Here is a 55,636-nt window from a genome sequence, read left to right as displayed (position 1 = left end):
AGCTATCCACGTTATCCTGCGTCCCCCGTCTCGTCTGCAGCCCCACCGCGCGCAGTCGGCGACGGCCAGGCTAGGTCCTCCCGTCCTTTCCATCTTCGGCTCCCGCGACCCGAGCGAGTTCGTGCGCGGCGCTGAAACCCTCCTGGCCTGACAATAAAATTCCGGAGACAACCATGGCCAATACCGCCTCCCCCACCCCCGGCTCCCAAGCCAAGAAAGCCACTGCCAGCGGCTGGATCGGCTCGGCGCTGGAATACTACGACTTCTTCATCTACGCCCAGGCGGCGGCGCTGATCTTCCCGCAGATCTTCTTCCCCTCCAGCGATCCCAAGATGGCCATCGTCGCCTCCCTCGCCACCTATGGCGTGGGCTATCTGGCCCGTCCGGTCGGTGCCTTCGTGCTCGGTCACTGGGGCGATACCCGCGGTCGCAAGAACGTCCTGCTGCTGTGCATGTTCCTCATGGGCATCGCCACCATGGCCGTGGGCCTGCTGCCCACCTACCACCAGATCGGTATCCTCGCGCCCATCCTGCTGGTGGTGCTGCGCCTGATCCAGGGGTTCGCCGTGGCCGGCGAGATCTCCGGGGCCAGCTCCATGGTGCTCGAACACGCCCCCTTCGGCCGGCGTGGCTACTATGCGAGCTTTACCCTGCAGGGCGTCCAGGCCGGCCAGGTGATGGCCGCGGCGATCTTCCTGCCGCTGGCCTACTTCATGCCCGCCGACGCCTTCAACAGCTGGGGCTGGCGCATCCCCTTCCTGCTCAGCGCCTTCGTCCTGCTGGCCGGTTTCATCATCCGCCGCGAGGTCCATGAGACGCCCGCCTTCGTCAAGGAAGAAGCCAAGACCGAGACCGCCAGCGTGGCCCGGCGCTCGCCCATCGGCGAAGCCCTGAGCACCAGCTGGAAGGCCATGATCCTGGTCGCGCTGATGGCGCTGATGAACGTCATCCCGGTGGTGGCCACCATCTTTGGCGCCGCCTATGCGGTGCAGCCGGCCTACGGCATCGGCTTCGACAAGAGCGTCTACCTGTGGATACCGGTGGTGGGCAACATCGTCGCCGTGCTGGTGATCCCCTTCGTCGGCAACCTTTCCGATCGCATCGGCCGCCGGCCGACCATGATCGGCGGCGCCCTGGGTTCGGGTCTGCTGGCCTTCGGTTACCTCTATGCCATCAGCATCCACAACCTGCCGCTGGCCTTCGTCATGTCGCTGCTGATGTGGGGCGTGGTCTACCAGGGCTACAACGCCGTGTTCCCGAGCTTCTACCCGGAGCAGTTCCAGACCCGCTACCGCGTCTCGGCCATGGCCATCGCCCAGAACATCGGCACCATGTTCACCGCCATGCTGCCGGCGCTGTTCACCCTGGTCGCCCCGCCCGGCACCGAGAACATCTGGCTGGTGGTCGGCGGCCTGGCCTTCGGCGTGACCTGCCTGTCGGCCCTGGCGGCCTACCTGTCGCCGGAGACCTACCGGGTGCCCATGAGCGACCTGGGCAAGCCAGGCGCCCTGCAGATGGACAAGCACTCCTACGACACGGCCCGCCAGGACAGCCTCAAGGCCAGCGTCTGACCCCTCGCGAGCCCTCGCCTGGCGAGGGCTCCGCCCTGCTACCTTGGTAGCCTTGCCGCAAGACATACGTTGTCATATAACTACCCAGCCGAACGCCTCGGTCGCTGCTTTCCGATAATTCAAATAAGAAAGGAATCCCCCATGTCGCCTGCACCCTCCTAGCCGTCCCTCGCGCCACCGCCCGACCTGCCCTCGTCAGATGCCGCCTCCGCGCCGGCAGGGCACCCCTTACCTACAAGAACAAGGAACACCATGAGCACTCGACTCGCTTCCGGCCGGCTCGCCCGTGCCTGCGCCGCCCTTGCCGCCCTCGCCAGCACCACGCCGCTGTGGGCCGCGGACGGCTTCATCGAAGGCACCAAGGCCAATCTCAACCTGCGCAACTTCTACTTCAATCGCAACTTCGTCGATCCGGCCTACACCGCGCAGAACAAGGCCGAGGAATGGACCCAGAGCTTCATCTTCGGCCTGACCTCCGGCTATACCCAGGGGCCGGTGGGCTTCGGCATCGATGCCCTGGGGCTCTATTCGATCAAGCTCGACGGTGGCGCCGGCACCTATGGCACCCAGCTGCTGCCGACCCATGCCGGCAACGAGCCGGCCAAGGATTTCGGGCGCCTGGCGGTGGCCGCCAAGGCCAAGGTCTCCAAGACCGATATCAAGGTCGGCGAGTGGTTCGCCGTGCTGCCGATCCTCAGGTCCGACGATGGCCGCTCGCTGCCGCAGACCTTTCAGGGCGCGCAGATCCACTCCACCGAGATCCAGAACCTGGAACTCTGGGGCGGCCAGATGCGGCAGAACAGCCCGCGCAACGACGCCAGCATGGAAGACATGTTCATGCAGGGCCGCGCCAATGCCACCTCCGACCGCTTCAACTTCGTTGGCGGCGAATACAGGTTCAACGAGAAGCGTACCCAGATCGGCCTCTGGTACGCTCAGCTCGAAGACATCTACCACCAGAAGTTCATCAACCTGATCCACTACCAGCCGCTGGGCAGCTGGACCCTGGGCGCCAACCTCGGCTACTTCATCGGCGACGACGACGGTTCGGCCCGCGCCGGTGCCCTGGACAACCGCACCGCCTATGCGCTGCTCTCGGCCAAGCAGGGCGGCGGCACCTTCTATGTCGGCCTGCAGCGCGTCAGTGGCGACAGCGCCTGGATGAGGGTCAACGGCACCAGCGGCGGCACCCTGGCCAACGACAGCTACAACTCCAGCTACGACAACGCCCGGGAACGCTCCTGGCAGGTGCGCTACGACCACAACTTCGCCGCCTTCGGCGTGCCGGGTCTGACCCTGATGAATCGCTACCTCAGCGGCGACAACGTGCACACCGGCAGCATCACCGACGGCAAGGAATGGGGTCGCGAATCCGAGGTGCAATACGAGGTGCAGAGCGGCCCGCTGAAGAAGCTGCTGATCCGCTGGCGCAACTCCAGCATGAGACGCGACTACAGCGCCAGCGGCTCCTTCGACGAGAACCGCATCATCCTCAACTACCCGATCTCGGTGCTGTAGGGCGCCGGTTCGCGGCTGGGCGGGTGGCCGTTCCGCCCGCCCAGCCGACCGCTGTCGCTTGCCCGGATCGCCCAGGCCTTATACTGTACAAAGATACAGCAAAGAGGCCTCGACATGACCCAGCCCCAGCGCCCGCCACGGGGTCGTGGCACCGCCAGCAATCCGCACAATCGCTTTGCCGCCACCCGCAGCGAGGCCGAGCACGATGGCTGGTACGAGGAAGCCACCCCGCTGACCTTTACCACCGCCGTCCGCCAGGAAACGGCCAAGACGGTGATCAGCCGCAACCAGTCGCCGGACGTCGGCTTCGATCGCTCGGTGAATCCCTATCGCGGCTGCGAGCATGGCTGCATCTACTGTTTCGCCCGCCCCTCCCACGCCTACTGGGACCTCTCGCCCGGCATCGATTTCGAGACCCAGCTGATCGCCAAGACCAATCTGGCCGAGCGGCTGGAGGCGGAGCTGAGCAAGCCGGGCTACCAGCCGCAGCCCATCGCCCTGGGCATCAACACCGACGGCTACCAGCCCATCGAGCGGCAATACCAGCTGACGCGCCAGGCGCTGGAGATCCTGCTGCGCTATCGCCATCCGGTGACCCTCATCACCAAGAGCGCGCTGATCCTGCGCGACCTGGATCTGCTGGTGCAGCTGGCCGAGCGCAACCTGGTGCGGGTGGCCTTCAGCCTCACCACGCTGGATGATGACCTCAAGCGCATCCTCGAACCCCGCACCGCGGCGCCCCAGGCCCGGCTGCGCGCCATGCGCACCCTGCACGAGCACGGGGTGCCGGTGAGCGCCCTGCTGGCACCGATGATTCCCATGATCAACGACCATGAACTCGAAGCCCTGCTGGAGGCGGCCCGCGACCACGGCGCCCGCTCGGCCGGCTATACGCTGTTGCGACTGCCGCTGGAGATCGTCGAGCTGTTCGAGGAATGGCTGCAGACGCACTTCCCCGAGCGTGCCGCCCATGTGATGAGCCTGATCCGGCAGTCGCGCGGCGGGAAGAATTACGACAGTCGCTTCGGCATCCGCATGAAGGGCGAAGGCCAGTTCGCCGAGCTGCTGGCCCAGCGCTTTCGCCTGGCACGCCGCCGCTTCGGCCTGGAGCGTCGCGAGGGCGAAGGCCTGGACTGCAGCCAGTTCGCCCCGCCGGGGGAGCAGCTGGGGTTGTTTTAGCACGGGCGCAGAACGGGGTGCTCCCTCACCCCAACCCTCTCCCAAAGGGAGAGGGGGAAAAGCGCCGCAGCCCCTCACCCCAGCCCTCTCCCAAGGGGAGAGGGGGAAAAGCGACGCAGCCTCGTAGGTCGGGTTGAGCGCAGCGAAGCCCAACGGCGTGGCCTCCCTCACCCAGCCCTCGCCATCCAGCTGCTAGGCTAAACGGCTGTGCCTATCTCCGGAGTCGCCATGACCGCCCCTACCCCGCTCACGCCGGCCCAGGCCGTTGCCGCCGGTATCGACTTCGCCGAACTCAAGGTCGATGCCAGCGGCCTCTACTGGAGTCAGTACGATCCCACCGATGGCGCCACCCGCCTCTGGGTCCGCGAGGCCGGCGCCGCGCCGCGCTGCCTCACGCCGGCGGGGTTCAGCCTGCGCAGCAAGGTCTACGAATACGGCGGCGGCGCCCTCTGCCTGGGCGATCAGGGACCGCTGTTCGTCAATGAAGCCGACCAGGCGGTCTATCGCCAGCCGCGTGACGGCGGCGCGCCCGAATGGCTGGCCGGAGGCGAGGCCTGGCGCTACGGCGATCTGCACTGGGATGGTGTCCGGCAGCAGTTGCTGGCGGTCGAGGAGGATCGCCGCGAGCAGCCGCCGCGCCATCGCCTGGTCGCCTTGAGTGCCGGTGGCGCACGCCAGGTGCTGGCCGAGGGCGCGGATTTCTATGCCGCACCGCGCACCAGCGCCGACGGGAGCCGCCTGGCCTGGATCGAGTGGGACAGGCCCCACCAGCCCTGGACCTGCACCCGGCTGCTGACGGCGACGCTGGACGCCGAGGGACGTCCCGGTGCGCCCAGCGTGGTATCGGCCGATCCCGAGGAATCGCTGCAACAGCCGCTGTTCGATAGCGAGCAGCGGCTCTGGGCGCTGAGCGATCGCCAGGGCTGGTGGCAGCCCTGGTGCGAAACCGTGGAAGGCTTCGCGCCCCAGGAGGCGCCTGCGGCGGATCACGCGGCGGCGCCCTGGCAACTGGGCGGCGCCAGCTGGTTGCCGACGGCGGAAGGCTGGCTGGCGACCTGGCAGGAAGACGGCTTCGGCGTGCTCGGCGAGCGCCGGGCAGCGGGCGAGACCCGCCGCCTGGCCGCGGACTTCAGCCGTTTCCGGGGCCTGGCCCTGGACGACAGCCATTGCTACTGCATCGCCGCGGCGCCCACGCGCCCCTCGGCGGTGCTGGCCATCGATCGCCGGAGCGGCGCGGTGGAGATCGTCACCGGCGGCGTCGCGCCCCTGGGCGACAGCGCCATCGTCGCCCCCCAGCCGCTGAGCTATCCCAGCGGCGATGGCCAGGCCCAGGGCTTTCTCTATCTGCCGGAGCGGCACGGCGAGGGTCCGCCGCCGCTGCTGGTCAGCATCCACGGCGGTCCCACCTCCTGCACCTATCCGGTGTTCGATGCGCGCATCCAGTTCTGGGTGCGCCAGGGCTTCGCCGTGGCCGATCTCAACTATCGCGGCAGCAGCGGCCATGGCCGGGCCTACCGCCAGGCGCTGCACCTGCGCTGGGGCGAGGTGGACGTCGAGGACGCCTGCGCGGTGGTCGACCACTTGGGCGCCCAGGGCCTGGTGGATCCGACACGGGCCTTTATCCGTGGCGGCAGCGCCGGTGGCTACACGGTGCTCTGCGCCCTTGCCTTCCGCGACGTCTTTCGCGCCGGCGCCAGCCTCTATGGCGTCAGCGATCCCCTGGCGCTGGCCAAGGTCACCCACAAGTTCGAGGCCGACTACCTGGACTGGCTGATCGGCGATCCCGAGGCCGATCGCGCGCGCTACGAGGCGCGGACGCCGCTGCTGCATGCCGAGGGCATCCAGGCGCCGGTGATCTTTCTGCAGGGCCTCAAGGACGCCGTGGTGGTCCCCGCTCAGACCGACGCCATGGCGGCCGCGCTGGAGGCGCGTGGCATACCGGTGGTGGTCAGGCGCTATCCCGACGAAGGCCATGGCTTTCGCCGAGCGGCCAACCAGGCCGATGCCCTGGAGCAGGAAGCCGCCTTCTATCGCCGCTGGCTATAACGGCGGCGCGCTCAGAAAGTCGGTCCAGGCCGACGCTGAGCGCGCCTGGCCCGTATAGAATGGCGCTTTAGCCGTCGAGTTCTTGCATGCCCTTCGTTCGCCGCGGTATCGAAAGCATCGTCTCCACCTGGCTGGCCGGCCTGCTGCTGCTCCTGCCACTGGTGCTGACCCTGGCGCTGATCGGCTGGATCGTCAGTTTCCTCAATGGCCTGATCGGCCCCAACACCACCCTGGGCCGGTTGTTCGTGGCGGTCGGTCATCCCTTCGTCGGCAATTCCATGGCGGCCTATGGCCTCGGCACCCTGCTGCTGCTGGTGCTGCTCTATCCGCTGGGGCTGGCGGTCAAGCTGGGGCTGCGTCGGCCACTGGGCTGGTTCGCCGACATGACCTTTCGCCGCATTCCGGTGGTGGGCAAGCTCTATGGCCTGGCCGAGCGCTTCGTCGAGTTGCTCGATCGCAAGGAAGGCGGGGCGGACATCCGCGCCATGAGTCCGGTGTGGTGCTTCTTCGGGGGTCAGGGCGTGGCGGTGCTGGCACTGCTGCCCAATCCGGCGGTGATCGACATCGAGGGTCGTCACTATCACGCCGTGCTGGTGCCTTCGGCGCCGGTCCCCGTGGGGGGCGGCCTGCTCTATGTCCCGGTGGACTGGGTGAAGCCGGCGGACATGGGCATCGACATGTTCACCAGCATCTATGTCTCCATGGGCATCACCCTGCCGCCAGTGGTCAAGGATCGCCAGGTGGAATTCATTCCCCTGGAAGAAGCCGTGCGCCGCCAGCAGGAAAACGGGACGGCCGAGGAGCCGCCCCGCCAGCCTCGATAAGGATTTGCTAAAAGGTCGCCGAGCGAAGGTCAGGCAAGGCAAAAACTAGCGAGGAAGCGGAGTTTACAAATAGTAAATGAGCATTCCGAGCTGGTTTTTAACGCAGCATCACCGAGCGCAGGCACTTTTTAACCTTAGTTCTGCACCGCCTGGACCGAGCCCCCATCCACACGCAGGTTGCTGCCGTTGATGAAGGAAGCGCGCTCGGACACCAGCAGGGCGATGGCCGCGGCCACCTCTTCCACCTTGCCGCGGCGCTTCTGCACGATGCCGGGCCGTTCTTCGTCGAGAAAGCTTTCGATGGCTTCTTCGAAGGAGACGCCCTTTTCCTCGGCGCGCTTTTCCATCATGCCGTCGGTCATGCCGGTCTCGATAAAGGCGGGGGACACGGTGTTGCAGAGCACGCCGTGGGCCGCTTCCTTGTACGACAGGTTCTTGATGAAGGCGGCCAGGGCCGCCTTGGCCACGTTGTAGACGGCCTCTTCCCAATAGGGCTGGACGGCGTTTTCCGAGGTGATGCAGACGAAGCGACCCCAGCCGCGCTTGCGCATGCGCGGAATGGCGGCGCGACCGACGCGCACGGCGGAAAAGAAGTCGGTGGCCCAGGCCTCCTCGTAGTCGGCATCGGCCAGTTCCAGGGGATCGCCCTTGGCGCCGGTGACGCCGGCGGTGTGCACCACGATGTCGATCTGGCCGAAGCGGGATTCACCCTGTTCCACCAGCCGGTCCACCGCGGCCTGGTCGGTCATGTCGGCGGCGATCAGCAGCGTATCGCCCGGCAGGCCCTTGGCCGCCTCTTCCAGCTTGCCCTGCTCCAGGTCGGAGAGCACCAGCTTGACGCCCTCCTCGGCCAGCAGCTTCGCCGTGGCCAGACCCATGCCACCGCTGGCACCCGTGATGAGGGCGACGCGCCCCTTGATTCCCAGATCCATACCGACCTCGCTCGCAGATTTTTTCAATGCCGTGATCCGGCGTCTCTGATTCCGACTCGCCACGAGGCGCCGTTGCGCTTACCGTTCGGCGGAAAGCGCAACGGCAGCCCCGTCTGCCGGTCCAGATAGGCAAGACCCCTGGGAAGTTCAAGATGCACGCACCCCGCCTGCCCCTGACCCTCTTTCACGACGGCGCCTGCCCGCTGTGCGCCCGCGAGATCGCCTGGCTGCGGCGCCACGCCGACCCCGGCCAACTGCAGCTGGTGGACCTGGCCGCGCCGGACTACCCGAACCAGGCGCCGGTCGATGCGCCACCGCGCCAGGCCATGCTCGATCTGCTGCACGCCCGGGATGCCGACGGCCGCTGGTTCAAGGGTCTGGACGCCACCTACTGGAGCTGGCGCACCGCCGGCCTCGGCCACTGGGCGCGGCCGCTGGCCTGGCGGCCGTTGCGGCCCCTGCTGGAACTGGGCTATCGCCTGTTCCTCAAGCTGCGCCCGGGTCTGACCTGGCTGCCCCATCCCGAGGGCAGTCGGCGGTGCCAGGATGACGTCTGCACCCTGGACGAGCCGCGCGACCGCTCGCGCCGGGGCTGACGCCGCCACTCGCTCGCATCCGCTTCGGTCCCGCAGACGCGCGGGCCCACCCTGCTGGCATCCGGCCAGGGTTCGCCTGCAGGCGCGTCTCGGCTAAACTGCGCGGCTGCTCGCGTTACGGATCCTGACATGTCTGCTGCTCTACCCGCCCGCGCCCTGGGCCTCGACTTCGGTACCTCCAACTCCACCGCCGGCTGGTTCAGGCCCTCGGGCGAGGTCCTGCTGCCCCTTGAAGAGGGCAAGGCCACCCTGCCCTCGGTGATCTTCTTCAACGCCGAGGAGCGCCGTCCGGCCTATGGCCGCCAGGCGCTGCACGAATACCTGGAAGGCTACGAGGGGCGCCTGCTGCGCTCGCTCAAGAGTCTGCTCGGCTCCAACCTGCTCAAGGGCGAGACCAGCATCCTCGGCAGCGCCCTGCCCTTCACCGAGGTGCTCGGCCTGTTTCTCGGCACCCTCAAGCAGCGCGCCGAACAGCAGGCCGATCGCCCCTTCGACGCCGTGGTGCTGGGCCGTCCGGTGCACTTCGTCGATGACGATCCGGTCGCCGACCAGGAAGCCGAGGACACCCTGGCCGCCGTGGCGCGCCAGGTGGGCTTCAGCGACATCTCCTTCCAGTTCGAACCCCTCGCCGCCGCCTTCGACTACGAGCGCAGCATCGAACGCGAGGAACTGGTGCTGATCGTCGACATCGGCGGCGGTACCTCGGACTTCTCCCTGGTGCGCCTGGCGCCGGAGCGCCGTGCCCTGGCCGATCGCGCCGGCGACATCCTCGCCACCGGCGGCGTGCACGTCGGCGGTACCGACTTCGACCGCCAGCTGAGTCTGGAAGGGGTCATGCCGTTGCTGGGCTACGGCAGCGCCATGAAGAGCGGCGCCACCATGCCCACCAGCCACTACATCAACCTGGCGACCTGGCACACCATCAACGCCGTCTACGCCAAGAAGAGCGTGCTGGCCCTGCGCGACATGAGATACGACGCCCAAGACACCCGCTGCATGGACCGGCTGTTCAAGCTGATCGAACAGCGCGCCGGCCACTGGCTGGCGATCCAGGTGGAAGACGCCAAGATCGCCCTGACCGACGACTGGCGCCGCACCCTGCGCCTGGATCGCATCGAGACCGGCCTGGCCGCGGATCTGGAACGCCCGCTGTTCGACGCCGCCATCGCCCTGCAACTGGAACGCCTGAGCCGTGGCGTGGACGACCTGCTGGCCCGCGCCGATCTGGATCCGGCGCGGGTCGACAGCCTGTTCTTCACCGGCGGCTCCAGCGGCATCCCGGCGCTGCGCCAGGCCCTCGCCAGGCGCTTCCCCGGCGCCCGCCTGGTGGACGGCGATCGCTTCGGCAACATCGGCAACGGCCTGGCCATCGAGGCCTTCAAGCGCTACGGCTGAGTCCTTCGATACTGTTGGGGCCGGCGTCGACTCCGCATCAGGCTCGCTTGCCGGCCGCGCTCCGCCGCGATCTCGCTACCGCGAGCCAAGCCGCCGAGATCCCGAAGTAGCAGGCACCGAAAGCCACATAAGGCGTCACGCTGGAAACCTCCAGCGGGACGCCTTCAGTCGCCTGCTTCACGAAGAATCCACCCGCCAGGGCGGATTGAGCGCCACTCAGGATCATCGCCCACTGGCCAGCGGACGTCCGCCAGCGTCGTATCGCCACCGCCAGCTGGAAAAGCCCAGCGGCCATGGCCCAGACCCCGAACACCCCGATCGCGGCGCCCATGCCAGACGTCAGTGCCAGCCCTATCGCCACCGCGAAGCCCAGACTGACGACGGCGTTGAGCCGCTGGCCAGCGTTGTGCCGCAGTCCGCCGCTCTGGCGGGCATCGAGGACGTTCGCCAGGGCATCCCACGCAGGGTAGAGGACGAGCAGGAGCGGCCCCGCCCAAGCCGTCGCGTGGCCAAGGGCGAGGGCCAGCGCGATCCACAGCAGCGCAACCGCCGCCCTGAGCAAATAGTAGCGTTGCAGCCAGGGGCTGCCGGTCGAAGCGCCTAAGGCATGACTCATGGAGTACTCCAGCGGTGTTCATCCAAGGAACGGCAAAAAGGCTTGCCGAGAAAAGCAGCCACTCACCGGGCGAAACGGCCCCGGCCCCCGGCGATGAGCATGCCGCCCAGGCGGGTCGGGCAACGGGGGGATCGAGATGATCCGCGCGGTGCGTGGAAGGGTCGGGGGCCACGCAGCCCCGCCTGGATCTATCAGTCGAAGTCGGTAGGCAGGGCGATGTCGCGCCAGGTCGCCATATCAGCGTGCAGCGCCTGCGACTTGCGCTCCGCGATGTCGTAGGCGACCGGTCCGAGCGGCAGATGCAAGGGTGGCTCGGTCGCCATGACGGCCTGCACTATCACCGCGGCAGCCTTGCGCAGATCGCCGGCCTGTTTGCCGTCGTTGCTGTCCCGGTAGGCACGTCGTCGCCCCGCCGTGTCGGCATAGGCCGGGATTACCCGGTTCGCCATGGCGATGGAGCGCCCGAGAAAATCGGTGCGAAACGGCCCGGGCTCGACGATGGTCACGCGGATTCCGAAGGGTTCCACTTCCTTGGCCAGCGACTCGGAAAATCCCTCGACGGCAAACTTGCTCGCGCTGTAGTAGCCGGAACCCGGTCCTCCCGAGAGCCCTGCCCCGGATGACAGGTTGACGATGCGGCCGCCGCCGCGTCGCCGCAGGGCAGGCAATGCCAGACGGGTCGTTTCGATCAGACCGAATACATTCACCTCGAATCCGGCCGGTATTCGCTGGGCTCGGCCTCCTCCACGGCACCGATGAAGCCTATCCCGGCATTGTTAACCAAGACATCGAGACCGCCGAATTCCCGCTCGGCATAGGCAATCGCGGCAGCCACCGAGGCGGGCTTGGTGACGTCCAGCTGCACGGCCCTCAGGTTCTCCGGGAATTGCCGAACCAGGGGTTGCAACAGGGCGGGATCGCGAGCCGTTGCGACGACTCTGTCGCCACGCGCGGCGGCCATGGCCGCAATATGGCCGCCTAGACCGCTCGAGCAACCGGTAATAAGCCAGGTCTTTCTCATGCTGTTCTCCTCGCGCGGTGAAAGGCGCTGTTCAGTCTGCATCGCAGGCCCCTCGCCTGGCGGTCTCCGGAGCGCTCGGCCAGCTCAAAACGGCCGCTAGCGCCAAGGCCCCGCCCATCGTCAGGGCAGCAGCGGAAAAGGCGATCTGCACCTCTCTTCCGCCAGCACCATCGGGGGCGAGGGCGAAAAACAGGCCGCCGATGAGCGCCACCGCCAGGGCGGCGCTGATCTGCAGGGTGGCATTCATCAAGCCGGCGGCGAGTCCGGCCAGGCTCGGCGCCACCTGATCCGCGTTGACTCTCACCAGGGCCGGAAGCGCTATGCCCTGCCCCAGGCCGATCAACAGCAACGGCACCGGCAGCCAGGAGGGCAGGCCTGCCAGGGCGGCCGCCAACAGCAGGCCCATGACCTCCAGGCCCATGCCGAAGGCGGCGGTGCGTGCCCCCAGCCGCTGGGCAAGATGCGGACTGCAGAGGGGGCCGAGGAGGAAGCCGATCCCCAGCGGCAGGATCGCCCACCCCGCGGCCAGGGCTCCATGCCCCAGACCGGCCTGCTGGTAGACGGCGAAAACGAGAAAGAAAGGCGCCAGGGCATAGAACAGGAAGGTCGCCAGGAGGCTGCGTCTCAGCCGGGGGGCGGCAAGCAGGGAAGGCAGCACCAGGGGCGTCTCGCCGGCCGCCTCCTTGCGTTGTTCGTAGCGCCAGAAGGTGATCAGCAATCCGCCACTGACGACGAGCAGGGGGAGCGACCACCAGGGCCAGTGCAGGCGTGGCCCCTCGACCAGGGGCACCACCAGCGCCAACAGCCCCGCCGCGAGCAGGCCGGCACCCATGACATCCAGCCGGCCCGGTTGCCTGGCCCGGCTCTCGCGCAGCGCAACCAGCGCGGCCGGCAGGGCGCAGAGAATGACGGGAAGATTGATGAGGAAGATGCTGCGCCAGCCCAGTCCGAAGGGATTGGCCTCGATCAGCACCCCGCTCAGGACCTGGCCCAGCACAGCGGCGAGTCCGAAGGTCGCGCCGTACAGGCCGAGCGCCCGATTCTTCTCTTCTGCCGGAAAGGTCGCATGGATCAGGGCCATGGACTGCGGCGCCATGATGGCCGCCGCCACCCCCTGCAGCAGCCGCCCGGCGATCAGCACAGCTGGCGTTGGCGCGAACCCGCATAGCGCGGAGGCGATACCGAAGCCGAGCATGCCGCCCAGATAGACACGCTTGCGGCCGAACATGTCACCCAGGCGACCGCCCAGGATCAGAGTGACTGCATAGGCCGTCGCATAGACGGATACCACCAGCTGGGCCAGATCCGACGAGGTAGCGAAGTCGCGACGGATCACCGGCAGCGCCACATTGACGATGAAGAAGTCGAGCGGTGGCAGTAGCGTACCTACCAGCAGCACGCCCAGCGCGAACCAGCGACGGCTATCGGGCTGGGCCATGGGAAGGGATGAGCTCATGACTTTTACCTTTAATCGGGCCGCATCCTGATCCGCGCGCGCGTTTCCGGCGCGCGGCGGGTTGATGCAGCGATTTCTCGAAAAGCGCGGCCACAGCTGGCAGGAGCGTGCCCGCGAGCGGTTGGCAAGCGGCCGACCGCTGTCGGCGCGGCAAGGGCCACCGCCTGGCCTAGCGCATGCCGCCGGAGCCGAAGAGAGTTTCGCCGGTCACCCAGCGGGCATCGTCGGACGCCAGGAAGGCGACGATGGGGGCGATATCCCCTACCTGGCCGATACGGCCGAGCGGGGTGCGGGCCTCGTTCCAGGCCTGGAATTCCGCGCCGAGGGCGCCGACGGTCTGGGTGCCCTCGGTGTCGATGAGGCCAGGATTGACGGCATTCACGCGGATACCACGAGGGCCCAGCTCGCGGGCGAGCACACCCGTGATCGCATCGAGCGCACCCTTGGTGCCGCTGTAGACGGCGCTTTCCGCCGGCAGGACGCTGGTGACATTCGAGCTGACGTTGATGATGCTGCTGCCGGCGCCCAGGTAGGGGCTGGCGGCGCTTATCAGCTGCAAGGGTCCGAGCACATTGATGTCGAATTGCAGCCGATACAGGTCTGCGGTGGTGTCCTCGATCCTGGCGAATCGATAGACGCCGGCATTGTTCACCAGGATATCCAGGCGCCCGAAGTGCTCGCGGGCCGCCTCTACCAAGGCCTCCATATCGGCCCGCTGGCGGACGTCGGCGCGTAGCGCGATGGCCGTACCCCCCGCCGCCTTGATGTCGGCGAGGACGGCGTCCGCCCCGTCCTTGCCGGACGCATAGCTGATGACGACCTTGGCACCGTCCGCCGCCAGTTGCCGGGCAATACCCGCACCGATGCCTTTGGAGGCACCCGTTACAATCGCAACCCTATCTAGCAATCTGCTCATATCTGCTCACCTGCACAGCGCCAGTTCGAACATGCCTGGCTGAAGCCAACGGATCTACGTCGATGTGAGCTGTCATGGTCACCCCTACGATATTGTTTGGGGACTGCCTTTCCTGCATATTCAATGTTCATTTTTGTACGCAGGTACGCCATGGAATGGAGCGATGTACGGATCTTTCTGGCAGTCGCCCGGGGCGGTTCCTATGGCTCGGCCGCGCGAGCCTTGGGAATCAGCCACCCAACGGTAGGTCGACGGATCAAAACGCTCGAGGATGAAGCCGGACAGGCGCTGCTACGGCGCACCCGCGAGCGCCTGATCCTGACGAATTCGGGAGATGCCGTATTCGCCCTGGCCGAGTCCATGGAAGCCTCGGCCCTGGCGATGGAGCGGCGCCTGGCAGGTAATCACCAGCGCCTGGAGGGAATCCTGCGCATCTCTTCGGCGGACTGGTTCGCCGGCTATGTGCTGGCGCCGGTCCTGGCCGACCTGACCCGGCGGCACCCTGCCGTGGTACCCGAGGTCATCGCCAGTTATCGACTGCTGGATCTCTCCCGACGCGATGCGGACGTGGCCTTTCGCCTGGTGCCCTTCAGCGAACCGGATATCGTGCAGCGCCGTTTCCTGAGGATGCCCTACGGCCTCTACGGCTCCGCAGAGACGGCGCTAGCGGTGCAGGAGGATACGGCTGCGGTCGGGCTGATCCTCATGAACAGCGCGCAATCGCATTTTCCCGATGTCGCCTGGTTGCTCGAGCGGCTGCCGGACTCGCCACGGGCCTTCACCAGTACCAGTCGAACCGTTCAGGCGCAGATGTGCCGGCGTGGCCTGGGGGTGGCCGTCCTGCCCCGCCCGCTCGGCGATGCGACCGCCGGACTGCAGCTCATCGAGCGCTTCGGCAGTCCTCCATCACGGGATATCTGGGTGGGCTATCACCAGGACCTGCGCCACATGGACAGGCTGCGGGCGTTGCTGGATATCGCCGAGGAGCTATTGGGACCGGCGCACTAGGCTGGCCTGCCGGATAGCCGGCCGTCGCCCCTATCGCCTGGGCCCTGGGCGATAGGGGTACGCACTCGATCAGGCGCCGAAGGCGCCGTCGATGGTGTGCATGGCGCCGGTGACGAAGCCGGCCTCGGGGCCGGCCAGCCAGGCGACCATGCCGGCCACCTCGTCGGCGCTGCCGTGGCGCTTGATCGCCAGGAAGCTGTGCATCAGCTCCTTCATGGGGCCATCCGCCGGATTCATCTCGGTATCGATGGGACCCGGCTGCACCACGTTGACGGTGATGCCGCGCGGACCAAGGTCCCGTGCCAGACCGCGGGCGAGACCCTGCAGGGCCGACTTGCTCATGGCATAGGCGGCCAGGCCGGGCAGTGGCATGCGATCGCCATTCACCGAGCCGATGACGAGGATCCGCCCGCCCGCCGGCATCTGCCGCGCGGCTTCCACGGCCGCGTGATAGGGCGCCTGCACATTGATGCTGAACAGGCGATCGACGGCGTCCGGATCCTGTTCCAGGGCATCGCCGAACAGCGCCACGCCGGAATTCACCACCAGCACGTCCAGCGGACCACAGGCGCGCACCCGGGCGATCACCGCGTCGCGGTCGGCGCTGTCGGTCAGCTCGGCGGTGCTACCGGTTTCCGCCGCCAGGGCCTGGGCGGCGTCCCTGGAACTGGCATAGGTGAAGGTCACCTGGGCGCCATCGGTGGCGAAGCGCCGCACGATGGCCGCGCCTATGCCGCGACTGCCGCCCAGCACCAACACCTTTTTACCTGCGAAATTGCTCATGAGTCAGCCTCCTGATTAATGTAGTGAGTGCTACAATAATCTTCTCCCGTCCGCTGTCAAAGTATTTTTGTAATGAGCACTACAAATAAAACCGCAACCCGTGGGCGGCCCCGCCGCTTCGATCCAGACGAGGCCATCGTCCAGGCCCAGCACCTGTTCCATGAAAAGGGCTATGACGGGGTGAGCGTCGCCGACCTGACCCAGGCGCTCGGCATCAGGCCGCCGAGCTTCTATGCGGCCTTCGGCAGCAAGCTGGAGCTGTACCAGCGGGTGCTCGAACGCTACATCTCGACGGGCGCCGTGCTGCTGCACGAGATCCTGGACGGCGAACAGTCCCTGGCGGTAGCGCTCACCCGAGTGCTGGAAGAGGCGGCGCGCAGCTATGTAGCCGACCCCAGCTCGACCGGCTGCCTGGTGCTGGAGGGCACCCATTCCGACGATCCCCAGGCCCGTGCGGCAGCCGACCGGCACCACCAGACGGCCCAGACGCTTATCCGCACCCATATCGCCGGTCGCCAGCCGCAGCGTGCGCAGGAGCTGGCCGACTTCGTCATCACCACCATGGCCGGGCTCTCCGCCAGCGCGCGGCATGGGCAGAGCCTGGAGCGGTTGCTGGCCAGCGCGCGCCTGGCGGGCCTGGCGCTGACCCAGGCCCTTCATGCGGAGACGTGACGCGGCGCTGGCGCCTTATTCCCCGGCGATGAACAGCGGATTGAAGCCGCTGCGGGCATAGCGCCCCTCTTCCGCCAGCGCGAAGTCCAGCGGCAGGCTGGCGAGGTCGTCGGCCAGGGGCTCGGCGCCGAGGTTGAAGCTCTTGCTGACCAGTTTGAGGTAGCTGTCGCAGCTGTCGCAGGTCTCGGCCTGGGCGGCCAGGGGCGTCTTGCCGGCGGCGTCCTCCAGGGCCAGATAGCGCACCTGGGCGCTGGTGTTGCAGCAGCTGCACTTGCTGCGCTCCAGGTGCCACTCGGTGGCGCAGAGGCTGCAATGCAGGTAGCGCACGTTGTCGCGATCGCGGTCGGCGTGGACGATGCTGGCCAGCGGCGGCGCCGCGCAGGTCGGGCACAGCACCCGGCTGGCGTCGCCATGGCGCTGGGGCGGTTGCGGCAGGCCTAGGGCCAGGCGCACCCAGGCCACCTGCAGGGCAGCGCCCACCAGCGGCAGCAGCCCCCGGACCTCTGGGGCGCCGGGCTCCTGAGCGAGCAACTGCTCGGCGAGCCGTTGACGCTCGGTCGCCGACAAGGCGGCCAGTTGTTCGAGCACCGGCCGCTGACGCGCGGCGATGCGCAGTTCCAGGTTGGCCAGCAGCGCCTCCAGATCGCCCTGCCAGTCCAGATCCCGCAGCAGAGCCTGCCCCTGCAGCGGCGGCATGCCGTGCTCCAAGGCCAGGCTGAAGGCATCCGGCGCCGGTTGCCAGCTGGGCTGGCGGTCCTGCAGGACGGCCTCCTGGGCCTGGACCAGCAGGGCCATGAAGCCGAGGAAGTCGCCCAGCTCGGGGCTGCGCTCGGCCAGTTCGCGCAGGCGGCGGGCGCGACGGGCGAACAGCTGGCGATCGGGCAGGACCACCGGTGGCGGATTGAGAATGCCGGTGGGCGAGGTGCCGTACTGATGCATCAGGGGGTCCCCTTGTCAGGCATGCGGTGTTCATCCAGGGGGCGTTCGCCCCGCTCGCCGCCTTCGCGGCGTTCCTGCTCGACGATCTCGTCGTACCACAGCCGGTGGTGATGCTTGGCCCAGGCGCGGCTGACGCGGCCCTGGGTCATGGCGCGGAAGGAGCCCTTCACCCAGATCGCCGAATAGACGTGGATGATCAGGGTGACGATGGCGACGAAGGCGACATAGGCGTGCACCAGGCTGGAAAAGCGCAGCCAGCCACGCGGCAGGATGTCGGCGAAATACGGCCGCCAGATGAAGAAGCCACTGAGCAACAGCGCCGGCACCGACAGCAGCATCACCCAGTACACCAGCTTCTGCCCCGGGTTGTTGGCGCCGATGGGCGGTGCCAGCTCGTCGCGGTTGGCGAGGACGTCGCCGATGCGCCGCACCCAGGCCACGTCGTGGCGCTTGAACAGGTTGACCTTGAAGAAGCGCACCGCCATGACCACGAAGCCCAGGCTCATGGCCACCCCGATGAAGGGGTGCAGGATGCGCGTCATGGTCGGCCCGCCGAACAGCGCCGTGAGGTCGAAGAAGAACGGGTGGAAGAAGGCCAGGCCGCTCAGGGTCAGGCAGACGAAGGTGAAGGCGATGAACCAGTGGTTCAGCCGGCTGAAGGTGGTGTAGCGCAGGATGCCGCCCTTGTTGTCCGACGGCGTGGTCATGGCCGATCCTCCTCGCGCGCGGCGTGGCGCTCTGCCTCGTCCGGGGATTCCTCGGGTTCTTCCTTGGGTCCCTTGGTCAGGTAGTGGGCGATGCCGGCGATGGCGGTGACGCCCAGCAGCGCCGACATGATCGGCTTGGTCACGCCCTTCCACAGGCTGACCATGGGGCTGATCTGCGGATCGGCCGGCAGGTGGGTGTAGAGCTCCGGCTTGTCGGCGTGCTGCAGCACGTACATCACATGGGTGCCGCCCACCCCGGCCGGATCGTAGAGGCCGGCGCCGGGAAAGCCGCGGTCATGCAGCTGGCCGACGCGCATCTGGGCGTGTTCGGTCATGTCCTCCTTGGTACCGAACATGATCGCCCCGGTCGGGCAGGACTTGACGCAGGCCGGCTCCAGGCCGTGGTAGACGCGGTCGGAGCAGAGGGTGCACTTGTAGGCCTTCTGGTCCTTCTTGGAGATGCGCGGCACGTCGAAGGGGCAGCCCGAGACGCAATAGCCGCAGCCGATGCAGTGCTCGGAATTGAAGTCGACGATGCCGTTGGCGTACTGCACGATGGCCCCCGGCGCCGGGCAGGCCTTGAGGCAGCCCGGCTCGGCGCAATGCATGCAGTTGTCCTTGCGGATCAGCCACTCCAGGTTGCCCTTCTCGTTGACGTATTCGTCGAATCTCATCACCTGGAAGGTCTCCGGGGTGAGGTCCGGCGGATTGTTGTAGGTACCGTTGCAATGTCCGACCTCGTCGCGCAGGTCGTTCCATTCCGAACAGGCCACCTGGCAGGCCTTGCAGCCGATGCAGCGCGACACGTCGATCAGCTTGGCCACCGCCTCCACCCCGCCGATGCGGGTGTGGGGCGACTCCTCGGAGGTGGCCGAGCGTGCGACGATGTTCTGGAAGTTGACTTGATCGCCTCTCATAGAACCTCCCTCAGACCTTTTCCACGTTCACCAGGAACGACTTGAATTCCGGTGTCTGGGTATTGGCGTCGCCCACGTAGGGGGTCAGGGTGTTGGTGAGGAATCCGGGGCGGGTGACGCCCTTGAAGCCCCAGTGGATGGGGATGCCGATGTGGTGCACGGTGCGCCCCTCCACCTGCAGCCCGTGCATGCGCTTGGTCACCACCGCCACCGCCTTGATGTAGCCGCGCTTGGAGCTGACCTTGACCCAGTCGCCGGCCTTGATGCCGAGTTCGGTCGCCAGGTCCTCGCCGATCTCGACGAACTTCTCCGGCTGGGCGATGGCGTTGAGCCGCGCATGGGTGGTCCAGAAGTGGAAGTGCTCGGTCAGGCGGTAGGTGGTGGCCGCATAGGGGAATTCCTCGCGGGTGCCCAGCCGCGCCCGATCGCCCGGGAAGATCCGCGCCGCCGGGTTGTTCTTGGCGCGCGGGTTGTCCGGGTGCAGCGGGTTGTGGTCCAGCGGCGATTCGAAGGGCTCGTAGTGCTCCGGGAAGGGCCCCTCGGCCAGCAGGCTGCCGCCAAAGAAATGCGCGACGCCCTCCTGGTTGAGGATGAAGGGCCCGGCCTTGGCCGAGGGCGGCGAGGTCCAGGGGAAGTCGGGGATGTCGGCCCCGGCCCAGCGTTCGCCGTTCCACCAGATCAGCCGCTTCTCCGGCGCCCAGGAGGTCCCGTCCGGCCGGGCGCCGGCGCGGTTGTAGAGGATGCGGCGATTGAGCGGCCAGGACCAGGCCCAGCCCAGGGTCATGCCAATGTTGTAGGGATCGGCGTTGTCGCGCCGATCCATGTTGTTGCCCTGGCGGTTGTAGGAGCCCGAGTAGATCCAGCAGCCGCAGGTGGTGCTGCCGTCGTCGGCGAGGAAGCCAAAGTCGTCGAGCAGTTCGCCGCGCTTGTGGGAAATGGTCCCGTTCGGCCCGGGCAGATCGGCCAGGGCGCGACCGTTGTATTCCTGGGCGATGTCCTCGGGATTGGGCTCCTCCGGATTGCTGTAGGGCCAGGTCAGGTTGAGGATGGGATCGGGGAAGGCGCCGCCCTCGTCGCGATACATCTGCTGCAGGCGATGGAACAGCCCGGCGAGGATGGCCACGTCCGGCCGCGACTCGCCCGGCGGCGGCGCGGCGCGCCAGTGCCATTGCAGCCAGCGCGAGCTGTTGACGATGGCGCCGTTCTCCTCGGCGAAGCAGGTGGTGGGCAGGCGGAACACCTCGGTCTGGATCTGGCTCGGATCCACGTCGTTGAGTTCGCCGTGGTTCTGCCAGAATTCGGCGGTCTCGATGGCCAGCGGATCCATCACCACCAGGTACTTGAGCTTGCTCAGCGCCTGGCTGACCTTGTTCTTGTCCGGGAAGGAGGCCAGCGGGTTGAAGCCCTGGCAGAAGTAGCCGGTGATCTCGCCGTGGTGCATGCGCTCGAAGGTGTGCAAGACGTCGTAGAGCGGCTCGCTGAGCTTGGGCAGCCAGTCGTAGCACCAGTCGTTGTCCTTGGTCGCCGCCTCGGAGAACCAGGCCTTCATCAGGCTGACGTGGAAGCGCTCGTAGTACTTCCAGTAGGAGACCTCGCCCTCGCGCAGGGGCTGCTTGGCCCGCCGCTTGATGTAGTCGCGGTATTCCTGTTCCTCGTGGGAGGCCAGGTAGAGATAGCCCGGCAACTGGTTGGAGAGCAGGCCCAGGTCGGTCAGCCCCTGGATGTTGGAGTGGCCGCGCAGGGCGTTGACCCCGCCGCCGAGCATGCCGATGTTGCCCAGCAGCAGTTGCACCATGGAGGCGGTACGGATGATCTGGGCGCCGATGGAATGCTGGGTCCAGCCCAGGGCATAGAGGATGCTCATGGTGCGCTCGGGGCGCGCCGTCTCGGCGATCATGTCCCAGGTGGTCTGGATCTGCTCGCGCGGCATGCCGCAGACGCGCTCCACCAGCTCGATGGTGTAGCGGCTGTAGTGCGCCTTCATCAGCTGGTAGACGCAGCGCGGGTGCTGCAGGGTCGGGTCTTCCTTCACCATGCCGCGCTCGTCGAATTCGTAGCTCCAGCTGGATTTCTCGTAGGCGCGACGCTTGTCTTCGCCGAAGCCGGAGAAGAGGCCGTCGTGGAAGCCGAAGTCTTCCTTCACGATGAGGGCGACGTCGGTGTAGGCCCTTACGTACTCATGCTGGATCTGGTCCGTGGTGAGCAGGAAGTTGATCAGCCCGCCCAGGTAGACGATGTCGGTCCCGGTGCGGATATAGGCGTGGTAGTCCGCCACCGCCGAGGTCCGGGTGAAGCGCGGATCGATGGTGATCAGCTTGGCGTTGTTCTTTTCCTTGGCCTCCACCATCCAGCGAAAGCCCACCGGGTGCGCCTCGGCCGAGTTGCCGCCCATGGACAGGATGAGATTGGCGTTGCGGATGTCGACCCAGTGATTGGTCATGGCACCGCGGCCGAACGAAGGGGCAAGACCTGCCACCGTCGGTCCGTGTCACACGCGCGCCTGGTTGTCGATCGCCAGCATGCCGAGGCTGCGGATCACCTTCTGGGTGAGGTACGCGGTCTCGTTGGAACAGGCCGAGGCCGCCAGGAAGCCGGTGGTGATCCAGTGATTGACCAGATGGCCATCGGCGTCATGGGTGACGAAGTTCTTGTCCCTGTCCTCCTTCATGTAGCAGGCGATGCGGTCCAGCGCCTCGTTCCAGCTGATGCGCTTCCACTCGTTGCTGCCCGGCTCGCGCACCTCGGGGTGGGAGAGGCGCGATTCGCTCTTGATGAAGTCCAGCACCCCGGCGCCCTTGGGACAGAGGGAACCGCGACTGACCGGATGATCCGGATCGCCTTCGACGTGGTAGATGTCGCTGACGGTGTTGATGCCGCCATCGCCGCGGCTGTAGAGCAGCATGCCGCAACCCACCGAGCAGTAGGTGCAGGTGTTGCGCGTCACCTTGGCGGCAGCGAGCTTGTAGTAGCGGATGGACGCCAGTGCCGGTTCCGGGGCGAAGCCGAGCATGGCCATGCTCGAGGTGGCGACCCCCGCCGTACTGAGTTTGAGGAAGTTGCGGCGCGATACCTTGATCGACATTTCTTGGGTAACTCCAGGCACATCACGGTAGGACTTCGTCCTGAGCCGGGCCTGGCAGTTCGAGCGAAGCGTCGTCTTTCTTCGTCTAAAAATCATTCAAAATCAGTGTTTTAGCGAAGCGGCAAGAGGACCTGGCAGGGTCTGCGGCAGGGCCTGGCGGCGGCTGCGACCTTTCGTCCGATGGCCGCCCCGGCTGACCGCCGCGCGCCGCTGGAGTAAGGTGACGGCCTTCATCGCATCTTCGAGAGAGTCTGTCCCATGTCGCTGGAAATCGTCGACCATCCCGCCCTGGAAGTGACCGGTCTGCTGTTCGAGCCTGGCCAGGGCGAAGACATCGCCGCCCTCTGGCGGCGCTTCGCCGACCGCGCCGGGGAGATCACCGGGCGCGAAGGCGACGCTGAATGGTATGGCCTGAGCTGGCGCCAGGCCGGCACCATGCACTACCTGGCCGCGGTGGCCACCGCGCCGGGCGCCCCACTGCCCGCCGGCATGGTGCGCCAGGAACTGCCGGAAGGCCGCTACGCCCGCTACGTGCACCTGGGCACCGCGCCCAGCGTGGCCAAGAGCCTCGGCCGGCTGTTCGCCGAGCTGCTGCCGGCGCGCGGCCTGCAACCCCGTCCCGGCGCCTGCTTCGAGCACTACACCGAGGCCTTCACCGGGGTGGATGCACAGGATTCGCAGATCTATATCTACGTGCCGGTCTTCTGAAGGCACTCGCCGCAGCGCGGACAGGACGTTCGTCAGCTGCGGCTTGCCTCCCGGCATAACCCTTTCCAAGCTGGGGATATCGCCCGCAACCCCAGGTGCACGATGTCCCTGCCCGAGCTCCAGTCCTTTATCGCCCGGCACGAGCGGATCTTTCTGCTCACCGGTGCCGGTTGCAGCACCGATTCCGGCATTCCCGACTACCGCGACCGCGACGGCGCCTGGAAGCGCCCGCAACCGGTCACCCTGCAGGCCTTCGTTGGCGACGAATTGTTGCGCCGCCGCTACTGGGCACGCAGCTTGATCGGCTGGCCGCGTTTCTGCCAGGCGCGGCCCAACGCCACCCACCAGGCCCTGGCGGCCCTGGAGCGGCGCGGCCAGGTGGAGATGCTGCTGACCCAGAACGTCGATCGGCTGCACCAGGCCGCCGGCAGCGAGGCGGTGATCGACCTGCACGGGCGCCTCGACCAGATCCGCTGCCTGGGTTGCGAGCTGCGCCTGCCGCGCCAGGAATTCCAGCAGTGGCTGGGCGAACTCAATGGCGACTGGCTGCAGCTGGACGCGGCTACCGCGCCGGATGGCGATGCCGATCTGGAAGGCGTGGACTTCATGAGTTTTCGCGTGCCCGACTGCCCGCGCTGCGGCGCCCTGCTCAAGCCGGACGTGGTGTTCTTTGGCGAGCACGTGCCCGGTGCGCGGGTGGAGCGTGCCTTCGCCCACCTGGGCCGCGCCGATGCGCTGCTGGTGGTGGGCTCGTCGCTGATGGTCTATTCCGGCTTTCGCTTCGCCCAGGCCGCGGCTCGCGCCGGCCTGCCCATCGCCGCCCTGGGCTATGGCCACACCCGCGCGGACGACCTGCTCGCGCTCAAGGTGGAAGCCTCCTGCGCCCAGGCACTGGCCTTTCTGCTGGAGTATTCCGGGGCGGCGCCGGCGCTTACGCCGGCACTTGCCGAGGCCGTGGCGCCCTGCCCAGGTGCATCAGCGGACGCTCGATCCAGCGGTAGCTGAGCATCGACAGCAGGCAGGCGAGCACCAGCACCGGTGGCAGCAGGGCCATGAAGCCGACCGTACCCAGGACCTCGACCGACCCCAGGTTGAGCAGGGTGAAGAGGCCGTAGAGCAGCAGGCCATGGGTGAGATAGAGGCTGTAGCTGATCTCGCCCAGCACCTTGAGGCCGCGACTGCGCAGGAGGCCGAAGAGGTCGTTGCCGGCGGCCATGGCGGCGAAGGGCAAGGCCAGCGCCAGCATCTGCTTGAGGTTGTAGTCCGGCTGGGTCATGGCATAGGCCACCAGCGCCAGCGACAGCGCGGCCACCAGGGGCGTGCGCAAACGTGCCAGCAACGCCGGCCGATGGACCTTGACGAACACCGGCAGGAATCCCAGCAGGAACAGCAGGCCGAAGCGCGCGCCCAGCACGTGGTAGTGATAGCCGGCGGCGACCAGGCCGCCCACCAGCAGCGCCGAGACCAGCAACGGCAGGCCGAAGCCACGACGATTGAACAGCGCGGCGATGAGCGGCAGGGCCAGGTAGAACAGCGCCTCGTAGCGCAGCGTCCAGTGGGCGCCGGCGGTCATCCAGCCGCTCTCCTCCAGGCCGTTGAGACTGAAGCCGGAAAACAGCTCCCAGCTGAGCAGCTCGAGCATGAAGCGCTGGCCGTCGGCGATGACGAAGTGGGTGCGGATCAGGGTGAAGAGCACCACCACGGCCACCACGCAGAGATACAGCGGCATCACCCGCAGCACCCGCGAACGGAGCAGCTCGCCCCAGTCCGGCGTGCGGCGATAGACCTTTCCGAAGAACAGGTAGCCGGTGATCATGAAGAACAGCGAGACCGGTACCACGCCCATGTTGTAGAGCAGGTCGCTGTCGGGTTCGCGCCACTGGCCCTCGGCCTTGAGGTGATAGGTCAGCACGAAATGCAGGCAGACCACGGCGGTGGCGAGGATGCCGCGCAGGGCATCCAGCGGCGAGGAGCGCGCCCGAGTCTCCTCGGTCAGCAGCGGGCTGCGGCGCAAGGCGAAGGCCAGCAGCACCAGGGTGCCCAGGTAGAGGGCGATGGGGAGAGCGACGTCAGTCATATCCGTGACCTTCTTGACAGGAACCGGCAAAGACCCGCCCCCAGACCACCGGAGCGGTCGCCGGAGCGAGCGAGAGAAAAGCGCGACAGCCGGGCACGCTACCGCGCGGTACGGGACCGTGGGCAGGAGGGCCGGAGCGAAGAGGGAAAGCAGGGAGCGGAAGGATCCGCTCATCTCAGGAAAGCCCGAGAACGCCCATCAGACAAGTCTTGTTACAGGCGTTCCCTGAGCGATCAAAGGTAAAACAGGCTCTGGCACTGGCTATAGCAGAGATCTACCGCTTGTCGGTTAGGCATCCAACTGATCGTTTGAGGCATGGTAGTGCTGGATGATTGCTGCCTTTTAAGCTTCAATTGCAGCCTAAAAGGCAGCAATAAGGTTTTCGATGTCACTCGCGTCCGTCCTTTTTCCCGACTATCGCCGCAAGGTCTTGGCGCTGCTGCTGCTCCATCCGGATAGTAGCTATCACCAGCGTGAAATCGCGCGATTGACCGAGACCCAGTCCGGTACCCTCAGCCGCGAACTCGTCAAGTTAGTCTCGGCGGGTCTGGCCGTGAAAACGCGCGTGGGTAATCAGCAGCACTACCGTGCCAATCCGGACTGCCCGATCTTCGAAGAGCTGGCGAGCATTCTGCGCAAGACCAGTGGCCTTACCGACATCCTGGCCGAGGCATTGGGCCTTGTTGCAGACCGGATAGAAGCAGCTTTCGTCTTCGGCTCGATGGCCAGCGGCAAGGCGAACAGTGGAAGCGATATAGACCTCATGATCCTGGGCACCGTGACCTTCGGTGAAGTAGTGGCGGCCCTTTACCCCTGCCAGGAAAGGCTTGGCCGCGAGATCAATCCCAAGGTATACCGGCAAGAGGAATGGCAGAAGCTGTTGGCGGAAGGGGGAGCCTTCGTCACGGATCTGCTAGAAAAGCCCAAGCTGTTCGTCATAGGCGACGCTGGCGAACTGTCACAAGGATGGACAGATGACCCTGGATAATTTGATTGGCAAAAGTCTCGAAGCGATTACGCCGGATTCGGCAGGTATCCGGCGCCTGCTGGAGGCAGCGCAGCGTAGCCTGACGGACGCCCGCCTGCCGACGCTGAGCAGTGAAAGCCGCTTCGATCTGGCCTACAAGGCGATCATGCAGGGCGCCAATGCAGCGCTTCAGGCCAATGGCTATCGCACCCTGACCAGTCGCCCTGGCCATCATCAGACCATGATCCAGTCCTTGCCCCGGACCATAGGTCTCGCTACGCCAACGATGCTGGTACTGGACACCCTGCGGAAGCAACGCAATGTCATCGACTACTCGGGCGACTTGGTCAGCGACTCGATGGCCGAAGAGGCATTACGGCAGGCTGAAACCCTGCTTCAGCAGATCGTACTATGGCTGGAGCAACAACGACCCGACCTGCTGCCGGGTCGCGAGCCCTGACGGCGCTCGCGACCCGGCAGCATTCCTTACTCAGGGCGCCAGTGCCCGCGCCACCACCGGGTAGTGATCCCACACCTGGCCGTCCGCCATGGAGCGCAGCAGCTTGACGTATTCGGCGTGGGACCAGGCCAGGGGCGTCGCCGAATCGGTGCCCTGCCCCTTGGTGTAGCCGTGGCGCCGGTTGTCGCCCACGCCGTCCCAGACCTGCTCGGGCAGCATCAGGCCGGCGTTGGCGAACAGTTCCAGGCCGCGGACGTAGGTGTCGCGCAGCTTGCCGAGCGCCGCCGCATCCGGCTTGCCCTGCAGGACCAGGCGCGCCAGCTCGTAGTGCCCGCGCTCACCGGTGAAGATCGGCCAGACCCGGCCACGCAGTCCGGAGTTGGGCACCGGCTGCTCGGTGGCGGGAAAGTTGATGCCGGAGCTCTCGCTCTCGCCATAGCCGTCGTTGCCGTAGCGGCGCCAGCCGGGGAAGGTGCCCTGCACTCCCGGATACTGGAAGCTGTACTTGACCCGCAGATCCTCCGGCAGGCCCTCGTCGTCCAGCACCGCCAGGCTCTTCTGCACCAGGGGATCACCGGCCGGACGCACGCCGTAGCGCACCAGTTCGAGGAAACCGGCGTCCAGCACCTGGTCTTCCGGCAGGCCCGGGCGGCTGTTGTTGTCCACCAGCTTGCCCTTGTCGTTGGGATCCTCGTTCTGGGTGATGCGCAGGTAGTAGTGGCCGGCGCCCAGGCTGCCCTGGGTGGTGGCCATGGTCTTTTCCACCTGGCTCGAATAGCGCCGCGCGGTGTCGCGGTAGCGGCTGGCATTGGCCTCGTCGCCGGCATGGCGCGCCAGTTCGCTGGCCGTGGCGAGACCGGCGATCACCGCCGCGGTGGTGGACGGCGAATAGCCCCACTGCTCTTCCCAGCGCTCCTGCTGGGTCTGCGGCGGCTTGACCTGCCAGGTGTTCCAGCCCAGGTTGACCTGGCTGTCGCGGGCGAGGAAATCCGCCGCGGGCCGGAGCATGTCGCGATACCAGCGATCGATTTCGGCATCGCCTAGCAGGCCGCCTTGCCAGAGGCGATAGCCGAGCATGATCGGCATGGCGGTCTGGTCCAGTTGCACGCCCACCCATTCGATGGTGCCGTCGACGTGGGTCTTCTGCAGGAACCAGCCGGTGGCCCCCGGCGCGCGGACCTCGTCGCCCTGCTTCTGCTGGTGAATGAAGGCCGAGCTGTCGGCCGGCTTGTGGGCGGTGTTGGCGTCCACCTGCACCTGCTTGAGGTAGCTGAAGGCGACCTTGGGCGTCTGCCGATCGCCCAGCGCCAGCAGCGCCATGGCGCACTGGTAGAAGTCCCGCGGCCAGACCGCCTTGTAGCCGGTGGTGCCCTTGGCCGCCGGCACCGTTTCGCCCCAGGGATTGGACAGCGAGGCGATCAGGGCGCCGGCGTGGGTCTTGTCTTCCTGGGCCTTGAGCACCAGGGCGCTGGCGTTGACCAGCTTGCCGCCGTCGCCGGCCTGGGCCTGCAGGCGCGGCAGCTGATCGAGACTGGCCAGGTAGTCCTGCCAGCCGATGGCGTCGCCCTCGCCGTTGTAGTGGGCCAGCACCTTCTGATAGCCGCGGGCCAGGGTGGCATCGGCCGCCGCCTCGGCCTGGCGCGGATTGGCGCCAAAGCCCACCACCACGTCCAGGGTGGTCTCGGCGCCCTTGAGCGGCAGCTTGGCCAGCATGGCCACGTTGCCGGCCTGGTCACCGGTGCTGCTGTAGAGCTGGGTCAGCTTGCCGTTGCGGCGCAGGTCGTCGAGGCCGTCGGAGGCGCCGACGAAGCCCACGGTGGGCGTCTGCAGGGGCTGGCTGGCCTTGACCACCAGGGCGTGCTCGCCTTCGCTGGCATAGAGCACCGCGCCCTTCACCGCCGCGCGATCATGGCTGCCGCTATTGGCCAGCGCCGGATCGACATAGAGATAGGGCTGGATGCGCGGATCCTGGCTGCGAAAGATGACGCGCATGACCAGGGTGTCCTGGTCCGGGTCGGTGAAGACGTGCTTCTCGATCTCGTAGCGGCCCTGGCGGTCGCGATTGACGATCCGGTAGGCCAGGGAAGTCGGCCGGCCGGCGCTATCGGTGGCCAGGTATTCGATGCGGCTGTCGGTGTCGTCGCGCTCCAGGTGGGTGAAGTCGGGGCCGCGGATCACCAGTTGCATCTCGCGCAGCTGCGCCTCGTGGATGAGGCCCTGCATGGTCTCGGTGACCACCCCCTGGGCCAGGGAGAACCAGACCCGCGAGACGCGGCCGGTACTGGCCTGGTCGCTGTAGGCGCCATCGCGATAGGCCTCGTAGCTGGTGCCGATGCCGGTCTTGCCGGAATAGGACCAGAAGGGTGCGGCGCCGGGGGCACCGGGGGCTTCCAGGGCAGACGCCAGGGGCGTCAGGAGAAAACTGGCGGAACAGAGCAGCGGACGGACGAAGCGGACGGGCATGGGCAGGCGGGCCTTGTTCTGGTTGTGCCGAAAGTCGCATGGCAGAGGGCCTGCTGGCCCTCCCCGTCCGTAAGCCTAGTCGGGTTTTGGCCGGCTGCTGGCTAGCCTTCGTCGCGCGCCGGTGGCCGGGCCTGCGGCAGGTACCCGGCCAGGGGCGAATCCGGCGCCAGCAGCGAGGTGCGGATGACGTGCAGGTAGCTGGCGATGCGCCGCAGCGGCGACCGATCGAAGTCGCCCGGCGTGGGCTCCAGGTGGCGCTGGGCCTGGTGCGCCAGCAGGATGGCCTGGTCCACGGCGCCCAGGGCGCGGGCCAGGTTGGCGGCATCGGGCTGGCGAGCCAGCCGCACCAGCGCCCGGCCCAGGGCGCGGATCGCCAGGCGCCAGGCGCGCTGTTCGCGATACCAGGGCAAGGGCGGCAGCGCGGCCTGTTCCAGGCGCAACTCGATGATGGCGTGGCCCAGTTCCAGGCTGAGAAAGGTCCAGCGCAGCAGCTGCCGCTGCACCACCGGCTGACCCACGGTGAGCACCTGCACCTGGTTGAGCAGATCGCGCAGGCCGGAATCGAAGCGGCCACTCAGGCCGGCCAGGGGCGCGCCTATGGCGTGGACCAGGCGCTCGCGCAGGGCAGCCTCCAGCCGCCGCCAGACCCAGGGCTGGCTGGGCGGCAGCAGCACGCTGACGGCCAGCGCTGCCACGCCGCAGGCCACGAGGTAGGCCAGGTAGGTGTTGCAGAAGAGGTCGGCGTCGTAGCGCGGCAGATTGCCCGGCAGGGCCGCCGAGCAGAACCAGACCATCAGCCCGGTGCCATAACCGGCCAGGCGTGGCCGGGTGATCAGCCAGGCGCCGGCGGTGAATACCGGCGCCAGCACCAGCAGCAATAGCGCGAAGCCGTCGATCCAGGGCAGCACCTGGAAGTGCAGCAGGCCACCGGCCAGGGCCCCGACCAGGGTGCCAACCGCCAGTTGCAGGCAATAGCGGCGCGGATCGGCCGAGGTGGAGGCCAGCGCCGAGATCAGCGCCGCCGCCAGGGTGCAGGCCGCGCCGCTCGGCCAGGCGGTCTCGATCCAGAACAGCCCTACGCCCAGCACCACCAGAGCGCTGCGCACCCCGGCCATCCAGGCCACCGCACGACTGGCCAGCGGCGTGAAGGTCTCGCGCGTCTTGGGCGCGGTGCTGATCGGCAGGTCCAGCTCCAGCTGGGTATTCAGCAGCAGGTGCAGGTCCTCGGCGAAGCGATAGAGCAATTCGGCGGCGGTATCGTAGTCGAGCCGGTCGACCTCGGCCGCAGGCGCCGTGCGAGCCAGTTGCTGACGACCGGCGCGGATCGCCGCCATCAAGGTTTCGCGCTCCGCGGCCAGGCGCTCGTTGAGCCGGCGCAGATCCCGCTCTTCCGGTAGTCGGCCCAGGCTCGGCGCCAGGGCGACGGCGATCAGTTCCAGGGCGGGCGCCAGGGCCTGACGCACCGCCGGCGGCCGCTCGGTCAGGCGCGCCAGCAACTGGTAAAGGGCATGAAAGCGGGTGTTGAGCAGCATGAGCCGATTGCCCAGGGCCGCCAGGCGCCCGCTGCGCCGCCGCAGATAGGGCTCTTCGAAGACGCTGGCGCTGCGCAGGCTCTCGAAGCCCACGGAATCGGCGGCGAAGCGAGCGCTGAGCGCGGCGAAGCGTTCGGCCTCGAGGCGGCCGAGCAGGCCGTCATGGGCCATGGCGAGGAAGTCACGCAGGCGCTGCGCCAGGGTGCGGCGCAGCACGCCGCGGGTGGTCTGCGGCAGGATCGCCACGCTCACCACCCCGGCGCAGCAGATGCCCAGGGCGATCTCCAGCAGACGCCAGATCGCCTGCAAGAAGGCGCCCTGGGGCTCGGCCACCGCCGGCAGCCCGACCAGGCAGGCGGTATAGCCGGCCAGCAGAAAGGCATAGCTGCGAAAGTCGCGATAGCGCGCCGCCCCGCGGGTGCAATAGCCGATCCACAGCACCAGGGCGCCGAGCAGCAGGACCCGCTCCTGGGCGAACAGGGCGATGGCGGCCACGGTAAAGCTCAGGCCGGCCAGGCTGCCGAGGATGCGATAGAAACTCTTGGCCAGCACCTGGCCGCTCTGCGGCTGCAGGACGATGAAGACGGTGACCAGCACGGTGCTCGGTTGCGGCAGTTCCAGGCGATAGGCCAGCCATAGGGCCAGGGCCGCGGCCAGCAGCGCCTTGGCGATGAAGGCCCAGGTCTGGCCATCGGTACGCGCCCATTCGCGGCCGGCGCGGCGCCAGGCATTCAGACTGGGCCAGCGTTGGCGCGGAACGGAGCGGGAGGGCCGCAGGGGCAACGGCGAAGCGAGGGGCATGCTGGGCAACGACGGGATCGACGGGAGGGGGCGAGACGCAGCGCCTCAGCGGCCATTCTAGGAAGCCGGGTCCACCCCGATTAAGCCGGGTGCGACAGCAAAGAGCGTTAACCAACGGGCGGGTAATGGCCCACAATGGCCCTTTCCACCGCCCTGCCCCGTCCATGGATCATCTCTTCAATCTGCGCGCCTTCGCCTGTGTGGCCCAGACCGGCAGCTTCACCGCCGCCGCGCGCCAGCTGGAACTCACCACCGCCTATGTGTCGCGGGCGGTCAGCCAGCTGGAGCAGCACCTGCAGACCCGGCTGCTGCACCGCACCACCCGCCAGTTGCGCCTGACCGAGGCCGGCGAACGCTACCTGGTGCGCTGCCAGCGCATCCTCGCCGACCTCGACGAAGCCGACGCCGAGGCTCGTCACGCCCTGGCCGTACCGCGCGGGCGGCTGCGCATCCACACCATGACCGGCCTCGGCCAGCACTACCTGATCCAGAGTCTGGCCAGCTATGGCGAGCGCTATCCCGAGGTCGACCTGGATCTGCAACTGACCAACACCTTCACCGACATCCTCAAGGAAGGCTACGACCTGTCGCTGATCCTCGCCGACGGCCTGCCGGACTCGGCCTTCCATTCGGCGCGCCTGGGCAGCACCCACAGCGTGCTCTGCGCGGCGCCTGCCTACCTGGAACGCCAGGGCCGACCGACCACCCCGGCGGAGCTGACCGGGCACCGCTGCCTACGGCTGGTAAATCGCGCCATGGCGCCGGATCGCTGGTTGCTGGAAGGGCCCGAGGGCCTGGCCGAGGTGGCGGTGGATCGACCGCCCTTCCAGGTCAACACCGCCGACGCCCTGGCCGAAGCCGTGGCCAGCGGCCTGGGCATCGGTGCCCTGCCGCTGTACGCCGCGGTCGAGGGTCTGACCAGTGGCCGTCTGCAACGGGTGCTGCCCGGGCACCGGCTCTATGCCCTGGACATCCATGCGCTCTATCCCTCGCGGCGCTTTCTCGACGCCAAGATCCGCACCCTGGTGGACCACCTGCGCGAGACCCTGCCGGCGCTGCTGGAGCGTGACCGGCAGCGGGTGGAAGGCGGCGCCTAGAGGCGCTGCTCGGGGAGCATCCGCTCCAGCGTCCCGTCCCGACGGATCGCCACGTGCCAGACCACCGCCGCCACGTGCAGCAGCACCAGGCCATAGACGGCGAACTGACCGGCCACATGAATGCGATTGGCGAGGATGCCGAGGGCTCCATGGCGGGGGAAACCCGGCAGGGAAAACAACCCGAACACCGGCACCGGCTGCCCCTGGCCGGCCATCAGGTAGCCGGTCACCGGCATCAGCAGCAGCACGGCATAGAGCAGGCCGTGATTGAGACCGGCGAGCAGCCGCAGCAGGCGCCCGTCGCGGGGATTGGCCGGCGGCGCCGGATGCCGCCAGCGCCAGGTCAGGCGGATCAGCACCAGCAGGAACACCGAGATCCCGGTGGATTCGTGCAGCAGGTACCAGAGGGTGCGCACCGGACCGGGCGGAAAGTTTTCCGCCACCCAGACGAAGGGCAAGAGCAGGCACAGCAGGGCGACGGTCAGCCAGTGCAGCGCCTGGGCGAAGCCGGTATAGCGGGCGATGGCCATGGGCGACTCTCCGTGACGGATGAATCGAGATAGTGCCCCAGGCGCGGCGACAACGCCGCTGCGCCTGGAGACCGCCCGTCAGAGCCAGCTCAAAGATGGATCAGCGCAGCCAGCGCCAGTAGCAACGCCGGGATCATCACCACGGCGCCCAGCTTGAGGAATTGCCAGAAGCTCACCGACAGCCCTTCGCGGCGCAGCGCGGCCAGCCATAGCAGGGTCGCCAGGGAACCGGTGATGGACAGGTTGGGGCCGAGGTCGATGCCGATCAGCACGGCGCCGGCGATCTTTTCCGAGACATGGGCGGCCTGCACCGCCGCCCCGGCCAGCAGCCCGGCCGGCAGGTTGTTGACCAGGTTGCTGCCAAAGGCCACCAGCAGCCCGGCGCCCCAGGCGGCGCGCTCCGGGGTCGCCTGGGCGGCGGCCTGCAGCTGATTGGCCAGCGCCTGCAGCACCCCGGTGGTCTCCAGGGCCTCCACCAACACGAACAGTCCGGCCACCAGCGGCAGCACGCCCCAGGAGATGTGCTTGAGCAATTCCAGGCCGCCGCCGCGCTTGCAGGCCACCACCACCAGGAAGGTGGCGAAGCCGGCCAGGAAGGTCGGCAGACCCAGCTCCAGATCCAGCGCCGAGGCGCCGAGCAGCACCAGGATGGTCAGGATCAGGCCGCAGCCGGCGATGCGTCCGGTGGTGGGCAGCGCATCCACCGCGCCCCCTTCGGACAGCTGCTCGGCGCGCAGGACCTTGGCCTGGGTCGCCCAGAGGGTGAGGAAGGTCGCGGCGATGGCCAGGATCGACGGCATCGTGAACAGCGCCAGCCAGCGGCTCAGCTCGGGCATGTGCTCGGCGAAGACCACCAGGTTGGCCGGGTTGGAGATCGGCAGCACGAAACTCGCCGCGTTGGCGATGAAGGCGCAGGAAAACAGATAGGGCAGCGGATTCTTCACCTTCGCCGCGCGGGTGGCGTAGTAGACCGCCGGGGTCAGCACCACGGCGCAGGCGTCGTTGGAAAGAAACACCGTGACCAGGATACCGACGCCATAGACCAGCGCGAACAGCCGCAGCGCCGAGCCCTTCGCCGCGCGCACCGCGTGGCCGGCGACCCAGTCGAACAGCCCTTCCTTGCGGGCGATCTCGGCCAGCAGCATCATGCCGATAAGGAACAGATAGACGTCGGTGCCCTTGGCGATTCCGTGCCAGACGCCGTCCAGCGGCAACAGGCCGAACAGCGCCAGCAGCACGGCACCGGCCACGGCGAACAGCGCCTCCGGCAGACCGAAGGGCCGCGAGACCACCCCGAGGGTGGCCAGGGCGGCGATGACCCACGTCAGGACGTGGGGAGTGGTGACGATGGACCCCATGAAAGCGCTGTTCCTTCTAGTCGAGTCGCGAGACCGGCGCTGCCGACCTCACCATTTGCGGCCATTGCGATTGGGTCCCAATTGGGTCCCCAGCACGCCCTTGGCTTGCCATTCACCCAGTTGGGTGCGATCCGAACCCCAGTCGGCCGGCGCCGCCAGCGGCCGGTGACCGCCGTCCAGGTCGAGCCGGTCGATATCTTCGCCGCCGCGAGAGTCCCTGACCCGCACCTGCAACCGCCGCGTCCCTTCCGGCACCGGCCGATCGCCCTGGTAGCGACCCTTGCCCAACGGCTGCAGCGGCCACCAGGGGCCGTCGTCGCACTGCCATTCGCAGGCGGAGAGGTCGGCGTCGCTCAGCACCAGGACCCGGCACTCGTGACCCTCGGCCACGCCAGCGCCGTTCAGGCGGGGATCGCCGGGCGCGGTGATCTGCACCCAGGGCCAGCCGTCGGGCAATTCGCGAAAGCGCCAGCTCACCGCCGGACCGTCCAGGGTGACCAGCGCGAATCCTACACCGCCTTCCTCGATCTGGCCGGTGGATCTGCAGGCGGCATAGAGCACGCCGCCGTCGTGGGCCAGTTCGTTGTAGTGGGTATGGCCGATCTCCACCAGGCGCACCGGGCCCTCGTGCAGCAGCCGCGCCACCCGCTCGGCTTCGCCGGGCCGCTGCAGGTCCGCCGGATAGCTGTGCATGAAGACCACGCAGCGCTGCTCCCGCCGGGTCGCCTCGTGCAACTCCTGCTCCAGCCACTGCAGCTGCTCGCTACCAAGACGGAAATCCGGCCCGCCGCTGCCCGGTCCGCACATGTCGAGGAACAGGCAACGCACGCCGCCCACCTCCCTGGAATAAGGCAGTTGCGGCACCTGCAACTCGGCATAGAAGGGGCCGAGATCGCCGCCCTCCATGTCGTGGTCGCCGGTGATCACAGTTACCGGCAGCGGAAAGCCGTCCAGCAGCCGCCTGAGCAGCCGGTACTGCTCCGCGGTGCCGTTGTCGGCGTTGTCCCCGGGCAGATAGACGAAATCCAGTTCGGTGCGCTCGCGCAGGCGCTGCAGGAGGGTCTGCAGGTCCCGGGCGTTGTCGGCCTCGGCGGTGGTCAGGTGCAGGTCGCCGATATGGGCGAAGGCGAGAAAATCATCCTGGCGTGCCATCTCAGCCTCCCACCACAGTACCGGTGGAACGCGCCGCCTCTCCGGCGACGTGCTCGTCGCGGGTCTCCGGCATCAGCAGCAGATAGAGCACGAAGCCCACCGCGGCGATGGCCGCCAGGGTGGTGAAGGCCGCCGCATAGCCGAAGCGGACGATGATGATCCCGGCGATGGTGGCACTGATGGCCGCGCCCAGCCCCTGGGCGGTGGCGATGGCGCCCTGGCTGACGTTGAAGCGTCCGCTGCCACGGGTCAGGTCGGCGACGATCACCGGCATCAGGGCGCCATAGATCCCGGCGCCGATGCCATCGAGCAGCTGCACCGCCACCAGGTAGTAGGGGCTGTCGGAAAAGGTGTAGAGCACGCCGCGGATCGCCAGCACGGCGAAGGCGAAGAGAAAGATCGGCTTGCGCCCGAAGGCGTCGGCCTTGCGCCCCACCAGGATGGCCACCGGCACCATCACGCACTGGGCGGCGACGATGCAGACGGCCACCAGCGAGGTGGCGCTGTCCTTGCCGACGATATGGGTCAGCTGCTGGCCGACCGAGGTAAGCATGGCGGCATTGGCCAGGTGGAAGATGGCGGCCAGCAGCGCTAGCAGCTGCAGCTTGCGATTGGCCAGCAGCGCCTGCCAGGCCGACACCGGCTTGGCATCGCGGGCGCCGTTTTCCTCGCCCAGCCCCTGGGCCAGGTCATCGTCGATCTCGTCCTGGGGTACGCGGACGATGGCGACGATGGAGGCCGCGGCCAGCAACGCCATCAGCCAGAACACCACGGTGGGACCGAAGAAATAGGCCAGGCCACCGGCCAGGGCCGCCGAGACGGCGTTGCCGGCGTGGTTGAAGCCCTCGTTGCGGCCGATGTGCTTGGTGAAGGCCTTGGGTCCGACGATGCCCAGGGTGATGGCCGCCAGCGCCGGGGCGAAGATGGCCGCCGCGGCGTGGGCCAGCGACTGGGTGGCCGCCACCACGTAGAAGTTGGAGACGAAGGGCAGCAGCACGCTGCAGAGGGTCACCACCAGGGCGGCGACGCCGACCATGAGGCGCTTGTGGCGGGTGCGGTCGATCAGGGCGCCGGCGGGGGTCTGGGCGATCAGCCCGGCGATGCCGGCCAGGGTCATGATGAAACCGGCGGTGGCCTCGTTCCAGCCCTCCCCCGGACCGCGCACGGCGATCAGGTAGATGGCGAGATAGGGGCCCAGGCCATCGCGGACGTCGGCCAGGGTGAAGTTCAGGGCATCCAGGGCATGGCGCGCGCGGCGAGAGGGTTCGACGCTGGCCCCGGCGGTCGGGAGACGGGTTTCGGACATGAGCGGGCATCCGTAGCGAGATATAGGTCGCGGGACGCAGGTCCCACGGCACCTCTCGCCCCGGCCCGCCAGCGACCCATGGCAAGCGCCGCTGGGCCCCAGCCAACCACCGCTGCCAGGGGAGATTGCAAAATGTGACCGGAACGAAGCGGCGCTAGTGCCGTGCCCTCACGAAAGAAATGCCTCTGGCGCGGGACTTTCCGCACGTTTTCCGTCCCACCTGCCCCGCTCTCCCCGGCTGACGCCGCCGGTCAGGCCACCCGTCGGCTCGGCGCGGCGTCGGCCTCGGGCTGGGCCAGGGCCACCGCACTGCCCTCTTCGCTGCGCGGCCGCAGCATCGACAGCAGGTTGGCCTCGATGGTGGCGCACAGCTTGTCCATGGTGATCTGGTGCTGGCTGTCGGCGAAGGGTGCCTGCAGATCGCTACCGATGCGCTCCAGGGCCAGCAGCATGAAGCCGACCACGGTGGACACCAGCGGAGTGAACCAGCCGAGGGTGGAGACCAGGCCCAGCGGCATGGCGATGCAGAACAGGAAGCTGAACAGTTGCGGAAAGCAGACGTAGGGATAGGGCAAGGGGGTGTTGGCGATACGCTCCATGCCGCCCTGCCAGTTGGACATGTCCACCAGGGTCTCTTCCAGCCGCGCCAGGCGGATGCTGTCCAGCCGGCCCTGGCGGTATTCGCTGGCGATCAGCTCGGCGGTGCCGGCGAGGATGTCGTTGGCGAAGTTGAGGCTGCCTTCGGCCAGCGCCAGTTCATGACGGGCCAGATAGGGCGCGGCCGCCTGGGCCGGATCCTGGCGCTTGAGCTGGGCGCGCAGGGCATGCAGATAGCCCATGTGCCGACGCAGGAGCACCGCCTTGACCCGATTCTGCGCCTTGCCCTGGTCGTCAATCAGGGTCAATACCTGGCGGCCGAAGCTGCGCGAGCTGTTGACCATGGCGCCCCACAGGGTACGGGCCTCCCACCAGCGGGCATAGGCGCTGCTGTTGCGAAAGCTGATCAGCACCACCAGCGCCGAGCACAGCAGGGTCAGGGGCGTCAGCGGCAGATCGAAGCGATCCTCGACGAACAGCATGGCGTCCACCGTCACCGCCACGTCCCACAGCAGCAGACCGAACAGCGACCAGCCGACATAGCTGAAGGTGGTGCGCAGGAACTGGATCTTCTTCTGGATGGAATGGAGCTGGATCGGACTGGACATCTGCTACTCCCGGCGACGCGGATTCTCGATTCGCGGTTGCCCTGGCCGTCCTGTCGTCACGCCGCGAGCCGTCGAGCCCGTCACCGCCTCCCCTCCCTGAGAATGCAACCTGTTCGCGAGACTAGTCGGCGGTCCTTAAGTCAAACTTAATCCGGAGCGACGGGCGGATCATGGCAAAGTGCCGTGTTAGAGCCTTCGAAAAAGGCCCCGACGCCACTACCAGAAGCCTTCCCATCCACCTGACCACTGATCGGTCGTACGTCCGCTCCACTCGTCCGGGTTGGCGAAAATGTGAGCGATCCTGCAACCGCTCCTGTAGTCGTGTCCCTGATGGCTCGCATAGCCAGCAGCGCTTTTGGGACGGCCACCGCCCTCGTCGCCGGGGGCGCCGTGCCATAATCCGGGCACCTTCGCCGTCCCAGATGCCTGCATGTCCAGAATTGTGAAAGCGAGCCTCGTGCTGCTCGTGCTCTTGGCCCTCTACAGTCTGCTCGGATTCCTGGTCGGACCGCGCCTCGCCCTGCACTACCTCAACCAGACGCTGGCCGAGCGCCTCACCCAGCCGGCCAGTCTGCAGGCGCTGAGGTTCAATCCCTTCACCCTGCAGCTGCACGCCGAAAAGCTGCTGATCGGCCCGACTGAGCATCCTGTAATCGCCGCCGAAGGCTTCTCGGCCGACCTGCAGTGGGACAGCCTCTGGCGGCGCACCCTGCACCTGACCGAGGTGCGCCTCGACCAGCCCCAGGTCGATCTGCGCATCGCCAAGGGCGGCCAGGTCAATCTGGCCCAGCTCTGGCGCAGCGAGCCCGCTACCCCCGTCACGCCGACGCCGGCCGCCACGGAGCCCGGCCAACCCTTCCCGGTGCACATCGAGCGCATCGCCCTGGTCGGGGGCCGCCTGCATTTCCTCGACGCCCAGGGCGCCCAGCCGGTGGAAGCCACCTTCACCCCCCTGGATGCCACCCTGCAGGAGTTCCGCACCCGCAGCGGCGACACCCCCGGCCAGCTGGCACTGACCGCCACCACCGCCCAGGGCGGCCAGCTCACCTGGAAGGGCAGCCTGGATCTCCTGCCGCTGCGCAGCGAAGGCGACCTGACCCTCAAGGGCGTCAGCCTCGCGCCCTGGTGGCCCTATGTGCGTAACCAGTTGCCACTGGCACTGGGCAAGGGGCGGCTGGAAGCCAGCGCCCACTACCGCCTGGACCTGAGCAAGACGCTGCAACTGCAACTCAGCCAGGGCCGCCTGGCGCTGGACGACGTCGCCGTGCAGGCGGTGAATGCCGAACCCAAGGCCAGCTTCAAGCACCTGGCCGCCGAGGGCATCGCCCTGGATCTGCAAAAGCGCGAGGTCAGCATCGCCCGCCTGCGCGGCAACGGCCTGGATGCCTGGGGCAATCGCGAGCAGGATGGCAGTCTCGACTGGCAGAGGCTGTTCCCCGCCAGCGACGCCCCGAGCAGCGGCGGCCCGGGCTGGCGCGTGCGCCTCGACGACGCCCAGCTCAGCGACAACCAGCTGCACCTGGTGGACCGCGTGCCCCAGGAGCCGGCCAGTCTCTACTTCAGTGGCCTGGACCTGGCCGTGAAAGGCTTCGACAGCGCCGGCAGCAAGCCCTTCGACCTGGCGCTCAAGACCACCCTGGGTGATCGCGGGCGCATCACCGCCGATGGCCAGCTGGCGCTGACACCGTTGCAGGGCAGCTTCGACATCGGCATCGACGAACTCAACCTGCGCCAGGCCCAGCCCTATCTCAGCCCCTATGTGCGCCTGGAGATCCGCAGCGGCCAGCTGGCCAGCCGGCTCAAGGTGGCCCTGGCCCCGGGCGAACCCCTGGGCCTCACCGTCAGCGGCGCGGCGCAGGTCACCCAGGTGCATGTGCTCGACACCCTGCACCAGCAGGACTTCATGCGCTGGCAGCGGCTGGACGTGCAGGGCATCGCCTTCGAACTGGGCAAGCGGCTGGTGATCGACAGGATCGACCTGGAAAAGCCCTATGGCACTCTGGTGATCAACGAGGACCTCAGCAACAACTTCAGCGCCCTGCTGGTCCCCCAGCCGAAAACCGAGTCGAAGGACAGCTCGCCACCGCTGCAGATCCGCATCGGCGGGGTAAGCATCAGGGACGGCAGCGCCGACTTCGCCGACAACAGCTTGAAGCCCGGCTTCGCCACCAACATCCAGTCCCTGGAAGGCGGCATCGGCACCCTGGACACCGCCGCCTCCAAGCCGGCCGACATCCACCTCGCCGGCAAGGTCGATCGCTTCGCCCCGGTGGAGATCAAGGGCCGCCTCGATCCCCTCGATCCCCTGCAGCAGCTGGACGTGACCGCCTATTTCCGCCAGGTCGAACTCACCACCCTGTCGCCCTATACCGGCAAGTTCGCCGGCTACGCGGTGCGCAAGGGGCGCCTCGACCTGGATCTGCAATACCGCATCGACGACGGCAAGCTGCAGGCGCAGAACCACGTGGTGCTCGACCAGCTGGAACTGGGCGAGCGGGTGGACAGCAAGGACGCCGTGGACCTGCCGGTGCGCCTGGCGGTGGCCCTGCTCAAGGACAGCCACGGTCGCATCGACCTGCGCCTGCCGGTGGCGGGCAATCTCGCCGACCCCAACTTCAGCGTCATGCCGGTGGTCTGGCAGACCCTGCGCAATGTGCTCAGCCGCGCCGTCCAGGCGCCCTTCCGCATGCTGGCGGGACTGGTCGGCGGGCACGAGGCGGATCTCAGCGCCATCGACTTCGCCCCCGGCAGCACCAGCCTCTCGGCCCAGGCCCGCGGCGAGCTGGACAAGCTGGCCGCGGCCCTGCGCCAGCGGCCGCAGCTGACGGTGGAGGTCAAGGGGCATGCCGGCGCCGCCAGCGACGGGCGCGCCCTGGCCGCCAGCCAGCTGGAAAAGGACTTCCAGACCCAGTACTTCAACCTGCTGCAGCGTCGCGGCGACAAGGTCCCGGCCGATCCCAGCCAGTTGCAGGTGCCCGCCGACATGCGCGCGCCCCTGCTGGAAGGCCTGTACCGCCTGCGACTGCAGGCGCAACCGCCGCAGGAATGGGATAGTCTTGACGATGCCACCCGCACGGCGCGCCTGCGCCAGGCGGTGCTCGAAGCCTGGAGCGGCAACGACGGCCTCCTGCGCAGCCTGGCCCAGCAGCGCGCGGGCGCCATCAAGACCTACCTGGTGGACACGGCGAAACTGGACGCCCAGCGGGTCTATCTGCTGGACGTCAGCACTCAAGCCCAATCCGGCGAATCGCCCACGGCCGCGCAGTTGCAGCTCGGGGTGCTCTGACCGGTCAGGAGACCCCCATGCGTTGCCTGCTCGCCGCCTTCACCCTGCTGGTCGCCACCGGCGCCGCCGCCGATTCCATGAGGTGCGGCAACGCCCTGGTCAGCCGGGGTGATCGCGCCTTCGAAGTGCTGCAGAAATGCGGCGAACCCGCCCATCGCGACCTGGTGGGCTACGAACTGGGCCGCAACGAACGCCGCGAGGCGGTGATCGAAGAATGGGTGTACGGCCCGAAGAACGGCGCCAACTACATCCTCACCTTCGAAGCCAACCGCCTCTCTCGCATCGAGTTCCAGCGCCAATGAACCTGCGCCCCCTGCTGTTGCTGCTCCTGCTCGCCACCGGCACCAGTCAGGCCGCGTCGCTGCGCTGCGGCAGCGCCCTGGTCTCCACCGGCTCCACCACCCACGAGGTCCGCGGCAAGTGCGGCGATCCGCTGAGCGTCACGCCGCTGGGCGAACGCCAGGTCACCGATGGCTACGGCTATCGCCAGGTGGAATTCGTCGAGGAATGGGCCTACGGCCCCTGGAACGGCATGCTGTACTTCCTCACCTTCCGCGGCGGCCGTCTGGATCAGGTGGACAGCAAGAGAGCCAACTGAGGCTTGCCTTGTGAGATTCGCGTGGACGAGGCTGCGCCGTCGTCCACCCTACAGCTCGTAGCGTGGAAAACCGCGTAGCGTTTTCCACTGTCTCGACCAGGCCAACTTCGCTGCAGTCCATGCACTGCATGTAACCGCCCCCTCTCCCCTTGGGAGAGGGCTGGGGTAGGGGAAGCATCGTAGGTTGGGTTGAGCGTAGCGAAGCCCAACACCACCCCAGGCCCAGCCCCGCCGTTGAGCCCCGAGCCACGGAAACCAGGCCGCGCCAACCCTCACTCCTCCCGCAGATGAACCCCCAACCCCGTCCGCCCCGGCGCCAGCTCGGGCTTCAGGGTCAGCGCCGGAATCTCGTAGTCCCCGCCATTCTGTCGCCGGAACGCCAGGGGCGTGTCCGTGGCCAGCCCATCCAGCCGTGCCCCATAGGCCTGGCACAGCCGCTCGAAGGCGACCGCGTCGACCTTGCTCGTGCGATAGACCGGAAACGGCGGCAGCACGCTGAAACCGGGATAGAAGAGGATGCCGTGCTGGATGGGAAAGAGGATGTCATCCAGGCCCCCGTTGATCCCACGCGCGCTGTAGTGTGATTCCCAGCCGCCACAGGTCACCACCAGCATGGCGCGCTTGCCGGCCAGGGTGCCTTCGCCGTAGCGATCGCCCCAGTGGCTATCGCTGTGCTCGCCCACCCCATAGGCGAAGCCACAGGCATAGACCCGCTCCACCCAGCCCTTGAGGATGGCCGGCAGGGAAAACCACCACAGCGGAAATTGCAGGATCAGCACATCGGCCCATAGCAGCTTGGCCTGCTCGGCGGCGATATCCGCCGGTTGTCCACCACTGGCATAGGCGCGCTGGGAATCGAGGACCGCATCGAAACGCTCGCCGGATGCCAGGTGCGGGGCGTCCGCTACATCCAGGGTGGCCTTCCAATCCATGGCATAGAGATCGGAGACCTGGACCTCATGGCCGGCCGCCTGCAGATGGGCCACGGCGAAGTCGCGCAGCGCGCCGTTGAGCGACCGGGGTTCGGGATGGGCGTAGACCAGCAGGACCTTCATGGTGATCACCTCGTGAGAAAGAGGTGCCTAGACTAGAAGCGGTCGCGCTATGCTGAAAATGAATTGCCGAAACAGCAGCCATTGCCATGCACAATAGCTTAAGGCGCCTCGACCTCAATCTGCTGGTCACCCTCGACGCATTGCTCGCCGAACTCAACGTGACCCGCGCCGCACGCCGGCTCAACCTGGCGCAGCCTACCGTCAGCCTGCAACTCGGCCGACTGCGCCAGGTGCTCGAAGATCCCCTGCTCTTGCCGGGTCCCCGCGGCATGCGCCCCACGGCGCGTGCCGAGGCCCTGCGCGAGCCGTTGCGCCAGGCACTGGCTGCGCTGGAAGACGCCCTGGCACCGGCCGCCCCCTTCGAACCGGCCCGCGCCGAGCGAACCTGGCGCATCGCCGCCAGCGACCATAGTGCAACCTCCCTGCTCACCCCGCTGCTGGCTGACCTGCGTCAGCAAGCGCCCGGTATCCGCCTGGCGCTGCTGGACAAGAAGCCAGCGTTGCTCGCCGAACAGCTGGAGGGGGATCACCTGGACCTGGCACTGGATGTGGCCGATACCGCCGCAGCGGGTCTGCGCCAGCGCCTGCTGTTCACCGAACACTATCTGCTGGCGGGCCGGCGCGGCCATCCGGCCCTGCAGCAACCTGTGTCCCTGGACACCTTCTGCCAACTGGATCAGGCGCTGGTCTCGCCGAGCGGCGGCGGCTTCGCCAGCGTCACCGATCGGTTGCTGGCGGAACAGGGCCGCGCGCGGCGGGTGGTGCTGTCGGTGCCCCACTTCGCCACCCTGGCCAGTGTCCTGCTGGTCAGCGATCTGGTGGCCCTGCTGCCCGCCCAGATCGCCCTGAATCATCCCGGCCTGCAGGTCCAGCCGTCACCCCTGGCCATCCCGGGCTTCGACATGCTGCTGCTCTGGCCCGAACGCCTGCACCGCGATCCCGCCCATGCCTGGCTGCGCGAACGGATCGTCGCCAGCCTCGTGAGCCAAACGCCGGCCTGACCAATCGACTCTTTGCATGGAGGGCATACAGCGAGTTGGCTGTTGCTCCCCCGCCCTGGCCCGGCATTCTTGGTCACCTCAGACGAACGCGGCACGACCGCCCGCAGTCGCATGTTGCGTCACTGTCCCTTCCGGAGCCCGCCATGGCCAAGCTACGCCTCTTCACCTCGCCGTCCGCCTTCCCCAACCCGCAACGGCTGCGGCTGTTCATCCATGAAAAGGGCATCGCCGATCAGTTCGAGGAGGTCATCCTGAAGATGGCGCCCGAAGGCGAGCAACGCCAGTGGCAGCACCTCAAGCGCAATCCCTGGGGCGAGACCCCGACCCTGGAACTGGCCGAAGGCGGCTACCTGGCCGAGAGCGCGGCCATCGCCCGCTATCTGGACAACAGCCATCCCGGGCGCAAGGTCATGGGCGAAACGCCGCTGGAGCAGGGCCAGGACGCCATGTGGAACGACCGCATCTTCGTCCATGTGCTCTATCGCATCGTGACCATGTTCCATGTGCAGCACGAAGGCCTCGGCCACAAGCTCGAGCTGACCCATAACCCGCAATGGGGCGAGCATTGCCGCAAGGAAGCTCTGATGCACGCCGCGCTGGTGGATCGGCACTTGGCCGACGGGCGCGAGTGGCTACTGGGCGGCGCAGCGCCGACCTTCGCCGACATTACCCTGTGCACCGCCATCGCCTTTTCCAAGTTCCCCACCAACCAGACGCCGCTGGACGAGCGCTTCGAGCATCTGGCGGCCTTCTGGGCGCGCTGGCAGCAGCGCGACAGCTTCCGTGCGGCCTATGCCGATGGCCACAGCGGACTGGACGAACTGGCGGCCCTGGCGCACGGCTGACTCCGCTGCAACCGCGCTTCTCCCCGGCCCGAGGCCCCGTAGCGTGGAAAACGGCGCAGCCTTTTCCACTGTCCTGACCGCCAACCAGCCCTCTCCCCTCTGGGAGAGGGCTGCACGCCCCCGCCCCGCTAGCCCAGCCGCTCGCGCAATACCGCCAGGGCCTCCTCCGGGCCCCCGACGACGATGCTGGCCGGCACCGCCAGCATCAGATTGAGCGGCAGGCCGAATTCCTCCAGCGTCCAGCCATCACGGTCCAGCAGCCCCTTGCCCACCCACTCGGGATGGCGGGCGCGAATCCGCTCGGCCAGGCTGCCCGCTTCCGGCACATGGCCGACCACCGGCTTGCCCAGGGCGACGGCGTAGCCCACCTCGAAACAGGTGCCGCTGTCAGGCTCGGCGCCGCGAAAGAAGTCCAGGCTGGCCAGGACGCCATCGGCCTGCCTGATCAGCGCCAGATTCGCCCGATAGATCCAGGCGGCCTGCGCCCCCGGCTCGGTCAGCTCCGGGGGAATGGCATTGTCCAGTGGAAACAGGCCCGTGCAGCCGTGACGGGCGCACAGTGCCTTGAGTGCCTCGCCCTGGGCGACGGCGTCGGGACGAAAGACCTCGGGGCCGGCAAGATAGATACGGGGTGGCATGGCAGGACCTCGCGAAAAGCGCCAGTGTAGAGGGTGGGTACTACCTCGTCTGCCTGACAAGGTTTCGTGATCGCCATGCCACTCGTGCTCCCGGCACGACCGTTTACGCAATAACCAATCCGCCCGCCCCCGCCTGTATACGTTTTGAAAGCTAGACCTTTTAAGATCGGCGCACCTTGAGAGCCTGACTCCCCCCGCTGTCCGGAATCGGCTCGCCTCCTGGGCATGCTCGCTTCGGTGTCGCCTGATGTCTGGCCGTTTTCTGCTGACCGTTCACCTCAATCGACTGATCAATGCCTTGCTGGTGGTGACCTCGCTCGCCACTGCCTGCGGCATGGCCCTGCTCGTGCGGCAGGCCCATGAGAATTCGACAGGCATGCGCCTGACCCGGGATCAGTTGCCGGTCTACGCAGAGGCGCTGCGGTTGGTGGAAGCCGTCTCCGCCGAGCGTGGCCCGACCAATGCCCTGCTCGGCGGTCGTGGTGGCGATAGCCGTGAGCTGGCGCGCGCCCGAGCCCTGAGCGATCAGCGCTTCGCTCGTCTGCAAGACCTGCTGCAGGACTGCCAGCAATGCAGCGTGACCGCCGAGCAGGCGGCAAACGGCTATCAGGCGCTGCTGCAGGCGCGTGCCCGGGTCGACCAGCGCCTCTGGGCCACGCCCGACGATCCCGTGCCCCAGGACATCGCCACCCTGGTCCAGGGCATGTTCCGCGCCCTCGACAGCAACTTCATCACCGCCGACCTCACCCTGCACGACCTCATCCAGCGCAGCCCGGCCGTGGCCATCTACCTGGTCAATGCAAAGCTGGCCGCGCGCCTGCGCGACACCGCCGGACGCCTGGGCTCGCTGCTGACCCCCGCGCTGCAGGCGCAGCGCCTGCCCAGCGGCGCGGAACAGGTCCAGTTGCTGCAGACCCAGGGCCGCATCAACCAGCTGATGGACCTCCTGCGTAGCAATCTCAATCTGGCCCCCGGTCGCCCCGAACGCGATCGTTTCGTGCAGGTGCAGGAGCGCTACCTGGGCGAAGGCCTGGACTGGTACCACCAGACCCTCGCCGCCCTGGCGACCGGCACGGCGCCCAGTGCGGCCAGCTTCGCCCGGGGCTATGTCCCGACCATGGTCAGCATCCTGGAGTTGCGCGACGAAGCCCTGAGCCTGGCCCGCGAGGAAGCCGACGCCCTGGCCCGCGAGGCCCAGCTGCGGCTGCTGCTGACCATCGCCGCAGCGGTGGGCATCCTGCTGGCGCTGGGCACCGGCCTGCTGCTGCTCAAGCAGCGCCTGCTGACGCCGCTGCTGGCCAATACCCAGCGGCTGCTCAGCCTCAGCCGGCGCGCCCGACCGCTGGGGACGGTGGCCGAAGACGATCCGCGCACCCTGTTCGCCGCCTTCGCCCAGCTGGAGGACGAACTGCTGCAGGCCGACCGGCTGCGCGAGGAGCGCGACGCCCTGATCGCCGAACTGGGCATCCGCGCGGAGACCGACTACCTCACCGGCCTGGCCAATCGCCGCGCCTTCGAACGCGAACTGGCGCAGGGGGTGACCAGCACGCCCGGGCAGTTGGCGGCGATCGCCTTCGATGTCGATCACTTCAAGCGCATCAACGACACCTACGGCCATGCCGCCGGCGATCTGCTGCTGCAACAACTGGCGCAGCGCTGCCGCGAACTCTTGCGCCCTGGCGATCGCATCGCCCGGATCGGTGGCGAGGAATTCGCCGTGCTCGCCGACGTGGCCCAACCGGCCGACGCCCTGGCACTGGCCGAGCGCCTGCGCCAGGGCATCGCCGACACGCCCTTCGCCGTCGGCCCGACCGAGGCGCTGCCGGTCACCGCCAGCTTCGGCGTGGCGGTGACGCCGCGCCTGGCGGAAGGCGTCCCGGTCCGCTTGCTGGCGCAAGCCGATGCCGCCCTCTACCGGGCCAAGCATCGCGGGCGCAATTGCAGCGAGATCGCCGAACTCGGCTAAGCCAGCGTCGCCAGCGACCGCGGCAGCGCCTCGTCGAGCAGTCGGCAGGCGGCTTCGCCCACGCGCCGTACGCCCTCCTCGATCCCTGGACGCTGGGCCTGGGCATAGTTCAGGCGCAGACAGTTACGGTACTTGCCCGAGGCGGAAAAGATGCTGCCGCAGGCGATCTGCACGCTCTGGGCGAGCAACTCGCGATTGAGTCGATGGCTGTCGCAGGCCTCGGGCAACTCGACCCATAGCAGGAAGCTGCCCTGGGGCTGGCTGACCCGGGTACCGGCGGGAAAGTAGCGCTGCACCCAGGCGCTCATCAGGTCGCGATTGCGCTGGTACTGGGCGCGCATGCGCCGGACGTGCACGGTGTAGTGACCGGCGGCGATGAATTCGGCGATGGCCAGTTGCGGCTGGGGCGCGGTGCAGCCGGTGCCTATGTACTTGAGGTGCAGGATGCGCTCGGCATAGCGCCCGGGCGCCACCCAGCCGACCCTCAGACCCGGCGCCAGGGTCTTGGAAAAGGAACTGCAGAGCACCACCCGGTCGTCTTCGTCGAAGGCCTTGAGCGCCCGGCCCCGGGGATAGCTGTAGAGCAGGTCGCCGTAGACATCGTCCTCGATCACCGCCAGGTCATGCTTGCGCGCCAACGCCACCAGCTGGCGCTTGTTCGCCTCGGGCATGCAGTAGCCCAGGGGGTTGTTGCAGCTGGGGGTGAGCTGGATGGCCCGCACCGGCCACTGCTCCAGGGCTAGCTCCAGCGCCGGCAGGCTGATGCCGGTACGCGGATCGGTAGGGATCTCCAGCGCCTTGAGCCCCTGGCCCTTGAGGGTCTGCATCACCCCGTGAAAGGTCGGCGAATCCACCGCGACGATGTCGCCCTCCTGGCAAGTGGCGCGCAGGGCGATGGCCAGCGCCTCGTGGGCGCCACTGGTGATGACGATGTCATCGGCGGTGAGCACGCAGCCGGCGTCCAGCTGCAGCCGCGCCACCTGTTCGCGCAGCGCCGCCACGCCCTGGATGCTGTCGTAGGACAGCCCAGCATTGCCCGGCCGCCGCGCCAGGCGTGCCATGCCGGCGAGCAAGGGGGCCAGGGTCGGCGCCTCGGTATCCGGCAGGCCGCGGCCGAGTTGCACCCGCACCGAATCCGGGGTGGAGGTCATCAGCTCCCGCACCGGTTCCCAGCCGGACACCTCCACCGGCCAGCGCGCCGGCCGGGTCACCCGCGGCAATTCGATGGCGCGTCGCTCCAAGCGGACGAAATAGCCGGACTTGGGCCGGGGCTCCACCAGGCCGCGGTCTTCCAGCAGCCGATAGGCCTGCTGCACCGTGGCCAGACTGACCCCGTGCTCCTGGGCCAGGGCGCGCACCGACGGCAGGCGTTCGCCCGGTCGGTAGAGGCCCTGCTCGATACGGCGGCCGAGGGCATCGGCCAACAGCTGATAGCGATTCATGCCCGGACTATAGCGGCGCAGACAGGCATCGCGCGCCATACAGATGGCCACGCCGTGCACCATACAGCTGAGCGCTGTAAGGCAGCTGTATGGCGGACAACCCATCGGCCTGGATCTGCCCCTGAAGCGGCTGGCGGCGGAGCATGGAGACAGCCCAGGAGAGACACCATGCCCAGAGACCCCAGCCTTCACGACCAGACGCGCGCCAGCGGTTGCTGGCTGCTGTTCCAGCGCCAGCTGACCACCCGCCGTATCCTGCCGGAGCTTACCGATCGGGAACTGGCCGATGTCGGCCTGGACCGCCATACCGCCCTGTGCGAGGCCCGGCGCCCCTGGTGGCGACTGCTGCTGGAGGCCTGGCGTCAGTCCGGCAGGCGCGACAGTCGCGCGGCCCAGTCCGCCACTGGCGATGGCAGCTCCGGATGCCAGAGTCTGCGCCAGACCACCGCCAGTTGCTCGCGGCCCCCTCGCTCGCGCGGCCACAACGACGGCTCGGCGACCAGTCGCCAACCGCTCGCCTCCCGCTGAGCCAGGACGAAACGAAAGGTGTGGTAGCCGGTGGCGCCCAGGCGCAGATCGGTCACCACCAGGTCGTTGCCCAGACGGTCGTAGCGCAGCCAGTCATCGGTGAACCAGCGCAGCCGCTGCTCGGCCGACGAATCGGCGAGGATCGGCGCCAGTTCGCCACCCCGAGGCAGCGGGATCAAGGCGGGTGGGCGATCGTCGAACAGTCCCACCCAGGTCTCCCGGTAGCGCTCGGGTCCGTCATCCACCATGACCCGCCAGAGCAGGCTGGTGAACGGCAGCGGCGCGCTGAACAGGCGGGCATCCGCCTGTCCCTGGGCCGCCAGTACCTGGCGCACCTGGCGCTCGGCGGCGTACTTGGCCACCAGGGTCCAGCCCAGATAGACGGTGGACAACGCCAGCGCCGCCACGGCCAGCCGCGGCGAGCGTCCGCGCGGGCCGACCAGCAGCCCGGCCAGCACCGCCACCAGCAGCGGCAAGGTATAGAGCGGATCGATGATGAAGACGCTGGACCAGGCCACCGGGGTCGTCGGCAGCGGCCAGAACAACTGGGTGCCATAGGTGGTGAAGGCATCCAGCAAGGGATGGGTGACCAGCACCAGCCAGAGCGTCAGGAACAGGCGTCCCTGGCTGTAGCCGGGATCGCGCCAGCGACCGCAGATCCCCGTCAGCAACAGCGCCAGTCCGGTCAGCACGAACAGCGAATGGCTGAAGCCGCGGTGATAGGTCATCTCCTTGACCGCATCGCCGTAGTCGATGACCACATCGAGATCCGGCAGGGTGGCCAGGGCGGCGCCATAGAGGATGGCGCGCCGCCCCTGCCAGCGACCCAGGAGCGCGGTCTGGACGGTGGCGCCGAGCACGGCCTGGGTCAGCGAATCCACCGGTCAGAGCTCCCGGGCGAAGTCGAGCATCAGTCGCGCCAGGGCCTGGGGCGTCTGCAGCGGCATCAGGTGGCCGGCGCCGGGAATGACCTCCAGGCGGCTGTTGGGAAAGGCCGCCAGGGTGGTGCGGCGCTGCTCGTCCGGCCCCGGCACCTGCTGGTCGTCTGCGCCGCAGACCAGCAGCACCGGATAGTCCAGGGTGTCGATCCGCTCGCTCCAGTCCTCGCGACTGCCGTGATCGACCCAGGCGCGCCAGGCCTGCAGATTCAGCCGCTGGGCATCGGCGATCACCACCTCGCGGATGGCATCGGGCAGGCGGTGGGCGCTGGATTCGTCGACGAAGGCCTCGGCTTCCGCCCGGCTCTTGCCATAGGCGCGCTGGGCATCGCGATCCGCCTCGCTCATGGGCTGCGGTCCGGGCGGCGAAGGCGCTACCAGGATCAGCCCGACCAGATAGTCCGGTCGCCGCGCCGCCAGCACCACGGCCACCTTGCCGGTCATCGAATGGCCGACCAGGATGCAACGCGTAAGACCCAGGGCGCGGATGCTGGCATCCACCTGATCGGCCATCTCGGCCACGCTGTAGCCCTCGACTTCGGCGGCGTCGCCGAAGCCCGGCGTATTGAGCGCCACGCAGCGGTGTTCGCCATCCAGGTAGGGGGCGGTGGGAAACCAGGTGCGGTGCGAGCCACCGAGAAAGTGCATGAGCACGAAGGTGGGCGAACCGCTGCCCTGCTGGCTGTGGGGAAGCATGGGAAATCCTCGGTGCGGGGCTGAAGGCACTCCTCAGATGGAGAGGTGGGCATCGCGCTAAGTTCCGCTTCGCTCGAGGCCCGGCAACCCGGGCCGCGCCGGCCGGTCTCACCAGAACCGCCCCCTTGCCAGGAGTCCACCATGGCCGATCTGTCGCGCTTTCCCATCACCCACCGCTGGCCGGCCCGGCATCCCGAGCGCCTGCAACTCTATTCGCTGCCCACGCCCAACGGCGTCAAGGTCGCCATCCTGCTGGAAGAACTCGGCCTGCCCTACGAGGTGCATCGCATCGATTTCGGTAAGGACGACCAGCACACCGCGGAATTCCTCTCCCTGAGCCCCAACAACAAGATCCCCGCCCTCCTCGACCCCGACGGCCCTGGCGGCGAACCCCTGGGGCTGTTCGAATCCGGCGCCATCCTGCTCTATCTCGCGGAAAAGACCGGGCGCCTGCTGCCGGAGGATCCGGCACGGCGCTACCAGGCCATCCAGTGGCTGATGTTCCAGATGGGCGGCATCGGTCCCATGTTCGGCCAGCTCGGCTTCTTCACCAAATTCGCCGGCAAGGACATCGAGGACCCCCGTCCCCGCGAGCGTTATGCAGCCGAAGCCCGGCGCCTGCTCGGCGTGCTGGATGGCCAGCTCAAGGGCCGCGCCTGGATCCTGGGCGCGGACTACAGCCTCGTCGACATCGCCACCTTCCCCTGGATCCGCGCCCTGCTGGAGGTATACCAGGTGGCCGACCTGGTCGGCTTTCAGGACTTCCCCGAAGTGCGTCGCGCCCTCGACGCCTTCCTCGCCCGCCCGGCGGTGCAACGCGGCCTGCAGATCCCGGCAGCGCCCTGATGCCGGGCGACGTCGAGCTGGGGCTGCGCCAGTGGCTGGAAATCGGCCCGGCGTTCACGCACCGGAAGACTGCTTCGGCCCTAGCGCAACTGACTGTCCTTGCTCGCCCGCCGGTTGTAGCCGCCGGCGCGTTGGTCTTCGGCGTCCTGCTCGGATTGGCAGCGGATGCACAGGCGCACGCCCGGTACCACTTGGCGGCGTGCTTCGGGGATGGCGTCGCCGCATTCCTCGCAATGGGTGAGGCTCGCGCCCCGATGCAGACGGCTGCGGGCGCGCTGCACCGCATCGTCCACCGTGCTGTCGATCTGTTCCTGAACCGCGCCGTCTCCGGCCCAACCATTGGCCATGACTGATCTCCCAGTGCGTTGCCCTGATAGCCATTGGAAGCGCCGCGCGCGCAGTTGTTCGCTGCCGAGCCGCGTCCGCTCGTCGTGGTGGCGCCTGTTGCCGCTGCTGATGCTGGGCATGGCGCTGACGGGCTGTGCCAGCCGCGACCTGCTGCGCCAGGTCACGACCGGGCTCTGCGTGCCCAATGCCCGGCTCACCGGTCTGGCGGCGCCCTGTCGCCAGGTGGTGGCGGATCCCGGCTTCGCCATGCTGCGCGCGCCGGGTGAGCGACAGCATTTCATTCTGGTCCCGCTGCGGCCTCTGCGCGGGCTGGAAAGTCCGGCGCTGTGGCAGCCCGGCCAACCCAACTGGTTCGGTCTGGCCTGGCGCCAGCGCTGGTACCTGAGCGCCTGGGGCCGGGCGCCGGTGGCGGACGAGCGGATCGCCCTGGCCCTCAATGCCCCCAGCGGGCGTAGCCAGGATCAGCTGCATGTGCACCTGGCCTGTCTGCGGCCCGAAGTACGCGCGCAGCTCCTGCCGCTGGCGCCCGCTCTGGACGAACACTGGCGCGCGCTGCCAAAGGCGCTGGCGGGCAGTCTTTATCAGGCGCGGCGGCTAAGCGAAACCCAGTTGCTGGCCGCGGATTTCTTCCACGCCCTGGCCAACCGGCCGCCCTATCCGCTGCCGGATCTACGGCTGTCACTGGCGGTGGTGGCCTTGCCGAGCCGGGACGCCAGCCGCCAGTTCCTGCTGCTGGCCGGCCGCGCGGGCAGCCAGCCGGGCGACCAGGGTTCGGCGGAACGATTGCTGGCGGCGGACTGCCAGGGAACGACCGCGGCCCCGGCGACTCAATAGCGCCAGCGCGCCAGGAGGCCCCATGCCGCAGGAATTCCAAGACCTCTTCGACTTCATCGATCAGCTGCTCGCCTGGTCCGACTTCTATCTCAAGTCCGGCCTGTTGCTCTGCGGGGTGGGCATGGTGGCCGGCGCGATCGCCTGGAAACGCTGGTGGGGCAAGGCGCTGGCCTTTGGCTGCGCCGGCCTGGGCGCGCTCGCGGCCCTGAGTCTGGATCTGCTCCATCGGCTCTGAACCGCCGCTGCAAGATCCTGAACGGCTTTGCCGCTTTTACCGCCTACCCCATGGCGGCAAGATGACACTGGCCGTCGCTTTCCGCCGCCAAAGCTTGAACTGCTTCACCGTCTCGAACAGAGGGCGCTACGGGTTGGCGGATAGATCGCGGCGGCTTGCTAGGGTACTGCCCCACAATAATCCGGCTTGCTCATCACGGCCTTCATCTTTTCAGCTCATGCATACAGACCCGATCATGCCCATGTCCCCAACTCGCCTGCTCTCCCGCCTACCGCATCTCGGCCTCTGCCTGGCTGCCTCCCTCGCTTCCCTGGCCGGCACCGCCGTGGCCCAGGAAGGCACTGCCCGCTGGGTCAGCGACAGCCTGACCACCTATGTCCGCAGTGGTCCCACCGATGGCTATCGCATCGTCGGCACCCTCAAGTCCGGGCAGAAGGTCGAGCTGATCAGCACACAGGGCGACTACAGCCAGGTGCGCGGTGAAGGCGGCAGCACCGTCTGGATTCCCAATGCCGATCTGCAGGCCAAGCCCGGCCAGGCCGAGCGCCTGCCGCAGCTGGAACAGCAGGTGGCCGAATTGAGCGGCCAGCTCAAGACCATCGACGACAGCTGGAAGAATCGCGTCCAGGGCATGCAGGAGACCCTGGATTCGCGCAAGAAGCAGATCGACGAACTGGAGAGCCGCCGCAAGGACCTCGACGCCCAGCTCACCCAGGCCCAGTCCGAACTGCGCAGCACCCAGGCCAAGCTCGGCAACGAGAACAAGCAGGCGCTGATGCAGTACATGGTCTACGGCGGCAGCATCGCCGGCGCCGGCCTGCTGGCCGGCCTGATCCTGCCGTCCATGACGCGGGGTCGCAAGAAGAACGACCGCTGGTTCTAGACGTCGGCGGTCTGCCGTCCTCACGACAGGGTGGAACCCGGGGTCACGGGGCATGCCTCAGAAAGGCAGCGCTTCTGCTACCGTGGCCCGACGCCTCCTGTCCAGACGAGCCCCCATGCCCGACACCTCCCGCATTCGCATCCAGCAGGTCGAGACCCTTTCCCAGGACTGGGGCCTGCTGAAGAAGACCACCTTCGACTACCTGCGCCGCGACGGCAGCTGGCAACGCCAGACCCGCGAGACCTACGACCGCGGCAACGGCGCCACCATCCTGCTGTACGACCGCGAGCGGCGCACCGTGCTGCTGATCCGCCAGTTCCGCCTGCCGACCCTGGGCAACGGTCTGGACGACGGCCTGCTGGTGGAGACCCCCGCTGGCCTGCTCGACGCGGCCGCCCCCGAAGCGCGCATCAAGGCCGAGGTCGAGGAAGAGACCGGCTATCGCCTGGACAACGTCCAGCACCTGTTCGACGCTTTCATGAGTCCCGGCTCGGTGACCGAGTTGTTGCACTTCTTCGCCGGTGAATACCGCGCCGACCAACGCATCGCCGACGGCGGTGGACTGCACGAGGAAGGCGAGGACATCGAGCTGCTGGAACTGCCCTTCGACGAGGCCCTGGCCATGGCCCGCGACGGCAGGCTGCTGGATGGCAAGACCATCATGCTGCTGCAGTACGCGGCGCTCTACCTGCTGCCGCGCTAGTCCATGGAGCGGATCCGCAGCCGTATCGAACAGCAGGTGATGAGCCTTACCGGACTGGCCCTGGGCGAGGTCGACTACGAGCAACCACCGGGCGACCCTGGGTTGTTCGGGCCTGGCAGCCTGCCCTGGCGGGTGCACAGCGACTTCACCTGCATGCTGATCGGTGGCATCGCCGCCCTGCTCATGCAGACCCTGCACCCGCTGGCCCTGGCCGGGGTCTGGGACCATTCGAAATTTCGCGAAGACATGCTCGGCCGCCTGCGGCGTACCGGTCAGTTCATCGCCGCCACCACCTTTGGCAGCCGCGGCGATGCCGAGCGACTGATCGCCCGGGTCAAGGCCATCCACCGGCATATCCGGGGCCAGGCCGCCGACGGCCGCCCCTACAGCGCCGAAGACCCGGCGCTGCTGACCTGGGTCCATGTGGCCGAGGTCAGTCACTTCCTGGCGGCCTATCTGCGCTATTTCGATCCCCGGCTGCCGGGGGCCGAACAGGATCGCTACTACGCCGAAATCGCCCTGGTCGCCGAACGCTTGGGCGCGACCGACGTGCCCCGCTCCCGAGCGGAGATAGCCGCCTACTACCAGGCGATCCGCCCGCAGCTGGTGTGCGACGAACGCAGCCGCGAGGTCTGCCGGGTATTGCTGCAGGCGCCCGCGCCCAGCGCCCTGGCCAAGCCCTTCGGCGCCCTGATGATGCAGGCCGGCATCGACCTGCTGCCCGATTGGGCCAGCGCGGAGCTGGGTTTCCACCAGGGTCCGCTGCAACGGCAGCTGATTCGCACGGGCATAGGCGCCACCGCCCCGGTGCTGCGCTGGGCCGTGCGCAACGGTTCTTCCCATCGCGCCAGACGGCGGATGGGGATCGAGGGCTGAGGCAGGTGGGGTCGGGACGACTCCATCGTCGAAGCCCAACAGCCCGAGGTACGTCAAGGCACTCGAGCGACCCCCTCTCCCCCT

General features: G+C 67.8%; 51 protein-coding genes and 1 pseudogene. 27 read left to right on the top strand and 25 right to left on the bottom strand.

What is annotated here, in order from left to right; genetic code table 11:
• Positions 1 to 173 precede the first annotated feature (173 nt).
• The 5 genes from POR01S_RS18705 (at position 174) to POR01S_RS18685 (ending at position 7,138) form a co-directional block, all read left to right on the top strand.
• Entirely contained in the window at positions 174 to 1,571 is a 1,398-nt protein-coding gene (locus tag POR01S_RS18705) for an MFS transporter (protein ID WP_027600030.1), read from the top strand.
• A 252-nt stretch (positions 1,572 to 1,823) separates the two neighbouring features.
• Complete coding sequence (locus tag POR01S_RS18700; protein WP_042137608.1) at positions 1,824 to 3,089, top strand: OprD family porin; 1,266 nt, start codon at positions 1,824 to 1,826, stop codon at positions 3,087 to 3,089.
• A 114-nt stretch (positions 3,090 to 3,203) separates the two neighbouring features.
• A complete protein-coding gene (locus POR01S_RS18695) occupies positions 3,204 to 4,268 on the top strand; it encodes a PA0069 family radical SAM protein (RefSeq protein WP_027600962.1) in 1,065 nt (354 codons plus the stop codon).
• 228 nt (positions 4,269 to 4,496) lie between these two features.
• On the top strand, positions 4,497 to 6,314 hold the full coding sequence (locus tag POR01S_RS18690; RefSeq protein WP_042137606.1) for an alpha/beta hydrolase family protein: 1,818 nt from the start codon (positions 4,497 to 4,499) through the stop codon (positions 6,312 to 6,314).
• 86 nt (positions 6,315 to 6,400) lie between these two features.
• Positions 6,401 to 7,138: a DUF502 domain-containing protein gene (locus POR01S_RS18685; RefSeq protein ID WP_007160983.1), complete on the top strand. Its 738-nt coding sequence runs from the start codon at positions 6,401 to 6,403 to the stop codon at positions 7,136 to 7,138.
• 134 nt (positions 7,139 to 7,272) lie between these two features.
• On the opposite strand, the gene POR01S_RS18680 is transcribed toward POR01S_RS18685, so the two are convergent.
• Entirely contained in the window at positions 7,273 to 8,070 is a 798-nt protein-coding gene (locus POR01S_RS18680; RefSeq protein WP_027600025.1) for an SDR family NAD(P)-dependent oxidoreductase, read from the bottom strand.
• Positions 8,071 to 8,222: 152 nt separating this feature from the next.
• Here POR01S_RS18680 and POR01S_RS18675 point away from each other — a divergent pair, with 152 nt between their 5' ends.
• Together POR01S_RS18675 and POR01S_RS18670 are read left to right on the top strand one after the other, a co-directional pair.
• Positions 8,223 to 8,666, top strand: coding sequence for a thiol-disulfide oxidoreductase DCC family protein (locus POR01S_RS18675; protein WP_027600965.1), 444 nt, complete (start codon positions 8,223 to 8,225; stop codon positions 8,664 to 8,666).
• A gap of 129 nt (positions 8,667 to 8,795) precedes the next feature.
• Positions 8,796 to 10,061, top strand: coding sequence for an Hsp70 family protein (locus tag POR01S_RS18670; protein WP_007160986.1), 1,266 nt, complete (start codon positions 8,796 to 8,798; stop codon positions 10,059 to 10,061).
• Between the two features lie 37 nt (positions 10,062 to 10,098).
• Here POR01S_RS18670 and POR01S_RS18665 read toward each other — a convergent pair whose 3' ends face one another.
• The 5 genes from POR01S_RS18665 to POR01S_RS18650 form a co-directional block, all read right to left on the bottom strand.
• Positions 10,099 to 10,677 carry a membrane protein gene (locus POR01S_RS18665; protein ID WP_042137604.1) on the bottom strand — a complete coding sequence of 193 codons (579 nt, stop codon included), beginning with the start codon at positions 10,675 to 10,677 and terminating at the stop codon, positions 10,099 to 10,101.
• Between the two features lie 191 nt (positions 10,678 to 10,868).
• Positions 10,869 to 11,384: an SDR family NAD(P)-dependent oxidoreductase gene (locus POR01S_RS18660; RefSeq protein ID WP_255211843.1), complete on the bottom strand. Its 516-nt coding sequence runs from the start codon at positions 11,382 to 11,384 to the stop codon at positions 10,869 to 10,871.
• Positions 11,381 to 11,698 (bottom strand): SDR family NAD(P)-dependent oxidoreductase, encoded by a 318-nt coding sequence (locus POR01S_RS24045; RefSeq protein ID WP_255211842.1) that lies wholly within the window; start codon positions 11,696 to 11,698, stop codon positions 11,381 to 11,383. The genes POR01S_RS18660 and POR01S_RS24045 overlap by 4 nt, the downstream gene beginning before the upstream one ends.
• 31 nt (positions 11,699 to 11,729) lie before the next feature.
• Positions 11,730 to 13,154, bottom strand: coding sequence for an MFS transporter (locus POR01S_RS18655; protein WP_042137602.1), 1,425 nt, complete (start codon positions 13,152 to 13,154; stop codon positions 11,730 to 11,732).
• Positions 13,155 to 13,323: 169 nt separating this feature from the next.
• Positions 13,324 to 14,070, bottom strand: a complete 747-nt coding sequence (locus POR01S_RS18650; RefSeq protein WP_042137600.1) for an SDR family NAD(P)-dependent oxidoreductase — start codon at positions 14,068 to 14,070, stop codon at positions 13,324 to 13,326.
• A 150-nt stretch (positions 14,071 to 14,220) separates the two neighbouring features.
• Between POR01S_RS18650 and POR01S_RS18645 the strand changes: the two genes are divergently transcribed.
• Positions 14,221 to 15,078: a LysR family transcriptional regulator gene (locus tag POR01S_RS18645; protein ID WP_042137598.1), complete on the top strand. Its 858-nt coding sequence runs from the start codon at positions 14,221 to 14,223 to the stop codon at positions 15,076 to 15,078.
• A 69-nt stretch (positions 15,079 to 15,147) separates the two neighbouring features.
• Here the strand turns inward: POR01S_RS18645 and bdcA are convergent, their stop codons facing one another.
• Positions 15,148 to 15,861, bottom strand: a complete 714-nt coding sequence (gene bdcA, locus POR01S_RS18640) for an SDR family oxidoreductase (RefSeq protein WP_042137596.1) — start codon at positions 15,859 to 15,861, stop codon at positions 15,148 to 15,150.
• Positions 15,862 to 15,933: 72 nt separating this feature from the next.
• Here bdcA and POR01S_RS18635 point away from each other — a divergent pair, with 72 nt between their 5' ends.
• Positions 15,934 to 16,533: a TetR/AcrR family transcriptional regulator gene (locus POR01S_RS18635; protein ID WP_042137594.1), complete on the top strand. Its 600-nt coding sequence runs from the start codon at positions 15,934 to 15,936 to the stop codon at positions 16,531 to 16,533.
• A 15-nt stretch (positions 16,534 to 16,548) separates the two neighbouring features.
• Here POR01S_RS18635 and fdhE read toward each other — a convergent pair whose 3' ends face one another.
• The 4 genes from fdhE to fdnG are packed head-to-tail and all read right to left on the bottom strand — an operon-like array spanning position 16,549 to position 22,172.
• The gene (gene fdhE, locus POR01S_RS18630; protein WP_042137592.1) at positions 16,549 to 17,472 is read right to left on the bottom strand and encodes a formate dehydrogenase accessory protein FdhE; all 924 of its coding nucleotides are present in this window, start codon (positions 17,470 to 17,472) and stop codon (positions 16,549 to 16,551) included.
• Positions 17,472 to 18,179, bottom strand: a complete 708-nt coding sequence (locus POR01S_RS18625; RefSeq protein ID WP_042137590.1) for a formate dehydrogenase subunit gamma — start codon at positions 18,177 to 18,179, stop codon at positions 17,472 to 17,474. Before POR01S_RS18625 ends, fdhE begins: the two co-directional genes overlap by 1 nt.
• Positions 18,176 to 19,096, bottom strand: a complete 921-nt coding sequence (gene fdxH / locus POR01S_RS18620) for a formate dehydrogenase subunit beta (protein ID WP_007160996.1) — start codon at positions 19,094 to 19,096, stop codon at positions 18,176 to 18,178. The genes POR01S_RS18625 and fdxH overlap by 4 nt, the downstream gene beginning before the upstream one ends.
• A 10-nt stretch (positions 19,097 to 19,106) precedes the next feature.
• Positions 19,107 to 22,172, bottom strand: coding sequence for a formate dehydrogenase-N subunit alpha (fdnG, locus tag POR01S_RS18615; RefSeq protein WP_156045036.1), 3,066 nt, complete (start codon positions 22,170 to 22,172; stop codon positions 19,107 to 19,109).
• A gap of 264 nt (positions 22,173 to 22,436) precedes the next feature.
• Between fdnG and POR01S_RS18605 the strand changes: the two genes are divergently transcribed.
• Both POR01S_RS18605 and POR01S_RS18600 read left to right on the top strand, forming a co-directional pair.
• The gene (locus POR01S_RS18605; protein ID WP_042137586.1) at positions 22,437 to 22,886 is read left to right on the top strand and encodes a GyrI-like domain-containing protein; all 450 of its coding nucleotides are present in this window, start codon (positions 22,437 to 22,439) and stop codon (positions 22,884 to 22,886) included.
• Positions 22,887 to 22,988: 102 nt separating this feature from the next.
• The gene (locus POR01S_RS18600) at positions 22,989 to 23,891 is read left to right on the top strand and encodes an NAD-dependent protein deacetylase (RefSeq protein ID WP_042137583.1); all 903 of its coding nucleotides are present in this window, start codon (positions 22,989 to 22,991) and stop codon (positions 23,889 to 23,891) included.
• On the opposite strand, the gene POR01S_RS18595 is transcribed toward POR01S_RS18600, so the two are convergent.
• A complete protein-coding gene (locus POR01S_RS18595; RefSeq protein WP_042137581.1) occupies positions 23,818 to 24,963 on the bottom strand; it encodes an acyltransferase family protein in 1,146 nt (381 codons plus the stop codon). The genes POR01S_RS18600 and POR01S_RS18595 overlap by 74 nt on opposite strands.
• Positions 24,964 to 25,348: 385 nt before the next feature.
• Between POR01S_RS18595 and POR01S_RS18590 the strand changes: the two genes are divergently transcribed.
• Positions 25,349 to 25,951, top strand: coding sequence for a nucleotidyltransferase domain-containing protein (locus POR01S_RS18590; protein ID WP_027600012.1), 603 nt, complete (start codon positions 25,349 to 25,351; stop codon positions 25,949 to 25,951).
• Complete coding sequence (locus POR01S_RS18585; RefSeq protein ID WP_027600977.1) at positions 25,938 to 26,390, top strand: hypothetical protein; 453 nt, start codon at positions 25,938 to 25,940, stop codon at positions 26,388 to 26,390. Before POR01S_RS18590 ends, POR01S_RS18585 begins: the two co-directional genes overlap by 14 nt.
• A 30-nt stretch (positions 26,391 to 26,420) precedes the next feature.
• On the opposite strand, the gene POR01S_RS18580 is transcribed toward POR01S_RS18585, so the two are convergent.
• Positions 26,421 to 28,853, bottom strand: a complete 2,433-nt coding sequence (locus POR01S_RS18580; protein WP_042137579.1) for a glucan 1,4-alpha-glucosidase — start codon at positions 28,851 to 28,853, stop codon at positions 26,421 to 26,423.
• Positions 28,854 to 28,954: 101 nt separating this feature from the next.
• Entirely contained in the window at positions 28,955 to 31,186 is a 2,232-nt protein-coding gene (locus POR01S_RS18575; RefSeq protein ID WP_081875240.1) for an FUSC family protein, read from the bottom strand.
• A 164-nt stretch (positions 31,187 to 31,350) separates the two neighbouring features.
• Here POR01S_RS18575 and POR01S_RS18570 point away from each other — a divergent pair, with 164 nt between their 5' ends.
• A complete protein-coding gene (locus tag POR01S_RS18570; protein ID WP_042137618.1) occupies positions 31,351 to 32,283 on the top strand; it encodes a LysR family transcriptional regulator in 933 nt (310 codons plus the stop codon).
• Here the strand turns inward: POR01S_RS18570 and POR01S_RS18565 are convergent.
• From POR01S_RS18565 to POR01S_RS18545, 5 genes are all read right to left on the bottom strand, one after another.
• Positions 32,280 to 32,813, bottom strand: coding sequence for a cytochrome b (locus POR01S_RS18565; RefSeq protein WP_052382678.1), 534 nt, complete (start codon positions 32,811 to 32,813; stop codon positions 32,280 to 32,282). The genes POR01S_RS18570 and POR01S_RS18565 overlap by 4 nt on opposite strands.
• Before the next feature lie 89 nt (positions 32,814 to 32,902).
• On the bottom strand, positions 32,903 to 34,171 hold the full coding sequence (locus POR01S_RS18560) for an arsenic transporter (RefSeq protein ID WP_042137575.1): 1,269 nt from the start codon (positions 34,169 to 34,171) through the stop codon (positions 32,903 to 32,905).
• A gap of 48 nt (positions 34,172 to 34,219) precedes the next feature.
• Entirely contained in the window at positions 34,220 to 35,323 is a 1,104-nt protein-coding gene (locus POR01S_RS18555; protein WP_042137572.1) for a metallophosphoesterase family protein, read from the bottom strand.
• Between the two features lies 1 nt (position 35,324).
• Positions 35,325 to 36,629, bottom strand: a complete 1,305-nt coding sequence (locus tag POR01S_RS18550) for an MFS transporter (RefSeq protein ID WP_042137570.1) — start codon at positions 36,627 to 36,629, stop codon at positions 35,325 to 35,327.
• A 251-nt stretch (positions 36,630 to 36,880) separates the two neighbouring features.
• Entirely contained in the window at positions 36,881 to 37,834 is a 954-nt protein-coding gene (locus tag POR01S_RS18545) for a bestrophin family protein (RefSeq protein WP_042137568.1), read from the bottom strand.
• A gap of 430 nt (positions 37,835 to 38,264) precedes the next feature.
• Between POR01S_RS18545 and POR01S_RS18540 the strand changes: the two genes are divergently transcribed.
• The 3 genes from POR01S_RS18540 to POR01S_RS18530 are packed head-to-tail and all read left to right on the top strand — an operon-like array spanning position 38,265 to position 41,718.
• On the top strand, positions 38,265 to 41,120 hold the full coding sequence (locus POR01S_RS18540; RefSeq protein ID WP_042137566.1) for a DUF748 domain-containing protein: 2,856 nt from the start codon (positions 38,265 to 38,267) through the stop codon (positions 41,118 to 41,120).
• A gap of 17 nt (positions 41,121 to 41,137) precedes the next feature.
• Complete coding sequence (locus POR01S_RS18535) at positions 41,138 to 41,422, top strand: DUF2845 domain-containing protein (protein WP_007161012.1); 285 nt, start codon at positions 41,138 to 41,140, stop codon at positions 41,420 to 41,422.
• On the top strand, positions 41,419 to 41,718 hold the full coding sequence (locus POR01S_RS18530) for a DUF2845 domain-containing protein (RefSeq protein WP_007161013.1): 300 nt from the start codon (positions 41,419 to 41,421) through the stop codon (positions 41,716 to 41,718). Before POR01S_RS18535 ends, POR01S_RS18530 begins: the two co-directional genes overlap by 4 nt.
• A gap of 272 nt (positions 41,719 to 41,990) precedes the next feature.
• Here POR01S_RS18530 and POR01S_RS18525 read toward each other — a convergent pair whose 3' ends face one another.
• Complete coding sequence (locus POR01S_RS18525; RefSeq protein ID WP_042137563.1) at positions 41,991 to 42,773, bottom strand: NAD(P)H-dependent oxidoreductase; 783 nt, start codon at positions 42,771 to 42,773, stop codon at positions 41,991 to 41,993.
• A gap of 86 nt (positions 42,774 to 42,859) precedes the next feature.
• On the opposite strand from POR01S_RS18525, the gene POR01S_RS18520 reads away from it, so the two are divergent.
• Complete coding sequence (locus POR01S_RS18520; RefSeq protein ID WP_042137561.1) at positions 42,860 to 43,774, top strand: LysR family transcriptional regulator; 915 nt, start codon at positions 42,860 to 42,862, stop codon at positions 43,772 to 43,774.
• A gap of 143 nt (positions 43,775 to 43,917) precedes the next feature.
• Positions 43,918 to 44,619, top strand: a complete 702-nt coding sequence (locus POR01S_RS18515) for a glutathione S-transferase family protein (protein ID WP_027600000.1) — start codon at positions 43,918 to 43,920, stop codon at positions 44,617 to 44,619.
• A gap of 128 nt (positions 44,620 to 44,747) precedes the next feature.
• Here the strand turns inward: POR01S_RS18515 and POR01S_RS18510 are convergent, their stop codons facing one another.
• Positions 44,748 to 45,257, bottom strand: coding sequence for a nucleoside 2-deoxyribosyltransferase (locus POR01S_RS18510; RefSeq protein ID WP_042137559.1), 510 nt, complete (start codon positions 45,255 to 45,257; stop codon positions 44,748 to 44,750).
• Positions 45,258 to 45,504: 247 nt separating this feature from the next.
• On the opposite strand from POR01S_RS18510, the gene POR01S_RS18505 reads away from it, so the two are divergent.
• Positions 45,505 to 47,223 carry a GGDEF domain-containing protein gene (locus POR01S_RS18505; protein WP_042137557.1) on the top strand — a complete coding sequence of 573 codons (1,719 nt, stop codon included), beginning with the start codon at positions 45,505 to 45,507 and terminating at the stop codon, positions 47,221 to 47,223.
• Here POR01S_RS18505 and POR01S_RS18500 read toward each other — a convergent pair.
• On the bottom strand, positions 47,220 to 48,665 hold the full coding sequence (locus POR01S_RS18500) for an aminotransferase-like domain-containing protein (protein ID WP_177411495.1): 1,446 nt from the start codon (positions 48,663 to 48,665) through the stop codon (positions 47,220 to 47,222). The genes POR01S_RS18505 and POR01S_RS18500 overlap by 4 nt on opposite strands.
• 168 nt (positions 48,666 to 48,833) lie before the next feature.
• On the opposite strand from POR01S_RS18500, the pseudogene POR01S_RS24145 reads away from it, so the two are divergent.
• Positions 48,834 to 48,941: pseudogene (locus tag POR01S_RS24145) on the top strand (hypothetical protein); the annotation flags it as partial.
• Between the two features lie 86 nt (positions 48,942 to 49,027).
• On the opposite strand, the gene POR01S_RS18495 reads toward POR01S_RS24145, so the two are convergent.
• Complete coding sequence (locus POR01S_RS18495) at positions 49,028 to 50,074, bottom strand: metal-dependent hydrolase (RefSeq protein ID WP_042137554.1); 1,047 nt, start codon at positions 50,072 to 50,074, stop codon at positions 49,028 to 49,030.
• Between the two features lie 3 nt (positions 50,075 to 50,077).
• Positions 50,078 to 50,827, bottom strand: a complete 750-nt coding sequence (locus tag POR01S_RS18490; protein WP_042137551.1) for an alpha/beta fold hydrolase — start codon at positions 50,825 to 50,827, stop codon at positions 50,078 to 50,080.
• Positions 50,828 to 50,968: 141 nt separating this feature from the next.
• Here POR01S_RS18490 and POR01S_RS18485 point away from each other — a divergent pair, with 141 nt between their 5' ends.
• On the top strand, positions 50,969 to 51,673 hold the full coding sequence (locus tag POR01S_RS18485) for a glutathione S-transferase N-terminal domain-containing protein (protein ID WP_042137549.1): 705 nt from the start codon (positions 50,969 to 50,971) through the stop codon (positions 51,671 to 51,673).
• Between the two features lie 80 nt (positions 51,674 to 51,753).
• Here the strand turns inward: POR01S_RS18485 and POR01S_RS18480 are convergent, their stop codons facing one another.
• Positions 51,754 to 52,020 (bottom strand): DksA/TraR family C4-type zinc finger protein, encoded by a 267-nt coding sequence (locus tag POR01S_RS18480; RefSeq protein ID WP_027599993.1) that lies wholly within the window; start codon positions 52,018 to 52,020, stop codon positions 51,754 to 51,756.
• On the opposite strand from POR01S_RS18480, the gene POR01S_RS18475 reads away from it, so the two are divergent.
• From POR01S_RS18475 to POR01S_RS18455, 5 genes are all read left to right on the top strand, one after another.
• Positions 52,019 to 52,855, top strand: coding sequence for a CDP-diacylglycerol diphosphatase (locus POR01S_RS18475; RefSeq protein WP_255211841.1), 837 nt, complete (start codon positions 52,019 to 52,021; stop codon positions 52,853 to 52,855). The genes POR01S_RS18480 and POR01S_RS18475 overlap by 2 nt on opposite strands.
• 22 nt (positions 52,856 to 52,877) lie before the next feature.
• Complete coding sequence (locus POR01S_RS18470; protein ID WP_007161022.1) at positions 52,878 to 53,090, top strand: hypothetical protein; 213 nt, start codon at positions 52,878 to 52,880, stop codon at positions 53,088 to 53,090.
• A 241-nt stretch (positions 53,091 to 53,331) separates the two neighbouring features.
• Complete coding sequence (locus tag POR01S_RS18465; RefSeq protein WP_371099603.1) at positions 53,332 to 53,973, top strand: TIGR04211 family SH3 domain-containing protein; 642 nt, start codon at positions 53,332 to 53,334, stop codon at positions 53,971 to 53,973.
• Between the two features lie 115 nt (positions 53,974 to 54,088).
• Positions 54,089 to 54,676: an NUDIX domain-containing protein gene (locus tag POR01S_RS18460; RefSeq protein ID WP_007161024.1), complete on the top strand. Its 588-nt coding sequence runs from the start codon at positions 54,089 to 54,091 to the stop codon at positions 54,674 to 54,676.
• A 3-nt stretch (positions 54,677 to 54,679) separates the two neighbouring features.
• A complete protein-coding gene (locus POR01S_RS18455) occupies positions 54,680 to 55,552 on the top strand; it encodes an oxygenase MpaB family protein (protein ID WP_042137547.1) in 873 nt (290 codons plus the stop codon).
• Positions 55,553 to 55,636: the final 84 nt, after the last annotated feature.

The sequence above is a fragment of the Pseudomonas oryzihabitans NBRC 102199 genome (assembly GCF_000730625.1).
GTDB lineage: Bacteria > Pseudomonadota > Gammaproteobacteria > Pseudomonadales > Pseudomonadaceae > Chryseomonas > Chryseomonas oryzihabitans.
Note: the sequence above shows the minus strand (reverse complement) of the source record. Positions and strands in the feature narration are given on the sequence as shown.

Coding starts and splice junctions, on each gene's coding strand:
- POR01S_RS18530 (WP_007161013.1), top strand. CDS start 41,419: ATGAACCTGCGCCCCCTGCTGTTGCTGCTCCTGCTCGCCACCGGCACC.
- POR01S_RS18645 (WP_042137598.1), top strand. CDS start 14,221: ATGGAATGGAGCGATGTACGGATCTTTCTGGCAGTCGCCCGGGGCGGT.
- POR01S_RS18635 (WP_042137594.1), top strand. CDS start 15,934: ATGAGCACTACAAATAAAACCGCAACCCGTGGGCGGCCCCGCCGCTTC.
- POR01S_RS18525 (WP_042137563.1), bottom strand. CDS start 42,773: ATGAAGGTCCTGCTGGTCTACGCCCATCCCGAACCCCGGTCGCTCAAC.
- POR01S_RS18515 (WP_027600000.1), top strand. CDS start 43,918: ATGGCCAAGCTACGCCTCTTCACCTCGCCGTCCGCCTTCCCCAACCCG.
- POR01S_RS18695 (WP_027600962.1), top strand. CDS start 3,204: ATGACCCAGCCCCAGCGCCCGCCACGGGGTCGTGGCACCGCCAGCAAT.
- POR01S_RS18460 (WP_007161024.1), top strand. CDS start 54,089: ATGCCCGACACCTCCCGCATTCGCATCCAGCAGGTCGAGACCCTTTCC.
- POR01S_RS18540 (WP_042137566.1), top strand. CDS start 38,265: ATGTCCAGAATTGTGAAAGCGAGCCTCGTGCTGCTCGTGCTCTTGGCC.
- POR01S_RS18485 (WP_042137549.1), top strand. CDS start 50,969: ATGGCCGATCTGTCGCGCTTTCCCATCACCCACCGCTGGCCGGCCCGG.
- POR01S_RS18590 (WP_027600012.1), top strand. CDS start 25,349: ATGTCACTCGCGTCCGTCCTTTTTCCCGACTATCGCCGCAAGGTCTTG.
- bdcA (WP_042137596.1), bottom strand. CDS start 15,861: ATGAGCAATTTCGCAGGTAAAAAGGTGTTGGTGCTGGGCGGCAGTCGC.
- POR01S_RS18690 (WP_042137606.1), top strand. CDS start 4,497: ATGACCGCCCCTACCCCGCTCACGCCGGCCCAGGCCGTTGCCGCCGGT.
- POR01S_RS18505 (WP_042137557.1), top strand. CDS start 45,505: ATGTCTGGCCGTTTTCTGCTGACCGTTCACCTCAATCGACTGATCAAT.
- POR01S_RS18600 (WP_042137583.1), top strand. CDS start 22,989: ATGTCCCTGCCCGAGCTCCAGTCCTTTATCGCCCGGCACGAGCGGATC.
- POR01S_RS18685 (WP_007160983.1), top strand. CDS start 6,401: ATGCCCTTCGTTCGCCGCGGTATCGAAAGCATCGTCTCCACCTGGCTG.
- fdhE (WP_042137592.1), bottom strand. CDS start 17,472: ATGCATCAGTACGGCACCTCGCCCACCGGCATTCTCAATCCGCCACCG.
- POR01S_RS18520 (WP_042137561.1), top strand. CDS start 42,860: ATGCACAATAGCTTAAGGCGCCTCGACCTCAATCTGCTGGTCACCCTC.
- POR01S_RS18565 (WP_052382678.1), bottom strand. CDS start 32,813: ATGGCCATCGCCCGCTATACCGGCTTCGCCCAGGCGCTGCACTGGCTG.
- POR01S_RS24045 (WP_255211842.1), bottom strand. CDS start 11,698: ATGAGAAAGACCTGGCTTATTACCGGTTGCTCGAGCGGTCTAGGCGGC.
- POR01S_RS18605 (WP_042137586.1), top strand. CDS start 22,437: ATGTCGCTGGAAATCGTCGACCATCCCGCCCTGGAAGTGACCGGTCTG.
- POR01S_RS18455 (WP_042137547.1), top strand. CDS start 54,680: ATGGAGCGGATCCGCAGCCGTATCGAACAGCAGGTGATGAGCCTTACC.
- POR01S_RS18470 (WP_007161022.1), top strand. CDS start 52,878: ATGCCGCAGGAATTCCAAGACCTCTTCGACTTCATCGATCAGCTGCTC.
- POR01S_RS18535 (WP_007161012.1), top strand. CDS start 41,138: ATGCGTTGCCTGCTCGCCGCCTTCACCCTGCTGGTCGCCACCGGCGCC.
- POR01S_RS18480 (WP_027599993.1), bottom strand. CDS start 52,020: ATGGCCAATGGTTGGGCCGGAGACGGCGCGGTTCAGGAACAGATCGAC.
- POR01S_RS18665 (WP_042137604.1), bottom strand. CDS start 10,677: ATGAGTCATGCCTTAGGCGCTTCGACCGGCAGCCCCTGGCTGCAACGC.
- POR01S_RS18650 (WP_042137600.1), bottom strand. CDS start 14,070: ATGAGCAGATTGCTAGATAGGGTTGCGATTGTAACGGGTGCCTCCAAA.
- POR01S_RS18580 (WP_042137579.1), bottom strand. CDS start 28,853: ATGCCCGTCCGCTTCGTCCGTCCGCTGCTCTGTTCCGCCAGTTTTCTC.
- POR01S_RS18705 (WP_027600030.1), top strand. CDS start 174: ATGGCCAATACCGCCTCCCCCACCCCCGGCTCCCAAGCCAAGAAAGCC.
- POR01S_RS18680 (WP_027600025.1), bottom strand. CDS start 8,070: ATGGATCTGGGAATCAAGGGGCGCGTCGCCCTCATCACGGGTGCCAGC.
- POR01S_RS18490 (WP_042137551.1), bottom strand. CDS start 50,827: ATGCTTCCCCACAGCCAGCAGGGCAGCGGTTCGCCCACCTTCGTGCTC.
- POR01S_RS18465 (WP_371099603.1), top strand. CDS start 53,332: ATGTCCCCAACTCGCCTGCTCTCCCGCCTACCGCATCTCGGCCTCTGC.
- POR01S_RS18550 (WP_042137570.1), bottom strand. CDS start 36,629: ATGTCCGAAACCCGTCTCCCGACCGCCGGGGCCAGCGTCGAACCCTCT.
- POR01S_RS18475 (WP_255211841.1), top strand. CDS start 52,019: ATGACTGATCTCCCAGTGCGTTGCCCTGATAGCCATTGGAAGCGCCGC.
- POR01S_RS18560 (WP_042137575.1), bottom strand. CDS start 34,171: ATGGGGTCCATCGTCACCACTCCCCACGTCCTGACGTGGGTCATCGCC.
- POR01S_RS18555 (WP_042137572.1), bottom strand. CDS start 35,323: ATGGCACGCCAGGATGATTTTCTCGCCTTCGCCCATATCGGCGACCTG.
- POR01S_RS18510 (WP_042137559.1), bottom strand. CDS start 45,257: ATGCCACCCCGTATCTATCTTGCCGGCCCCGAGGTCTTTCGTCCCGAC.
- fdxH (WP_007160996.1), bottom strand. CDS start 19,096: ATGAGAGGCGATCAAGTCAACTTCCAGAACATCGTCGCACGCTCGGCC.
- POR01S_RS18675 (WP_027600965.1), top strand. CDS start 8,223: ATGCACGCACCCCGCCTGCCCCTGACCCTCTTTCACGACGGCGCCTGC.
- POR01S_RS18625 (WP_042137590.1), bottom strand. CDS start 18,179: ATGACCACGCCGTCGGACAACAAGGGCGGCATCCTGCGCTACACCACC.
- POR01S_RS18500 (WP_177411495.1), bottom strand. CDS start 48,665: ATGAATCGCTATCAGCTGTTGGCCGATGCCCTCGGCCGCCGTATCGAG.
- POR01S_RS18700 (WP_042137608.1), top strand. CDS start 1,824: ATGAGCACTCGACTCGCTTCCGGCCGGCTCGCCCGTGCCTGCGCCGCC.
- POR01S_RS18585 (WP_027600977.1), top strand. CDS start 25,938: ATGACCCTGGATAATTTGATTGGCAAAAGTCTCGAAGCGATTACGCCG.
- POR01S_RS18670 (WP_007160986.1), top strand. CDS start 8,796: ATGTCTGCTGCTCTACCCGCCCGCGCCCTGGGCCTCGACTTCGGTACC.
- POR01S_RS18545 (WP_042137568.1), bottom strand. CDS start 37,834: ATGTCCAGTCCGATCCAGCTCCATTCCATCCAGAAGAAGATCCAGTTC.
- POR01S_RS18655 (WP_042137602.1), bottom strand. CDS start 13,154: ATGAGCTCATCCCTTCCCATGGCCCAGCCCGATAGCCGTCGCTGGTTC.
- POR01S_RS18570 (WP_042137618.1), top strand. CDS start 31,351: ATGGATCATCTCTTCAATCTGCGCGCCTTCGCCTGTGTGGCCCAGACC.
- POR01S_RS18575 (WP_081875240.1), bottom strand. CDS start 31,186: ATGCCCCTCGCTTCGCCGTTGCCCCTGCGGCCCTCCCGCTCCGTTCCG.
- POR01S_RS18595 (WP_042137581.1), bottom strand. CDS start 24,963: ATGACTGACGTCGCTCTCCCCATCGCCCTCTACCTGGGCACCCTGGTG.